The sequence below is a fragment of the Neomoorella sulfitireducens genome, from assembly GCF_024733845.1.
GTDB lineage: Bacteria > Bacillota > DSM-521 > Neomoorellales > Neomoorellaceae > Neomoorella > Neomoorella sulfitireducens.
The window spans coordinates 113151-170821 of the sequence record NZ_JANRHG010000004.1; the positions used below are offsets into that span (position 1 = coordinate 113151).

At 52.8% G+C, this 57671-nt stretch carries 56 protein-coding genes, 5 tRNA genes and 2 riboswitches (1 of these 63 only partly in view); of the genes, 50 read left to right on the forward strand and 11 right to left on the reverse strand.

Going from position 1 to position 57671, the window contains the following annotated elements; genetic code table 11:
* The first annotated feature begins 72 nt into the window (after positions 1-72).
* The 17 genes from NWF31_RS05940 to NWF31_RS06020 all read left to right on the forward strand — a co-directional run bounded on the left by NWF31_RS05940 (position 73) and on the right by NWF31_RS06020 (position 17371).
* On the forward strand, positions 73-699 hold the full coding sequence (locus NWF31_RS05940; RefSeq protein ID WP_258359592.1) for an FmdE family protein: 627 nt from the start codon (positions 73-75) through the stop codon (positions 697-699).
* A gap of 15 nt (positions 700-714) precedes the next feature.
* Positions 715-1824: an iron ABC transporter substrate-binding protein gene (locus tag NWF31_RS05945; RefSeq protein WP_258359593.1), complete on the forward strand. Its 1110-nt coding sequence runs from the start codon at positions 715-717 to the stop codon at positions 1822-1824.
* Positions 1825-1859: 35 nt separating this feature from the next.
* A complete protein-coding gene (locus NWF31_RS05950) occupies positions 1860-2933 on the forward strand; it encodes a FecCD family ABC transporter permease (protein WP_258359594.1) in 1074 nt (357 codons plus the stop codon).
* A complete protein-coding gene (locus NWF31_RS05955) occupies positions 2930-3685 on the forward strand; it encodes an ABC transporter ATP-binding protein (protein WP_258359595.1) in 756 nt (251 codons plus the stop codon). Before NWF31_RS05950 ends, NWF31_RS05955 begins: the two co-directional genes overlap by 4 nt.
* 127 nt (positions 3686-3812) lie before the next feature.
* On the forward strand, positions 3813-4208 hold the full coding sequence (locus tag NWF31_RS05960) for a DUF5320 domain-containing protein (protein WP_258359596.1): 396 nt from the start codon (positions 3813-3815) through the stop codon (positions 4206-4208).
* Between the two features lie 133 nt (positions 4209-4341).
* On the forward strand, positions 4342-4722 hold the full coding sequence (locus NWF31_RS05965) for a NifB/NifX family molybdenum-iron cluster-binding protein (protein ID WP_258359597.1): 381 nt from the start codon (positions 4342-4344) through the stop codon (positions 4720-4722).
* Positions 4716-5078: a NifB/NifX family molybdenum-iron cluster-binding protein gene (locus NWF31_RS05970; protein ID WP_258359598.1), complete on the forward strand. Its 363-nt coding sequence runs from the start codon at positions 4716-4718 to the stop codon at positions 5076-5078. Before NWF31_RS05965 ends, NWF31_RS05970 begins: the two co-directional genes overlap by 7 nt.
* Positions 5079-5112: 34 nt before the next feature.
* Positions 5113-5283, forward strand: coding sequence for a 4Fe-4S binding protein (locus NWF31_RS05975; protein WP_258359599.1), 171 nt, complete (start codon positions 5113-5115; stop codon positions 5281-5283).
* Positions 5284-5298: 15 nt separating this feature from the next.
* Positions 5299-6171 carry an ATP-binding protein gene (locus NWF31_RS05980; RefSeq protein WP_258359600.1) on the forward strand — a complete coding sequence of 291 codons (873 nt, stop codon included), beginning with the start codon at positions 5299-5301 and terminating at the stop codon, positions 6169-6171.
* Positions 6149-7084, forward strand: coding sequence for an ATP-binding protein (locus tag NWF31_RS05985; protein WP_258359601.1), 936 nt, complete (start codon positions 6149-6151; stop codon positions 7082-7084). The genes NWF31_RS05980 and NWF31_RS05985 overlap by 23 nt, the downstream gene beginning before the upstream one ends.
* A gap of 22 nt (positions 7085-7106) precedes the next feature.
* A riboswitch (cobalamin riboswitch) is annotated at positions 7107-7342 on the forward strand.
* 257 nt (positions 7343-7599) lie between these two features.
* Positions 7600-11298 (forward strand): S-layer homology domain-containing protein, encoded by a 3699-nt coding sequence (locus tag NWF31_RS05990; RefSeq protein ID WP_258359602.1) that lies wholly within the window; start codon positions 7600-7602, stop codon positions 11296-11298.
* A 97-nt stretch (positions 11299-11395) separates the two neighbouring features.
* Positions 11396-12100, forward strand: a complete 705-nt coding sequence (locus NWF31_RS14770; protein ID WP_258359603.1) for a DUF4430 domain-containing protein — start codon at positions 11396-11398, stop codon at positions 12098-12100.
* 20 nt (positions 12101-12120) lie between these two features.
* On the forward strand, positions 12121-13488 hold the full coding sequence (locus NWF31_RS06000; RefSeq protein ID WP_258359604.1) for a stalk domain-containing protein: 1368 nt from the start codon (positions 12121-12123) through the stop codon (positions 13486-13488).
* Positions 13489-13511: 23 nt separating this feature from the next.
* A complete protein-coding gene (locus NWF31_RS06005) occupies positions 13512-14441 on the forward strand; it encodes an energy-coupling factor transporter transmembrane component T (protein ID WP_258359605.1) in 930 nt (309 codons plus the stop codon).
* Positions 14414-16093, forward strand: coding sequence for an ABC transporter ATP-binding protein (locus tag NWF31_RS06010; RefSeq protein ID WP_258359606.1), 1680 nt, complete (start codon positions 14414-14416; stop codon positions 16091-16093). Before NWF31_RS06005 ends, NWF31_RS06010 begins: the two co-directional genes overlap by 28 nt.
* Before the next feature lie 46 nt (positions 16094-16139).
* Positions 16140-16874, forward strand: a complete 735-nt coding sequence (locus NWF31_RS06015) for an ECF transporter S component (protein ID WP_258359607.1) — start codon at positions 16140-16142, stop codon at positions 16872-16874.
* Between the two features lie 59 nt (positions 16875-16933).
* The gene (locus NWF31_RS06020) at positions 16934-17371 is read left to right on the forward strand and encodes a DUF134 domain-containing protein (RefSeq protein ID WP_258359608.1); all 438 of its coding nucleotides are present in this window, start codon (positions 16934-16936) and stop codon (positions 17369-17371) included.
* Between the two features lie 12 nt (positions 17372-17383).
* On the opposite strand, the gene NWF31_RS06025 is transcribed toward NWF31_RS06020, so the two are convergent.
* Entirely contained in the window at positions 17384-17692 is a 309-nt protein-coding gene (locus NWF31_RS06025; protein WP_340674358.1) for an EamA family transporter, read from the reverse strand.
* Positions 17693-17983: 291 nt separating this feature from the next.
* Here NWF31_RS06025 and NWF31_RS06030 point away from each other — a divergent pair, with 291 nt between their 5' ends.
* Together NWF31_RS06030 and NWF31_RS06035 are read left to right on the forward strand one after the other, a co-directional pair.
* Positions 17984-18667, forward strand: coding sequence for a response regulator transcription factor (locus tag NWF31_RS06030; protein ID WP_258359609.1), 684 nt, complete (start codon positions 17984-17986; stop codon positions 18665-18667).
* Positions 18664-20442 carry a cell wall metabolism sensor histidine kinase WalK gene (locus NWF31_RS06035; protein WP_258359610.1) on the forward strand — a complete coding sequence of 593 codons (1779 nt, stop codon included), beginning with the start codon at positions 18664-18666 and terminating at the stop codon, positions 20440-20442. The genes NWF31_RS06030 and NWF31_RS06035 overlap by 4 nt, the downstream gene beginning before the upstream one ends.
* Before the next feature lie 250 nt (positions 20443-20692).
* On the opposite strand, the gene NWF31_RS06040 is transcribed toward NWF31_RS06035, so the two are convergent.
* Complete coding sequence (locus NWF31_RS06040; RefSeq protein ID WP_258359611.1) at positions 20693-21028, reverse strand: hypothetical protein; 336 nt, start codon at positions 21026-21028, stop codon at positions 20693-20695.
* Between the two features lie 283 nt (positions 21029-21311).
* Positions 21312-21398: transfer RNA gene (locus NWF31_RS06045), tRNA-Leu, on the reverse strand.
* 106 nt (positions 21399-21504) lie between these two features.
* Between NWF31_RS06045 and NWF31_RS06050 the strand changes: the two genes are divergently transcribed.
* The 9 genes from NWF31_RS06050 to NWF31_RS14775 all read left to right on the forward strand — a co-directional run bounded on the left by NWF31_RS06050 (position 21505) and on the right by NWF31_RS14775 (position 30652).
* Positions 21505-22122, forward strand: a complete 618-nt coding sequence (locus NWF31_RS06050; protein ID WP_258359612.1) for an RNA polymerase sigma factor — start codon at positions 21505-21507, stop codon at positions 22120-22122.
* On the forward strand, positions 22119-23063 hold the full coding sequence (locus NWF31_RS06055; RefSeq protein ID WP_258359613.1) for an anti-sigma factor family protein: 945 nt from the start codon (positions 22119-22121) through the stop codon (positions 23061-23063). Before NWF31_RS06050 ends, NWF31_RS06055 begins: the two co-directional genes overlap by 4 nt.
* Positions 23064-23153: 90 nt before the next feature.
* Positions 23154-25820: a DNA polymerase I gene (gene polA / locus NWF31_RS06060; protein ID WP_258359614.1), complete on the forward strand. Its 2667-nt coding sequence runs from the start codon at positions 23154-23156 to the stop codon at positions 25818-25820.
* Entirely contained in the window at positions 25813-26637 is an 825-nt protein-coding gene (gene mutM, locus NWF31_RS06065; RefSeq protein ID WP_258359615.1) for a bifunctional DNA-formamidopyrimidine glycosylase/DNA-(apurinic or apyrimidinic site) lyase, read from the forward strand. Before polA ends, mutM begins: the two co-directional genes overlap by 8 nt.
* A 236-nt stretch (positions 26638-26873) precedes the next feature.
* Positions 26874-27494: a dephospho-CoA kinase gene (coaE, locus tag NWF31_RS06070; protein WP_258359616.1), complete on the forward strand. Its 621-nt coding sequence runs from the start codon at positions 26874-26876 to the stop codon at positions 27492-27494.
* 9 nt (positions 27495-27503) lie between these two features.
* Positions 27504-28055 (forward strand): lytic transglycosylase domain-containing protein, encoded by a 552-nt coding sequence (locus NWF31_RS06075; RefSeq protein ID WP_258359617.1) that lies wholly within the window; start codon positions 27504-27506, stop codon positions 28053-28055.
* Positions 28056-28138: 83 nt separating this feature from the next.
* Positions 28139-29173: a nicotinate phosphoribosyltransferase gene (locus NWF31_RS06080; protein ID WP_258359677.1), complete on the forward strand. Its 1035-nt coding sequence runs from the start codon at positions 28139-28141 to the stop codon at positions 29171-29173.
* Positions 29174-29282: 109 nt separating this feature from the next.
* Positions 29283-29367, forward strand: a tRNA-Leu gene (locus NWF31_RS06085).
* A 133-nt stretch (positions 29368-29500) separates the two neighbouring features.
* Complete coding sequence (locus NWF31_RS14775; RefSeq protein WP_258359618.1) at positions 29501-30652, forward strand: amidase domain-containing protein; 1152 nt, start codon at positions 29501-29503, stop codon at positions 30650-30652.
* Between the two features lie 12 nt (positions 30653-30664).
* Here the strand turns inward: NWF31_RS14775 and NWF31_RS06095 are convergent, their stop codons facing one another.
* The gene (locus NWF31_RS06095; RefSeq protein ID WP_258359619.1) at positions 30665-31243 is read right to left on the reverse strand and encodes a nitroreductase family protein; all 579 of its coding nucleotides are present in this window, start codon (positions 31241-31243) and stop codon (positions 30665-30667) included.
* 160 nt (positions 31244-31403) lie between these two features.
* On the opposite strand from NWF31_RS06095, the gene NWF31_RS06100 reads away from it, so the two are divergent.
* Positions 31404-31679 carry a DUF3243 domain-containing protein gene (locus NWF31_RS06100; RefSeq protein ID WP_258359620.1) on the forward strand — a complete coding sequence of 92 codons (276 nt, stop codon included), beginning with the start codon at positions 31404-31406 and terminating at the stop codon, positions 31677-31679.
* Between the two features lie 45 nt (positions 31680-31724).
* Here the strand turns inward: NWF31_RS06100 and NWF31_RS06105 are convergent, their stop codons facing one another.
* Complete coding sequence (locus NWF31_RS06105) at positions 31725-31913, reverse strand: ferredoxin (RefSeq protein ID WP_258359621.1); 189 nt, start codon at positions 31911-31913, stop codon at positions 31725-31727.
* Positions 31914-31973: 60 nt separating this feature from the next.
* Complete coding sequence (locus NWF31_RS06110) at positions 31974-33395, reverse strand: glycosyltransferase family 2 protein (protein ID WP_258359622.1); 1422 nt, start codon at positions 33393-33395, stop codon at positions 31974-31976.
* A 258-nt stretch (positions 33396-33653) separates the two neighbouring features.
* On the opposite strand from NWF31_RS06110, the gene NWF31_RS06115 reads away from it, so the two are divergent.
* Entirely contained in the window at positions 33654-34316 is a 663-nt protein-coding gene (locus tag NWF31_RS06115; protein ID WP_258359623.1) for a cytochrome c biogenesis CcdA family protein, read from the forward strand.
* A gap of 10 nt (positions 34317-34326) precedes the next feature.
* On the forward strand, positions 34327-34833 hold the full coding sequence (locus tag NWF31_RS06120; protein ID WP_258359624.1) for a redoxin family protein: 507 nt from the start codon (positions 34327-34329) through the stop codon (positions 34831-34833).
* A gap of 91 nt (positions 34834-34924) precedes the next feature.
* Here the strand turns inward: NWF31_RS06120 and NWF31_RS06125 are convergent, their stop codons facing one another.
* The gene (locus NWF31_RS06125) at positions 34925-35323 is read right to left on the reverse strand and encodes a YckD family protein (RefSeq protein ID WP_258359625.1); all 399 of its coding nucleotides are present in this window, start codon (positions 35321-35323) and stop codon (positions 34925-34927) included.
* A gap of 165 nt (positions 35324-35488) precedes the next feature.
* Between NWF31_RS06125 and NWF31_RS06130 the strand changes: the two genes are divergently transcribed.
* Positions 35489-36247 carry a helix-turn-helix domain-containing protein gene (locus NWF31_RS06130; protein WP_258359626.1) on the forward strand — a complete coding sequence of 253 codons (759 nt, stop codon included), beginning with the start codon at positions 35489-35491 and terminating at the stop codon, positions 36245-36247.
* A 1-nt stretch (position 36248) separates the two neighbouring features.
* Here NWF31_RS06130 and NWF31_RS06135 read toward each other — a convergent pair whose 3' ends face one another.
* The gene (locus NWF31_RS06135) at positions 36249-37202 is read right to left on the reverse strand and encodes an L-lactate dehydrogenase (RefSeq protein ID WP_258359627.1); all 954 of its coding nucleotides are present in this window, start codon (positions 37200-37202) and stop codon (positions 36249-36251) included.
* A gap of 66 nt (positions 37203-37268) precedes the next feature.
* On the opposite strand from NWF31_RS06135, the gene NWF31_RS06140 reads away from it, so the two are divergent.
* From NWF31_RS06140 to NWF31_RS06195, 12 genes are all read left to right on the forward strand, one after another.
* A complete protein-coding gene (locus tag NWF31_RS06140; protein WP_258359628.1) occupies positions 37269-38192 on the forward strand; it encodes a selenium metabolism-associated LysR family transcriptional regulator in 924 nt (307 codons plus the stop codon).
* 34 nt (positions 38193-38226) lie between these two features.
* A riboswitch (molybdenum cofactor riboswitch) is annotated at positions 38227-38365 on the forward strand.
* 86 nt (positions 38366-38451) lie between these two features.
* Positions 38452-39321, forward strand: coding sequence for a molybdate ABC transporter substrate-binding protein (modA, locus tag NWF31_RS06145; protein ID WP_258359629.1), 870 nt, complete (start codon positions 38452-38454; stop codon positions 39319-39321).
* Between the two features lie 44 nt (positions 39322-39365).
* A complete protein-coding gene (locus NWF31_RS06150; protein ID WP_258359630.1) occupies positions 39366-40169 on the forward strand; it encodes an ABC transporter permease in 804 nt (267 codons plus the stop codon).
* The gene (locus NWF31_RS06155) at positions 40157-41266 is read left to right on the forward strand and encodes an ABC transporter ATP-binding protein (RefSeq protein WP_258359631.1); all 1110 of its coding nucleotides are present in this window, start codon (positions 40157-40159) and stop codon (positions 41264-41266) included. Before NWF31_RS06150 ends, NWF31_RS06155 begins: the two co-directional genes overlap by 13 nt.
* 108 nt (positions 41267-41374) lie before the next feature.
* Positions 41375-41992, forward strand: a complete 618-nt coding sequence (gene mobA, locus NWF31_RS06160) for a molybdenum cofactor guanylyltransferase (protein WP_258359632.1) — start codon at positions 41375-41377, stop codon at positions 41990-41992.
* Between the two features lie 49 nt (positions 41993-42041).
* A complete protein-coding gene (locus tag NWF31_RS06165; RefSeq protein ID WP_258359633.1) occupies positions 42042-43313 on the forward strand; it encodes a molybdopterin molybdotransferase MoeA in 1272 nt (423 codons plus the stop codon).
* A 31-nt stretch (positions 43314-43344) separates the two neighbouring features.
* Complete coding sequence (gene mobB / locus NWF31_RS06170) at positions 43345-43854, forward strand: molybdopterin-guanine dinucleotide biosynthesis protein B (RefSeq protein ID WP_258359634.1); 510 nt, start codon at positions 43345-43347, stop codon at positions 43852-43854.
* A 99-nt stretch (positions 43855-43953) separates the two neighbouring features.
* Positions 43954-44694 carry a phosphate signaling complex protein PhoU gene (gene phoU / locus NWF31_RS06175; RefSeq protein WP_258359635.1) on the forward strand — a complete coding sequence of 247 codons (741 nt, stop codon included), beginning with the start codon at positions 43954-43956 and terminating at the stop codon, positions 44692-44694.
* Between the two features lies 1 nt (position 44695).
* Positions 44696-46312, forward strand: coding sequence for a Na/Pi cotransporter family protein (locus NWF31_RS06180; protein WP_258359636.1), 1617 nt, complete (start codon positions 44696-44698; stop codon positions 46310-46312).
* A gap of 71 nt (positions 46313-46383) precedes the next feature.
* Positions 46384-47235, forward strand: a complete 852-nt coding sequence (gene speE / locus NWF31_RS06185) for a polyamine aminopropyltransferase (RefSeq protein ID WP_258359637.1) — start codon at positions 46384-46386, stop codon at positions 47233-47235.
* Positions 47236-47279: 44 nt separating this feature from the next.
* Entirely contained in the window at positions 47280-48140 is an 861-nt protein-coding gene (gene speB / locus NWF31_RS06190; protein ID WP_258359638.1) for an agmatinase, read from the forward strand.
* A 32-nt stretch (positions 48141-48172) separates the two neighbouring features.
* Positions 48173-48958, forward strand: coding sequence for an SPL family radical SAM protein (locus NWF31_RS06195; RefSeq protein WP_258359639.1), 786 nt, complete (start codon positions 48173-48175; stop codon positions 48956-48958).
* A gap of 63 nt (positions 48959-49021) precedes the next feature.
* Here NWF31_RS06195 and NWF31_RS06200 read toward each other — a convergent pair whose 3' ends face one another.
* Genes NWF31_RS06200 through NWF31_RS06210 form a run of 3 tightly spaced genes read right to left on the reverse strand, consistent with a single transcriptional unit; the run spans position 49022 to position 53372 of the window.
* Entirely contained in the window at positions 49022-50287 is a 1266-nt protein-coding gene (locus NWF31_RS06200) for an efflux RND transporter periplasmic adaptor subunit (protein ID WP_258359640.1), read from the reverse strand.
* 20 nt (positions 50288-50307) lie between these two features.
* Positions 50308-52668, reverse strand: a complete 2361-nt coding sequence (locus NWF31_RS06205; RefSeq protein WP_258359641.1) for an ABC transporter permease — start codon at positions 52666-52668, stop codon at positions 50308-50310.
* Complete coding sequence (locus tag NWF31_RS06210; protein ID WP_258359642.1) at positions 52668-53372, reverse strand: ABC transporter ATP-binding protein; 705 nt, start codon at positions 53370-53372, stop codon at positions 52668-52670. The genes NWF31_RS06205 and NWF31_RS06210 overlap by 1 nt, the downstream gene beginning before the upstream one ends.
* Before the next feature lie 94 nt (positions 53373-53466).
* On the opposite strand from NWF31_RS06210, the gene NWF31_RS06215 reads away from it, so the two are divergent.
* From NWF31_RS06215 to NWF31_RS06240, 6 genes are all read left to right on the forward strand, one after another.
* Positions 53467-55488 (forward strand): beta-propeller domain-containing protein, encoded by a 2022-nt coding sequence (locus NWF31_RS06215; RefSeq protein ID WP_258359643.1) that lies wholly within the window; start codon positions 53467-53469, stop codon positions 55486-55488.
* A 129-nt stretch (positions 55489-55617) separates the two neighbouring features.
* Positions 55618-55692, forward strand: a tRNA-Val gene (locus NWF31_RS06220).
* A 6-nt stretch (positions 55693-55698) separates the two neighbouring features.
* A tRNA-Asp gene (locus tag NWF31_RS06225) sits at positions 55699-55775 on the forward strand.
* Positions 55776-55780: 5 nt separating this feature from the next.
* Positions 55781-55856 (forward strand) — tRNA-Phe (locus NWF31_RS06230).
* Positions 55857-55919: 63 nt separating this feature from the next.
* Positions 55920-57071 carry a M24 family metallopeptidase gene (locus NWF31_RS06235; RefSeq protein ID WP_258359644.1) on the forward strand — a complete coding sequence of 384 codons (1152 nt, stop codon included), beginning with the start codon at positions 55920-55922 and terminating at the stop codon, positions 57069-57071.
* A gap of 139 nt (positions 57072-57210) precedes the next feature.
* Positions 57211-57671 carry the 5' portion of a helix-turn-helix domain-containing protein gene (locus tag NWF31_RS06240; protein WP_258359645.1) on the forward strand. The gene runs 364 nt beyond the window's last position, so the window shows 461 of its 825 coding nt (coding positions 1-461); it begins with the start codon at positions 57211-57213; its stop codon lies off the right edge, out of view.

Genomic DNA, 57671 nt, shown 5'->3' on the forward strand with positions numbered 1-57671 from the left:
GAGGGTATTCGCACCCCAGAAGGGGTACCTGAAGTGGTTATTTTTTATTTTGAAAAGGAGGCACGGTGACATATGGACGTTTTTATTGATGATTGGGACAGGGCTGTGGCTTTTCACGGGCATAAGTGCCCGGGTCTCGCCATCGGCTACCGGGCGGCCAAAATCGTCCTGAGGGAGCTGGCCGCCGGCCGGGCCGGGGATGAAGAACTGGTGGCCATCGTCGAAACAGATGCCTGCGGCGTGGACGCCATCCAGGTCCTTACCGGCTGCACTTTGGGAAAAGGCAATCTCCTTTACCGGGATTACGGCAAGCACGTATTTACCGTCGGGGACAGGCAAAGCGGGGCTGCCGTACGGGTGGCCATGAAAAGCGGGGCATGGCCGGAAGACGAGAATTACCGCAACCTGCGGGTAAGGGTCTTTAGCGGCCGGGCCACGCCGGAGGAAAAGGAGCTGTTCGGGCGTTACCAGGAGCGACGGTTACAGCATATCCTGGAGGCGCCGGAAGAGGAAATTTTTAAAATAGAACATGTCCCGCTAAAAATGCCGGAAAAAGCCCGCCTTTTTAACTCCGTGACCTGTGCTTATTGCGGGGAACCGGTGGCCGAGGTGCGGGCCAGGTTAAAGGAAGGGCGGTATGCCTGTATACCCTGCGCGGAAAATTACAGCCGCGGTTGGGAGTCAATCCGTAAATATTGACCGGGGGGCTGAAAGATGTTTAAGAACTTAACTAAATTGGTGATAGCTTTAACACTGGTATTATTTGCCCTGGCCGGGTGCGGCCCGCAGGCCGCCGAGACGGGCCAGAATTTGCCGAAAACCAAAATAACCGACATGCTGGGGCGGGAAGTGGAAATAGCTGTCCCGGCAAATAAAATCGTGGCCATTGGCCCCGGCGCTTTAAGGCTGGTTTGTTATGTTAACGTTGCCGACAAGGTAGTGGGCATAGAAAATGTAGAAAAACAACAGCCCACAGGCAAACCCTACCTGCTGGCCCATCCTGAGTTAACGGAAAAACCGGTGATCGGCCCGGGAGGCCCGGATTCAACTCCGGATGCCGAGAAGCTGGCCAGTGTTAAGCCTGACGTGATTTTTGTGGCCTCCCTGGTGGACAGGGTGCAGGCAGACGAGCTCCAGGCCAAGACCAATATTCCCATAGTAGTATTGAGCTACGGTTCGCTGGCCGTTTTTGATGAAGACGTTTATCGATCCCTGCAGTTAATCGGCAAGATTACCGGCAATGAACAAAGGGCCGGGGAAGTGGTCGCTTACCTGAAAAAATGCCAGGAAGATTTAAATACGCGGACAAAGGATATACCGGAAGACGAGAAGCCCGAGGTTTATGTAGGCGCCCTGGGTATGAAGGGTGTCCACGGCATTGAAAGCACCAGGGGCCGGTACGCACCCTTTGTTGCCATTAACGCCCGGAATGTGGTCGATGAAACCGGCAAAACGGGGAGCGTCATGATCGACCGGGAAAAACTCTTAATCTGGGACCCGGATATTATTTTTATCGACGAAGCCGGTTTAAACCTGGTACAGGAAGACTACAAGAAAAACCCGCAGTTTTACCAGTCCCTTAAGGCGGTGCGGGACGGCCGGGTTTACGGCCAGATTCCTTTTAACTACTACTCCACCAACATTGATACCGCGATCGCCGACGCCTATTATGCCGGCAAGGTGATTTATCCCGAGAAGTTTAAGGACGTCGACCCGGCGGGGAAGGCCGACGAGATTTACCGGTTTCTTTTGGGAAAGCCGGTTTACGAGCAGATGGCCGGGGATTTCGGTGGGTTTAAAAAGCTTAACCTGACAACGCCGTAAAATGGAGACGATCTTAGTGAGCGGGGAGTAAAAACGTGCGCCAGGTGGCAACAGCGGAAAATTCGCTGGCTTACTTAAAATATACCCGGAGAAAGGTCCTGGTCATCGCCTTCCTGGTCTTTTTAAGCTTTTTGCTGGGGCTTTATGCCATAAACGCCGGGTCGGCGGAACTCACGTCGCACCAGGTGTTGCGGACGTTACTGGGCAAAGGGGAAGGCCGGGCCCTGATTATCATCTGGAATATCCGCCTGCCGCGGGTGCTGGCCGCTTTTATTGCCGGGGTGGGTCTGGCCGTGTCGGGTTGTGTAATGCAAAACATCTTGCGCAATCCCCTGGCTTCACCATTCACCCTGGGTGTTTCCCAGGGTGCGGCCTTCGGTGCCGCCCTGGCCATCGTCGCCCTGGGGGCGGGAAGTATCCAGCTTACTGTGGCTGATGCGGTGCTCATTAACAATCCTTACCTGGTGACTTTTTTCGCCTTTTCAGGGGCCATGGCCGCGACCCTGGTGATCATTATCCTGGCAGGGCAAAAAGGCTTTTCCCCCGAGGCCATGGTCCTGGCCGGGGTGGCCTTAGGGTCCCTTTTTTCCGCGGGGACCATTATCCTCCAGTATTTTGCCAGCGACGTGCAGGTGGCGGCCATTGTTTTCTGGACCTTCGGTGACATCGGCAGGGCTTCCTGGCGGGATCTGGAAATCATGGCTTTGGTAATTGGAACCGCCTTTCTCTACTTCATGGCCAACAGGTGGAACTACAACGCCCTGGACAGCGGCGAGGAAACGGCCAAAGGGCTGGGAGTGAATGTAGAAAAGGTCAGGCTGGCGGGGATGTTTATAGCATCTTTGATTACGGCCACGATAGTCTCTTTCCTGGGTATCATCGGCTTCATCGGCCTGGTAGGACCGCATTTGATGCGGCGGTTGATCGGCGGCGACCACCGCTTTTTAATCCCGGCGGCCGGGGTGATGGGGGGCTTTCTGCTCCTGGCCGCCGATACCGTGGGCAGGACTATTATTGCCCCGGTCGTCCTGCCGGTAGGGGCCATAACCTCTTTTATGGGGGCGCCGATGTTTCTATATCTCCTTGCCAGGGGGAGCAGTAAACGATGATTATGCAGGTAGACGGCGTGGAATTCAGCTACAACGGCCGCCATGTTTTAAGAAACATCAAATTTTCCATCGCCGCGGGGGAGTTTCTGGCCATCCTGGGCAATAACGGCGCCGGGAAGTCTACTCTAATCAAATGCCTGAATAAAATACTTAAGCCCAAACGCGGGACGGTTTTAATCGATAAAGAAAACGTCTTTCACCTCAGCCGGCTGGATGTGGCGCGCAAAATCGGTTATGTGGCCCAGAGGAGCGAAGGCGGCCGGGTTACCGTTTTTGACGCCGTGCTGCTGGGCCGGAAACCTCACATTAAGTGGGACGTTTCCGCCAATGACCTGGAGATCGTGCAGAGGGTTTTAGCGCTCCTGGACCTGGAAGTGCTTTCTTTGCGCTATCTTGATGAACTCAGCGGCGGCGAACTGCAAAAGGTGGTCATCGCCCGCGCCCTGGCCCAGGAACCGCGGGTCTTGCTCCTGGATGAGCCTACCAGCAATCTGGATTTAAGGAACCAGCTCGAGGTCCTGCAGACAGTAAAAACAGCCGCCAGGGAACACAACCTGGCGGCGGTGGTGGTCATGCACGACCTTAACATGGCTTTGCGCTTTGCCGACAAGTTCCTGTTTTTAAAAAATCATACCATTTTCGCCTGCGGTGGCCTGGAGATAATGACACCGGAAAATATCGCTGGTGTTTACGGCGTACCGGTGACAATGGCAACCGTGCAAAGCATCCCCGTAATTGTTCCCCTGGCATAAGGATCTTATCATGTAAACCCCGGAGATTGCCTCCGGGTTTTTTATTTATGGGGCATATTTATTATTGACAAATGGCCATAATAGTTTTATACTAATAATGAACATAAGACCAAAAGGAGGTGTTTATATGCCACGTGGTGACAGGACCGGTCCGTGGGGCCTCGGGCCGCGTACCGGCCGCGCTGCCGGGTACTGCAGCGGTTTTCCCGTACCCGGCTTTATGAACCCGGCTTTTGGCTTTGGCCGGGGTTTGGGTCGGGGCCGGGGATTAGGCCTTGGTCTGGGCCGCAGGTGGGCCTGGGGTTTTTTCCCGCCTTCTTTTGGCTGGTTTCCCGGGGGCTTTTGGGGCGCACCCTTTCCCGGCGCCGTACCGCCCCAGGGCGCAGCGCCTGATGTGGAAATTCTAAAGCAGCAGGCGGCCATGCTAGAAAGCCAGCTCAAGGCGGTCAAAGAGCAGCTGAAGGCCTTGCAGCAGGAAGAGCGTCAGGATAAGCCCCGCGATCCGGAAAATGAAGACCTGTAGGTGAAATCCATATGCGGGCCGGGTTATAAATTTTGTCTCCCGGCTCTTTTTGTTTAATATTTTATTGACATAAGCCCAAAATAACTATATAATGCAAGTGGACGATTGACCGAAATAGAAAGGGGCGAAGTTAATGAAAGTGGCTGTTACGGCCCAGGGTAAAGATGCTACAGCAGCAGTAGATCCCCGTTTCGGGCGCTGCCAGTATTTTGTTATTGCCGATACAGCAAAAAATACCTTTGAGGCCGTAGCCAACGATAACGGGGTCGCCGGCGGGGCGGGGGTGGCCACAGCCCAGGCGCTGCTAAACCGGGGTGTGGAGATTGTCCTGACCGGCAACATCGGGCCCAATGCCCTCCGGGTTTTGCAGGGTGCCGGGGTTAAGGTGTACACCACCACGGCGCCGACGGTCCAGGCGGCACTGCAGCAATGGCAGGCCGGAGAGGCCATGCTATTATCCCAGGCTAACGTAGGCTCTCATTTTGGTATGGGTCAGGGAGGTAACAGATGGTGAAGATCGCCGTAGCAACTGAGGGAATAATGGTAGCCGAGCATTTTGGCCACTGTTCCCAGTACAGCCTGTTTACCGTAGCAGACGGGAAAGTGATAAGCAGAGAAGTTATCGCCAATCCCGGGCATCAACCGGGGTTTTTGCCGAATTACCTGGCCAATTTAGGCGTTAACTGCGTGATTGTCGGCGGCATAGGTGCCCGCGCCGTGGAATTGTTTGGTGAGCGGGGCATTGAGGTAATAAGCGGTGTTGCTGGTCCGGTAGAGGCGGCAGTGAATGCTTACCTGCGCGGTAATCTCAAGAGTAGCGGCAGTACCTGCAGCCATGACCATGGCGGCCATGAAGGCTGTGATCATTAAACATTAAAATTTCAAATGAACGGGGGAAGGTAACATGGCAGCCAGGGTTGATGAGGAAAAGTGCACCGGTTGTGGCAGTTGCGTCGATGTTTGCCCGGTAGAAGCCATCACTGTGGAAGAAGTAGCTGTCATTAATGCTGACGAGTGCCTGGAGTGCGGCACCTGCGTTGAGGAATGCCCGAACGGAGCCATCAGCCTTGATTAAAGCGTGGTGAAGGAAATGATTGTCACGGTGGCCAGCGGCAAGGGAGGTACAGGTAAAACCACCATTGTCACCAACCTTGCCCGGGCCCTGGCCCTGGCCGGGAAAATACCGGTACAGGTTCTGGACTGCGATGTCGAAGAACCCAATGCCCATCTTTTCCTGAAACCGGTGTTCCACGAAGAAGAGGAAGTAACCCTGCCCGTACCGGAAGTAGATAATAACCGATGTACCGGCTGCGGCAGGTGCAGCGAGGTTTGCGCCTTTCACGCCCTGGCCGTAGCCGGCGGTAAGGTTATCACTTTTCCCGAAATGTGTCACGGCTGCGGCGGCTGCACTATAGCCTGCCCGGCGGGAGCAATTAGCGAAAAGCCACATCGCATCGGGGTAGTAGCCCGGGGCCAGGCCGGCAGGATTGATTTTGCCCATGGCAAGATCGATGTCGGCGTGCCCCTGGCACCGCCGGTGATCAGGGTGGTCAAAAAACTTGCTTTTAAGGAAAGGCTTACCCTTATTGACGCCCCGCCGGGCACTTCCTGCCCGGTTGTTGCCGCTGTAAAGGACAGCGATTTCTGCCTGCTGGTCACCGAACCCACCCCCTTCGGCCTCAACGATCTTCGCCTCGCCGTTGGGATGGTGCGGGAACTGGGTGTTCCCTTTGCCGTAGTCATCAACCGTTCTACCCTGGGGGACCTGCGGGTGGAACGATATTGCCAACGGGAGGGTATCCCCATCCTGTTGAAAATTCCCTTTGACAAGGGATATGCCGCCACTTATGCCAGGGGCGATTGCCTGGTAGAAGAGTATCCCGAGTGGGTAACGCCTTTTATCGGCCTCTGGCAGGAGATAGAGAGGCTGGTGTCACAGCGTGCAAGAGCTGCTGGTAATTAGCGGTAAGGGCGGGACGGGTAAAACTTCTATCGTCGCTGCCCTGGCCGCCCTGGCGGAGGATAAAGTCCTGGCCGATTGTGACGTCGACGCCGCCGATTTGCACCTGCTCCTGCGGCCGGAGGTGGAAAGCGTCAATGAGTTTTATGGTTCCGACAAGGCGGTTATCGACCCGGGCCTTTGTACCGGGTGCGGCCGCTGCCGGGAAGTTTGCCGGTTCGGCGCCGTCATGGAGGCCAAGCCGGAGAAAGAAAATAGTGAAGACGATTCCGGGAAACTTGTCTTCCAGGTTGATTCTCTAGAGTGCGAAGGCTGCGGGGTCTGTACCCTGGTATGCCCGGCAGGAGCCATTGCCATGCAGCCCAACCTGGCCGGCTACTGGTATATTTCCGCAACACCCTACGGTCCTCTGGTCCATGCCCAGCTGGGCCTGGCCGAGGAGAATTCCGGCAAGCTGGTGACAAAGGTGCGCCAGGAAGCGCGGCGGCTGGCGGAGGAAAATAACGCCCGGCTGATTATTACTGACGGGCCGCCGGGCATCGGCTGCCCGGTCATTTCCTCCCTGACGGGCGTTACCCTGGCCCTGGCGGTAACGGAACCAACGGTGGCCGGCCGGCATGACCTGGAGCGGGTGGTGAAGCTGGCCGGGCATTTCCGGGTGCCGGTAGCCGTTTGCATTAACAAGTATGATCTGGCCCCGGAGAAAAGCCGGGAGATTGAAGCTTATTGTTACGATGCAGGGCTTACTATAGCCGGGAAGATACCCTTTGATGCCGACGTAGCCAGGGCCCTGGTAAACGGTGTACCCCTTATGGCCTGTTCCCGCGGGGTGGCGGCCAGTGCGGTGCAGGCTATGTGGGACAGCCTGATGGTACGGTTGGAAAGAATGGCGAAGGAGCAGAACGGGCATAGTTAAAATACTAGCCGGGAGGATTCCGGCTCTTTTTGTAGAATACTCTTTTACTGAGTAAATTAAATAAATAACAGGCATCAAGGGAAGCCGGTGCAAAGCCGGCGCGGTCGCGCCACTGTAAGGGGGAGCAAACCCGCAATCAGGCCACTGGTCCGGTCCTTAGCAAGTTTAAGCTGCATTAACGAGGCTGAGGGCAGGCTGGGAAGGCGTGGGGGAGCGGTGAACCCGAGCCAGGAGACCTGGTGCCTGTGGCAGTAGCTGGTGCTCCCTACGCGGGATGGGGAAACGGCACGACCCCTGTACGTTCTGGAGCGGGGGTTTTATTTTTTCAGAGTAGGCGCCTGGAATAAAACTATTTATATAAATAAGCCGGTCCAGGAGTAAAAAGATAGAACGGCCTATTCTAACTCATCCCGGGGATATCAAAAGGAGGTGTTAGAACTGGCCGTTTTTAAATTTGATGGCGTTTAAAAGGTTTTAGGACTACAGCTATCTTTTAGAGAAAGGTAGGTATCGGTATGTTTTTCAGATTTAACAGGCGCCTTATATCCCTGATGCTGGCGGTCTGTTTTCTTTTCAGTGTTTTTATGCCCTCTGTTATCCCGGAAAAAGCTATAGCGGCAGATCAATCCACTACCTATACAGTTCAGGAACTTAAAGATAAGGCCGTGGAGTTTATTTATCAAAGCTACAAGGATGGGGAAGACATCGATGGTTACACGGCCTACCTCCTTACCCTGGCCGGTGAAGATTTAGGTGGGGTTAAATGGTCCACGGAAAACGGCACATTAAAAAAGAACATCGAAGAACTGGCCGATTTGCTCGGGGATGAAAACAGTCTTGTTTCTTACATAGTGGCGAACCAGAATGACGACGGTACTTTTGGCCCTATGGCCAATGAATATGGAACCAAGGCACCTCTGCAGGCCCTGGCTCTGGTAAAGGATGACTATAGTGGAGATGAACTCTACGAACAAATCGAGGATAGCATTGCAAAAGCCGTCAACTATTTCAAAGAAAGATACTGTGAAGGCGAACTTACCTATGAAGTTAACGGCTGGTACTTTGATTATCGCTGCGTCGAAGCCCTGGTAGATGCCGGTGAAGATCTATCCGCAGGAGACTGGTCTTATAACGGTACAACTTTAAAAGATGTCGTGCTTGCTTCGGCGGAGGCCGCGGCCGCCGATCCTTCGGTGCTGGACGCCGTTTACCTGGCGAAAGAACTAACCGCCCTTCGGGCTGTGGATGCGAGTTCAGCATACATCGATACTCTTGCACAAGCTATTATTAGCAAGCAAAACAAGGACGGCAGCTTTGGCGGCAGCATCTATGACGCTGTCATGGTTCTGACCGCCCTGGGCAAAGCGGGGCGGCTCGACGGCATTGATCAGGAGTCCGCTTTAAACTACCTTAATAGTTTTAAACATAAGCATAATGACGCCTGGGGGCAACCTGCCGGAGCGGCCTGGGGCGGCTACTTTGAAGAGGAGCCGGATTTGACGGCCCAGGTGCTTACAGCTTTAAGCTACTTTGACAGCGCAGAAGACCAGGGTAGCGACGTTTATAATGCCATCCAGGAAGGCCTTACCTACCTGCAGGACATCCAGGACGTAGATACCGGGGCCATCCCGGCCCAGTGGGACAGCACCTTTGCTACAGCCGAGACGTTAATTGCCTTAAAATCTTTAGGGAAAACGCATGCCGATTATGCCGGCGACAGCTCTCCCTGGGTAAAAAGGTCCCGGACGAAAACGATAGCCCAGTGCCTGCTGGCTTTAAGCAGCTGGGGTGACGCAACACGGGTTGAAAAACTCGCAGAAATTTTAATAGGAAGGCATTCGGACAGCGGGTTTGACGACAGCGTGTACAGCGACATGTGGGCTTATATCGCCTTGGGAGAATCCGGCCGGATAAGCGCGATCGAAGAAGAGGCCCGCGACTACATCCTGAGCAAACAGTGCGCCGGTGGAGACGACTGCGGCGCCTGGGGAGAAACGTATGGCGAAAATTTCAATCCCGATTTTATGTCTACCGCCCAGGCCATCCGGGCCCTGACATACCTGACCGGCTATGAGAAAGATGCAGAAATACAGGCTGCCATTGACAGCGGTTTACAGTACCTGCAAAAGTGGCTGCACGCCGACGGCAGTGTTTATTATTTTGATGATTACTGGTCCGAAGACCCGGTAGTGGACACTGCGGAAGTAATTATAACCCTTAAAAGACTAGGGCAGGATCCTTTAAACTGGCAGAGCGAAGAAGGATTAACACCGGTATCCTACATGATGCTCAATGCCCTGAACGAGGACGGCAGCTTTGGCGCCTATGGAAATATTTTAGACGCCGGCGAGGCCCTTTATACTTATCTGATCTTGATAGGGACGATTGACCCTGGAGATCTCCTCGGCCTTGTGGTGCAGCCTGCAGCTGCCACCCTTAAAGTTGGCGAACAGCAGCAGTTTAAAGCCTTGATGACCTATTTTGGCGGCACGAGGATTGACGTAACCGGTGAGGCTGATTGGTCGGTCGAAAATGGTAATGTTGCTTCAGTCAGCTCCGGTCTGGTAACTGCTTTAAATAAAGGCCAGACGGTGGTAAAAGCCGTCTATAACGGGCTTGCGGCTACGGCTACTTTAAATATAACCGAATCCGCTACATCATCTTCTCAGGAAACAAATTACCTTGAAGTCTATATCGCTATAGTAGGTAGCAATGGGGAACTCCTTTACGGACCGAGCGTTGTTACGGTTAGTAAAGACAACCCCTGGGGCCTGACGGTCATGGGGGCCCTGGATGCCACCGGTATTGATTATACTTTTGCAGGATATGTCACGAGCATCGCCGGTCTGGCCAACAGCGGCATGAACGGTTGGATGTACAAGGTCAACGGGAGCGTCCCCAGCGTGGGCGCCGATCAAAAAACCATTAAGAGCGGTGATGAAATAATCTGGTGGTATAGCACGGACTGGACTTCCAGCGGGCCGACATGGGATAGCCTAACTGAAGCCAGCACTGTTTCCGGGCAGCAAGAAGCCACCCCGGCTACCCTGACGGAGCAAAACGAAAAACTGCCCGGTACCCTGCAGGCGTCCAGTAGTGCCCTGGAAGCCCTGCAAACGATTGACCAGCTGCTGGGACTTGAAGAAGGTACGGCTGAAGTAGGGGCCTTGAGTAATGCGGGGCGGGCAGTCGTGGTAGTCGGCGGCGACAGCGCCCTGAGCCGGGCAGAAATGGCCGGGCTTAAAAAGGCGCTGGCCCAGAACACGGTTGACCTGGCCGTTGAGGTTACGGCTGAAAGCGGCGCCGTTATAGCAGATGAACAAGAAGAAATAGCCCTGGCCGTACCGGCCGGAGCCCTGGCGAAAGATACAAAGATAACCATCAAAGAGTCTGCCTTTAACGACAGCGGTTTAACCCTGCCGTCCGGTTACAGGCCGGTAACGGGAGTATTCGATTTCGGCCCCGACGGTACGACTTTTAAGGTTCCGGTTACCATTATTTTAAAATTTGCCCTGCCGCCGCTGGTCCAGGCGGAAAACTTGGCCCTGGCGTGGTACGATAAGGAAAAAGGCGAGTGGGTGGCTGTCCCCGCTGTAGCAGATCTCTCCCGGGGCTTGATCGTGGCTCAGGTAAACCATTTTACCAATTTTGCCGTCTTTGCCAGGGAAGCAAGGCTATCCTTCGTTGATGTTACCTCCGACAGCTATGGCTGGGCAAAGAATACCATCGAGGAACTGGCCGGTGCCGGCATCGTAGCCGGGATTGACGGCAGGCACTTTGAGCCGGGAAGGGCGGTGACCAGGGCAGAATTTGCCAGCCTCCTGACAAAGGCCCTGGACCTGGAAAATAGTGAGGCAACGCAGGTTCCTTTTACAGACGTAAAAAGCGGTGACCGGTATGCCGGGGCGGTTGCTGCCGCCTACGCCGGCGGTTTAATAAGAGGTTATGAAGACGGCACCTTCCGGCCGCAAAAGTCTATTACCCGCGAAGAAATGGCGGCCATGCTGGCGCGGGCTTTGGATTTGTTAGATTACGAAGGGGATGTTTCCTTTAAAGATAGCGACAAAATCTCTGCGTGGGCCATGAATAGCGTGGCCGCAGCTGCCGCCAGAGGGCTTGTTAAAGGCTATGAAGACGGTACCTTCCGGCCGGCGGCGACTGCCAGCAGGGCTGAATGCGCGGTTATGATCTACAGGATGTTGACGGCCGAATAGAGACAGGATTGAAACGGACAAAGCGAGGAGGGCCGTAAAGCCAGCGGTGCTCCTCGCTGGAACCGTGGCTGAATACAGTTGGGGCGAGGTATTGAAAGTGCAAAAGAAAGTTATTTACCTGATAACAGCCTTGATAGCCATACTTGCCCTGGCAGGACCGGCGATATATAAAGCAAAGATATCTTTAAACGAGCCGCCTGTGGGCAACACTACCACAGCTACCACCGAAAGCGTTTTATCCGGGGTAGAAGAACCCGTTGATGACGGAGTTAAAGAAGACGTCAAAAAGGTACCTGAAATTACCTCCAAGGAAAAGACGGAAGGCAATGCTCCAGGCATTACCCCTGTGGCCGGGAAAGAGAAATCTTCTGCAGCATCTAATACCAGCAATCAAGTTGATAAGACACATAGCGGCACTCCTGCTGACGCGCAATCTTCTCAAAAGCGGGAGTTACGGGTGGGAGTTGCGGTTGTGGGTTTGAAGGGGCAGGTGCTTTTTGGCCCATCCTTTGTAGAGGTTGATGAAAATAACAAGTGGGGGCTTACGGTCCTTGGGGCTCTGGACGCCACAGGCTTAAAATACAGCATTAGCCCTGTATACGGCAAGCTGGTCACCAGCATAGCCGGACAGGAAAATAAAGGCATGAGCGGGTGGATGTACAAGGTTAATGAAGAGGTAGTAATGATGGCGGCCAGCGACAAAGAGATAGTTGCGGGCGACAGGATCATCTGGTGGTACAGCGAGAGTTTGGGGAGTAAAGCTCCATCCTGGGGGGATCTGGAACAAAACCCCAATCAATAGTTTCATAAGGGGGCATGTGGATGTTGAAGCGTAAGTATTCAAGTTTGGCATGGGTTTTAGCCGTGGCCTTGCTTCTGGCAGGCACGTCTGCGCCGGCCTGGGCTCTTTACGAAAAGGGCAGTGTCGAAGGAGCTATGAATTCTGCGGCTGCCTACCTGCTGAAATTGGAGAAGAACGGGGGTATTTTATCGTACTGGAGCTATATAGCGCTGGCGGCATCAGGAAAAGACCTGAATACCACCCAGGCAGGCCGGGCATGTGAAAACCTGCTGGCCGCCGCCAAACAGTCCGGCGACATGAATTATTATACCGTCCTGGTCCTGGCCGTCCTGGCCAATGGAGGCGATCCATATAATTATCTGGGTGAGAACATTATTAAACAGATCCAGGACGCCCAGCTTCCCAGCGGCAAGTTTGCCGACAACGTAAAAAGCGGCGGCGAACAGCTGTTGAATGCGCACATCTGGGCCATACTGGCCCTGCAGGCTGCCGGGGCAGAGATTAAGGATAAAGAAAAAGCCCTGGGCTGGCTGGCTGCCAGGCAGCATGCCGATGGGTCTTTTTACTGGTACGCAGAAGATCAAAAGACGTCAGATGTCGATTCTACAGGGATGGCATTGATGGCCCTGGGGGCTTTGGGTGAAGATATGACCAGCCCCGTAGTCCAGAAGGCAGTTGCTTACCTGGAAAAAGCCCAGAAGGAAAACGGCTGTTTCGAGTCCTGGGGAGCAGAAAATGCGGAAAGCTGCTCCACTGTTATTGAAGGGCTGGTCGCAGTGGGCCTTGACCCCCTGACCGGCAGTTTTAACAAGACAAAAGGGGACGTATTGGCCGCCCTGCTGGGCTTCCAGCTTGCTGACGGTTCTTTTGAACACATTGCGGGGACGGGCGGCAACGAGATAGCCACCACCCAGGCCTTGATGGCCCTGGGCGCTATATCTTCCGGCAGGCCGTTCTATGAACGCCTAAAACTCCAGCCTGCCGCTACTTCATATAAAGCGCGTTTTGTTGTAGGGAAAAAGACGTATGCAATTTTTTCGGACCAGGGCAAGAGAAATGAAACTATGGATGCAGCTCCTTTTATTGAAAACGGGCGAACTTACGTGCCCTTGCGTTATCTGGCTTATGCCCTGGACGTGCCTGCTGAAAGTATCTTCTGGGATCAGAAGAACAGTATAGCAAAATTAGTAAAGAACGGCCGTACAATAACCTTAACAGTCGGCCAGAAGACCGGCTACATCGACGGTAACCCGAGAGATACAGGCGTTGCTCCAATTCTAAAAGAAGGCCGTGTTTATCTCCCGGCGCGGTTTGTGGCAGAAGCTTTCGGTTATAAGGTGAATTGGGATGCCGTGTCGCAAACGGTGAGCATTATAACAGGAAGCTAAAAATACAAAAGGAATCCGGATAAATGTACGAGAATTTTTTTTACCAGGATAAGGGACTTTTTCTCCAGAGCCTTCACCCGGCGGCTATTCTGGCTTACCTCTGCATATTGCTGGTACTGGCCCTTTTATTTAGCAATCCCGTTTACCTGGTGGGCCTACTGCTGGTTTTAGTCCTGAACATTAGCGCCGCGCAGGGGGGAGAAGTTTGGGGAATTTACCTGAAAATAGGCCTTGGTTTCGCTTTGCCCATAATAATAATCAACGCCCTCCTGGCGCGCGGCGGGGAGACTATAATCTGGGCTGGGCCGAATATTCCAGTTCTGGGCCGCTTAACCATATCTTTAGAAGCCATCTGCTACAGCGCAGCCATGAGCGTGAGGCTTTTCATTGTCATCAGCATCTTCTGCCTTTATAACCTCGTGGTTCACCCGGACAGAGTTCTGGCCCTGCTTTCCCGTTTTGCTTCCAAAACGGCCCTGATTTTGTCCCTGGCTACCAGGTTATTTCCCAGTATGGTAAGACAGATGGCAAACATCCAGGAGGCAATGATGATTAGGGGCGTTGATTTTCAAACAGGAAATTTAAAACAAAAGTTAAAAAGCCATGCCGTGTTAATAAATATCCTGCTTTTATCTTCCCTGGAAGATTCTTTGGAAATAGCCGAGGCCATGCATGCGCGGGCCTTTGGCAGCGGTCCGAGGTCTTCTTACCAGCGGCATGTTTGGCGCCCGCGGGACAGTTTCTGCCTTGGAGGAGCTATACTCGCCTTTGGACTGGCGGTCTGCGCCCAGATAACAGGTTACAGTACTTTTGAATTTTACCCGCGGCTGGGCTGTTTGCTTAAAAATACTATGGCTGTGTTCAATTTAGTTTTTATTGTCGTTTTTTTATCCGTTCCGGCGGTATTGAGCTGGGGGTGGCGGCGATGCCCGTATTTCAATGCGAAGATCTAACTTATTTCTACTCTGAGAGGGAAAAACCCGCTTTAAAAAGTATAAATTTGCATGTCGAAGAAGGAGATTTTTTGCTAATAACCGGCGGTTCGGGCTCGGGAAAATCTTCGCTTGCCCGGGCCCTGGCCGGGCTGATTCCCTACTTTTATGGCGGCCGTTTGCGCGGCAGGGTATATTTTGATGGGCGGGATGTAAGCCAGATAGACCGGAGGCTGATGGCGAGAGAGGTGGGGATGGTATTCCAGGATCCAGAAAAACAACTGGTTATGACCAGCGTTGAAGCCGAGGTCGCTTTTGGACTGGAAAACCTTGGACTTCCCCGGGAAGAGATGGTGCGGCGCGTGGCCGAAGCCCTGAGCTTTCTAGACCTGGCAGGGTTAAGGGAAGAATTCACCGCGCACCTGTCGGGCGGTCAAAAGCAGAAACTGGCCCTGGCCGCGGTGCTCGCCATGCAACCGCGGGTGTTGATTTTAGACGAGCCTACTTCTCAACTGGACCCGGTGGCTTCCGAAGAATTTTTAAATCTCGTTAAGAGACTAAATGAAGAAATGGGACTTACCATAATTTTAATCGAGCAGCGGCTGGAAAGGTGTTTTCACCTGGCTGACCGGGTCGTTTTTATGGAAGACGGGCAGATCAGGTATGACGGTACGCCGGGACAACTGGCCAGCTGGGCGGCAGCAAGGGATATTCCTTTCATCCCGCCTGTAGCCAGCTTTTTTGCCAGGAATAATTTTGCCACCATCCCAGTTACCGTAAAGGAAGGGCGCCGGCTGCTGCGGCAAAATTTTAGATACTGCAAGACTCCTCCTGTAAGACCTGTAGAAAAAAAAGATACGGGAAAGCCTGTCCTGGTAATGGATAATGTGTGGTTTGCTTATCCGGGCGGCAGGGAGGCGCTTCAAGATATCAATTTGCGGATTTTTCCTGGGGAACTTGCAGCTGTCCTGGGCAACAACGGTGCCGGTAAATCTACCCTCTTAAAAACAATGGCAGGCCTATTGAAACCCACGCGGGGTAGGCTAATGCTTGATGGCCGGGACTTGAACAGCGAAAAACGTTTTGTTCCCGGCAGGGTTGCTTACCTTTCCCAGAACCCCAACGACTATCTTTTTCAGGAAACCGTGGAAGAAGAACTGCACTTTACCCTAAAAAATTTTGGCTTAACAGATGACGGTGTAGTAAATGAATACCTGGAAAAATTAGAGCTCATAGCGTGCCGCAAGGCAAACCCGCGCGACCTGAGCAGCGGCGAGCGCCAGCGTGCGGCATTGGCTTCAATACTGGTTACCCGCCCAAGGGTTTTAGTGCTTGATGAACCTACGCGGGGTATGGACGGCCGGTTAAAAGACGAGCTAGGGAAAATCCTGTCGGGTTTATGCAGGGAAGGGGCAAGCGTGGTGCTGGTTACGCATGACGTCGAGTTTGCCGCCGTCCATGCGACACGGGTGCTGATGATGTTTGCCGGACGCCTCGTGGCCGACGGTCCTAAAAAGGAAGTTCTGGGCAGTTCTTATTTTTATACCACCCAGATTGGCAAAATGTGCAGGGGTTTTGCCGACGGCGTCCTTACGCTGGCCGACGCCCTGGCCAGTTTAGAACTGCTCTGGCCCAACAGGAAGCAAAAAGGAGAAGCACGGTTCATCACTTGAAAGTGCGGGAGATAGCCGGGCGCGTTACCCGCGCGGAGGTAATAACATGTGTTTCTGGAAAAAGGCCGTATTTCCCTTTTTAGTTGTATGCATTGTGGCGCTTTTGCTGGTCATTAGCAGAATTAATCCCCAGCTTTTCGGACAGGGGTGGGGGCTGATAGCCCTGGTAATTATTGTTGCCGCCATTATTTTATTTTACTGGAGATTTGAACAGAGAAAGGCTTCATCCAGGGAAGTAGCGGTGGTGGCCGTACTCGGGACTATTGCAGCAGCAGGCAGGATCCCTTTTGCCGTTTTTCCCAGTATCCAGCCGGTCACCTTTATAGTGATAGTATCAGGTTATATCTTTGGCCCACAGGCCGGGTTTATGGCCGGTTCTACCGCGGCGCTGGTATCAAATTTCTTTCTGGGACAGGGGCCATGGACGCCCTGGCAGATGCTTGCCTGGGGTTTAGCGGGCGCCTCGGCGGGATTGATGGGGAAATATTTTCCCACGGCAGGCAAAACATGCATGACCCTTTTTTGCGTGGTGTGGGGCTACCTTTTTGGCTGGATATTAAATCTCTGGACCTGGGCGGGATTTATCAACCCGCTTAACTGGCAGTCTTTTGTAGCCACATGCGCGGCCAGCTTCTGGTTTGACACCTTTCATGCCGCAGGCAACGCGGTCTTTTACCTGTTTTTTGGCCCCAGCTTTATAAAAATACTGCGGCGCTATCACCGCAAGCTGAAGGTTGTTTTTTTACCGGATGCAAATTGCGCTCATTTTCCTCATGGTTGACATAAGTCCACATTGGGGTTATGATAAGATAAAGTAAGGGTTGAAAGTGAGGGAACATCATGCCGAGGCCGCCCAAGTGCCGGCGGGTAGAATTTATACCTGGGATCACTTATTTCAAACCGGCAGCCGTACCTTTACGCCAGCTGGAAGAAGTTGTCCTGGCAGTGGAAGAATTGGAAGCCATTCGCCTGAAAGATATAGAAGGTCTTGAGCAGGAAGACTGCGCCGCCAGGATGGGGGTTTCACGGCCTACCTTTTTCCGTATCCTCGGCGCTGCCCGGAGCAAGGTGGCCGATGCCTTGATTAACGGCAAGGCTATCCGCATCGAAGGAGGGATTTACTGCCTGGCCGGGGCCAGGGCCCGCTGTGAAGAATGCGGCCATGAATGGGAACCGGAAAAAGGAAATAATGAAACCTGCCCCCGCTGCGGTAGCGTAGAAATTTTCACTTCGCCCGCCCCGGGACGGGGTCGCTGCCGGCGGCACGGCTGGCAGTAAAGCAATATGCTGCTAACGTATTCCCGGTATATGACAGGTTTTCTTTTTTTGGGGATGTTCCCGGATGGAGACGAGAACCCCGCCCAGGGTTAAAATGATGCCGATGGTATGGTACCAGACCAGTTTCTCCTTAAGGAGTAATGCTGCAAGGGCAATGGTAAAAATAGGTGATAAGTTATTGAACATGGCCACCGGTTCACAACCGAGATGGTTGATGGCCTCGAAGCTAAGCATTAGGGCCAGACCGGCAATGATGCAGCCCATATAAAAAAGTAATAACCATCCCCTCCAGGGCAGGTACCAGCCATAGTGAACTATGATGTTGCTCCGGTGAAACCGGGGCTTTTATCTTCCCGCCGTGCTTTACCTGCCTTCATAATTTCTCCATACTTTGTTCGCAGGAACTTAACATTAATTTGACATATTTAGAAAGAGGTCTCACCACAGCTTTAGAGTGGACGGGTTTCTTGTTTTATCTTGACCTCCTGATCGGTTGTGCTATAATCAATGTAAACCGATAAATTTAGTGTATTTTAGCTCCGGTCTTATCAATCAAGAAGTTGGAAACATGACGCTTGCTTAATATTATCTATAATCAGGGAGGGAAAGAGATTGACCAGGCCCCGCATTCTGGTAGTCGATGATGAAGCCGGGCTGCGCCAGCTGGTGCGCCTGTACCTGGAAAAGGACGGTATGGAAGTGGCCGAGGCGGCTAGTGGCTATGAGGCCCTGGAAAAGATTAAGCAAAATAACTTTGATCTCTTGATACTGGATCTGATGATGCCCGATGGCGACGGCTGGAGTGTGGCCCGGGTTGTGCGTTCCAAAATGGATTTACCCATCATAATGCTGACCGCCCGGGGAGACGAAATGGATCGTTTGACAGGTTTTGAACTGGGTGCGGACGATTACGTAGTCAAGCCCTTCAGCCCCCGGGAGTTGGTGGCGCGGGTTAAAGCCCTGTTGCGCCGTACCGGTGGTGATGGTAAGCGGGGCGAGCAACTGCATTATCCCGGATTATCCATTGATATCACCGGCAGGGTAGTAAAAGTAAGGGAGCGAACAATAGAAAACTTGACCCCCAAGGAGTTTGACCTGCTTCTTTTCCTGGCGCGGCACCCGGGGCAGGTAATGAGCCGGGAAAAGATACTGGAAAAGGTATGGGGCTATGATTTTTACGGCGACCTGCGCACAGTGGATACCCATATTAAGAACCTGCGGGAAAAGCTGGGGCGTGGGCATGATTTTATAACTACCGTCTGGGGTGTGGGGTATAAGTTTGAGGTGAAGGAATGATGCGGCAAAGCATAACGGTCAAATTATGGCTGCTCCTGGTATCCCTGGTAGTAATCAGTCTTTTGACGGTGGGTTTTTCCCTGCACCATTTGTTAGAAAGTTATTACTACAACCAACAGGTAGAAACCATGCTGGCCAGGGGCGATATGCTGGCCCGGAGCCTGGCGAATAATGACAACCTGGCTGCGCAAGCTGAAATACTGGGCAAATTGGCTGGTACCGGGGTTATGTTTATTGATCGCCAGGGACAGGTTATCTCCTGCAGTAGTAATGGTACCACCGGTATGAGTATGGACCATATGATGGGCCACAGCAGTATGCATATACCTACAGCTGGTATGCATTTAAATGATACCGACATCGAGCAGGTCCTCCAGGGCACCAGTGTGGTAAAGCACGGTTACCAGGAAACATTCCAGGCTGATATGCTGACGGTGGCTGTACCGGTCAGAGTCAACGGGGATGTTACCGGGGCCGTGATTCTTTTTGCTCCCCAAGCTTCCCTCAGTGCCGCCATGGCTGCCGTTGACCGCCTTATCCTGTATGCCGGTCTAGGAGCTGTACTACTGGCCACTATCCTGGCCATCTTTGCCGCCCGACGGGTGACGCGGCCCTTGAAGCAGATGAACCGGATCGCCCTGAATATGGCCCAGGGAGACTTCAGTGGCCGTGTCCCCGTAACGTCAGGAGATGAGATCGGCCGGCTGGCCAGGAGTTTTAATAATTTATCTGCCGAACTAGCGCAAAGTATAACCGCCCTATCCCGGGAGAAAGAGAAACTTAACCGGGTAGTCAGGGGTATAACTGATGGCGTACTGGCCTTTGAACTTAACGGGCGGGTCCTTTTTTCCAACCCGCAGGCGGAAAAGCTCCTCAACCTGCAACTGGTACCGGGAATGTCACTGCCGGCGGCCTTAGTGGCGCCCCTGCAAGCTGCCGTAGGGGGTGAAGGGACAACGGGGGAAATCAAGTGGGGGCAACAGGTTATTGCTGTCAGGGCTGCTCCTTTACCGGATGAAGAAACTAGGGCCCAGGCGGCCGTAGCTATCCTCCAGGATGTAACCAAGCAGAAACAACTGGATCAGTTGCGGCGGGAATTTTTGGCCAGCGTTTCCCATGAATTACGGACCCCCTTAAGCTTTATCCAGGGGTATGCGGAAGCCCTGGCCGATGGGATGGCAAGTAGCGAAAAAGAACGCCAGGAGTATAGCGGTATTATCCTGGCCGAGGCCAGACGTTTGCGGCGGCTGATCGAGGATCTCTTTGACCTGAATAAAATGGCTGCCGGTCACCTGGCCCTGGATCTGGCACCTATTGCCATGGGCGAACTCCTGACCAGAGTGGCCCGGAAATACCAACCCTTACTGGCCGATCAAAATTTAAGTTTAACAATGGAAATAGCTCCTTCTTTACCGTTAATCAAAGGAGATGCCGTCCGCCTGGAACAGGTAGTGATTAATCTTCTGGACAACGCCCGCCACCATACACCGGCGGGGGGTAAAATCACCATTGCCGCCACCCAGGTTGGGACGGAGTTAAAGGTAAGTATTGCCGATACCGGCCATGGGATTCCTCCGGAAGATCTGCCTTATATATGGGAACGCTTTTATAAAGTGGATAAGTCCCGCTCGCGGCGTGACGGCGGCAGCGGCCTGGGACTGGCAATTGTAAAAAGCCTGGTAGAGGCCCATGGTGGGCGGGTGGAAGTAGAAAGCACACCTGGCAAGGGAAGCATTTTTAGTTTCTTTTTACCAGTATTACAACAGTTGGATTAATCGGTTCGTATACCGGGTAAATTCGCCTGGGGTTGCAGATTTGAAAGGCCTGCAGCCCATAAAAACAGGAAAAGCCACGATGGACCCGGGCTAAAACAGGCCTGCCGCCGGAAAACAAAAAAGGGCAGTTTAAGGTCCTGCCCGGGACCGGGAGCTAATGCCCGCCGCTGCAGTGGGCTACCGGCCGTAGTATATACCTTTTCCGCATCACATTTCACTTCCTTTAATGGGTCCGGTTCACCTCTTTTGATTAGGTGCTGCTATCCGGACCCGTATTTTCGTCATGGCAGAAGCCGGAAAAATTTCCACCCATCATGCCCATGCCGTATTTGGTATGAAAGTCCCGCATACTATCCAGGTGCTGCCGCCAGGATTGGGCCTGTTCCGGAGTGAGCTGGCCGCTCTTTTCGGCGCTGTCGACCCAGCTCAGGTGCTGGTCGAACATTTGTTGAACAAAGTTTTCGTCCGCGGGAGTCGGTGTACCAGCCGGAGCTTGATTCTGCTGGTATACGGCGAAGGCTCTGGGAACGACGATAGTTCCCGCCAGCAGGACTACCGCGGCCAGTATTGCTAAGCGGCTTTTCATACCTAATCCCTCCTTCCTCTGTCTTTATTATGGAGGGTTGTTGTGATAAAATTAAGCATAATGTGAAGATAATGTGAAAGATGTGTTGGTACAATAGCAGCTCATCTAAGGAGCGTGGGGATAAGCTTTCGGCCTGCTTGGTAAGAAGAAATTCCTCCAGGGTCTGGATAAGAACTACACTTTCGGGGAAAATTTGGTGATTCTGCCCATAAAAATAACCTCCTCAGTAGCACTGGATTTTTATGAGGAGGTTAATCTGTTGGAATCCTTGATTTTACTTTTCTGGTGCCGAAGGCGGGGGTCGAACCCGCACGGCCTCGCGGCCACCGGATTTTGAGTCCGGCGCGTCTGCCAGTTCCACCACTTCGGCGTGTGCGATTTTTATTTTAACATAGACTGTATATTCCTGCAAGGCCTAAAAGGATAAATGAAACTCGATGGCGAATAGGAAAACGGCTGGAAGGTGGTGGGCAGCCGTGATCCCGGACGATGAATTAGTGGCCAGGAGTCAAAAGGGCGATATGGAGGCTTTTACCCTCCTGGTAGAGCGTTACCAGAAGATGCTCTACACCGTTGCGTACCGCTTCCTGGGGAACCCCGAAGATGCCGGTGATGCCGCCCAGGAGGCCCTGGTACGCGCCTATAAAAACCTGCCGGGCTTCCGGGGCCAGTGTTCCTTTAAAACCTGGCTGCAGCATATCATTGCCAATGTCTGCCGTGATGCCCTGCGCCGCATTAGCAGGCGGCCAACTGTTTCTCTGGATGGGATGCAGGAGAAGGAGGGTGAGCTCCGGAAAACGGGTATCCGGGGAGATGCACCTTCACCGGAAGAAATTTTCCTGGCCAGGGAAGGGGAGGAATATATACATAACTTAATCCAGGCTCTAACACCGGAATACCGGATGGTAGTTATTATGCGGGATATTCAGGGCCTGAGCTATGACGAGATAGCGGCTGTCCTCGGTTGTTCTTTAGGTACGGTGAAATCTCGCCTGAGCCGGGCGCGGCAGTTTTTAAGAAAGCACTTGATCACGGGAAGGGAACATTATGCCACGCAAAGCGTCTATATAAGCAAAGGGGGTGAGGGGCTGTGAACTGTAACAACTGCCGCGAAATGCTATCGTCATACATTGACGGGGTCCTGACAACAACCGAGCGGCTGGCCGTGGAGAAACACCTGCGGTGGTGTGATTCCTGCCGCCAAGAGCTGGATGCCCTGCGCCGGACGGTAGATCTTCTTAAGAACTGGTCGGAAGAAGAAATGGAACTGCCGGCCGGGTTTAGTGAGGGTTTACGTTCAAAGCTTGAAGCGGCCCGCCGGCCCTGGTACCGGCGCCTGCCGCAATGGCTTTCCCTGGCGGCGGCCCTTATGATTGTGGTGGCCGTTACTGCCTCTGCCGGTTATCTTCCCTCGCCCTTCCAATTGCGTAGCAGGCAAGATGCGTCGATGCTGTTCCAGGAAAAAACCGAACAGGTAAGAATTATGGAGGCCCCGGCGCCCATGGTAATGGAGGGGGAGCCCCCTGCAATATATAATGACCTGGAAAATAAAGGCCCGGTAACGGAAAAGACTTTTTCAGAAGAGAGAAGACAACCGGTCCAGCCCCTTAAAGAGCAAGGGGTTAAAACTACCGGGCAGGCGGTTTTAAATAGCGATGCGAGGGAAACGATTTACCAGGCTGGCTCCGGTGCTAATTCCCGGGGACAAGGGGCCAATCCGGCTAACGGCCAGGACCAGCAGGCAGGTGAGGGAGAACAATTACCCGGCCAAAAGCCCCCGGAGGAGGCCCCCGGGGATAATGGGCACAATGTTGAAGGGGAATTTTTTATTACAGGCGAACAGGCAGAGGAAGAAACAACAGTTTCGCCGTCTATCACCCCCGACAACGAAACAGATAAAAAGGATCAGGATACCCCGGATGCCGGTACGCTCCCGGCGGTTAATATAAATTCAACAGAATTGCAACAGTCTTTAACAGTACCTGAAAAGGTATACGAAGAGCCTGAAACGACATCACTGCCACCCTTACCTTAAGGGTGGCTTTTAATATTGAGGGAAAAGAATTGCCACCGGGAAGAGAAAAAGATAAAATAAAAGCAGCGTTTCATCAAAGAAGGATGACAGATGCCCGGGAAAAACGGTAAATTGCTCCTGGTGGACGGCAACAGCATTATTCATCGCGCCTTTCATGCCCTGCCGCCGCTCCAGACAAGTGAAGGACAGCAGACCAACGCCGTTTACGGTTTTGCCACCATGCTGCAAAAGGCCCTCGACCTGGTGGCGCCGGACTATGTAATCGTAGCCTTTGACCACAGCAAGGTTACCTTCCGCCACGGCCTGTATGGGGAATATAAAGGGACGCGTCCTGAAACCGCCCCGGAACTCAGGCCCCAGTTTGCCCTGGTTAAACGCCTGCTGGCAGCCTGGAGACTGGCGAGCTGCGAACTGGAGGGCTATGAGGCTGATGATCTCATCGGGACTTTAAGCCACAAAGGGAAAGGGGCGGGTCTGGAGGTCTTGATCCTGACCGGTGACCGCGATGCCCTGCAGCTGGTTGATGACAGGGTGAAGGTCCTCCTTATGCGGCGCGGCCTCTCCCAGGTGGAATTACTTGACCGGGAAGCCATTAAAAAAGCCTACGGCCTGGAGGCCGGCCAGCTCATTGACGTCAAAGCCCTCATGGGGGATGCCTCCGACAATATTCCAGGTGTTCCCGGAATAGGGGAAAAGACGGCCGTGCAGCTGGTCCGCCAGTATGGCGATCTTGAGGGAGTCCTGGCCCATGTCCATGAGATGAAGGGACGGAAAGTAGCGGCCAACCTGGCGGCTTACGCCGACCAGGCCCGTCTCTCCAGGGAACTGGCTACCATTCACTGCAACCTGCCGGTGGAACTAGAACTTGAAGCCTGCCGCCGTGGGAAGCCCGACTATCAGGCCGTCCTGGATCTTTACAAGGAACTGGAGTTTAACAGCCTGGTCAAGGATGTCTTAAAAGCAATGCAGGGAGAAGACCATGGTGATGCGAATATTACTGTTAAAACCCTGTCGCTTCCGCAGCCTCGCATATTGGCCGGCCTGGAGGAACTGGCCGGGCTTGCCGGGCGCCTGGCCGGGGAACAAGAGGTCGCGGTCGCCCTTGCCTTGAATAACGCCAATTATATGGAGGCCCGGGTTTTAGCCGTTGGGCTGGCCTGGGAAGAAGGTATGGCTGCCCTGGATACAGGGGGAATACCTGCAACTGGCCTGGCCATGGCCCTGGAACCCCTGCTGCAGGCAGGCCCCATCTTTCATAATGCCAAGGAAGCTCTAGTGGGGATGAAGGAGGCTGGAGCCAGGGTTGCCGACCCGGGCGGCGATACCATGATCGCCGGTTACCTCCTCAATCCTACGGCCTCCCGCCACGATTTGCCGGAACTTTGCCTGGAACACCTCGACCTGGCCCTGGTTGAAGATGCGTCTTTGCCTCTGAACACTGCCCGGCGGGCAGCGGCCGCCAGGCTCCTGCACCGGGAGCTGGTGGCCAAATTGCAGGCGGCGGGTATGGCCGAGTTATACCGGCGGGTTGAACTCCCCCTGACCCGGGTTTTGGGCGAAATGGAAAGTGATGGGGTTGCCGTTGATCTGGAAACCCTTGACCTGATGGGTGCGGAATTAGAAGGCAATATTGTAGCCCTTACGGAAGAAATCTATCGCCTGGCCGGGGAAAAGTTCAATATCAACTCATCACGGCAGCTGGGGAATATCCTCTTTGAAAAACTGGGCTTACCGCCGGTGAAGCGGACCAAGACCGGCTTTTCTACCGATGCCGCCGTCCTGGAAGAACTGGCGGCAAAACATCCCATTGCCGCCAAACTGGTGGAATACCGCCAGCTTACCAAGTTAAAATCGACCTACGTTGACGGGCTGAAGCCCCTGGTCAACCCCAGGACGAAGAGCCTGCATACCACCTTTAATCAAACGGTAACGGCTACCGGCCGCCTGTCCAGCAGCGAACCCAATTTGCAGAATATCCCGGTGCGCCTGGAAGTTGGCCGGCGCCTGCGCCGGGCCTTCGTACCCCACGGTCCCGGCCGCTTCCTCCTGGCTGCCGATTATTCGCAAATCGAACTCCGGGTCCTGGCCCATATTTCCGGGGACGCAGGCATGATTGCCGCCTTCCGCCGGGGGGAAGACATTCATACCCGGACGGCGGCGGAAGTCTTTGGCGTTCCTTTAAGGGAAGTGACGCCCCTCATGCGGCGCAGCGCCAAGGCCGTGAACTTCGGTATTGTTTACGGCATCAGCGATTTCGGCCTCAGCCGCGACCTGGGTATCAGCCGTAGTGAAGCCCATGAGTATATTGAACGTTATTTCCAGCGTTACCCGGGTGTAAGGGCTTACATGGAAGAGGTCGTTGCCAGGGCAAGGCAGGATGGCTATGTAACCACCCTCCTGGGGCGGCGGCGCTACCTGCCGGAACTCTTCAGTCCCAACCATACTACCCGGAGCTTCGGCGAGCGGGCGGCCATGAATACCCCCATCCAGGGCAGCGCGGCCGATATTATAAAAATAGCCATGGTTAAGATTTTTCCCCTGCTGGAAGAACAATACCCGGCCGCCCGGATGGTCCTCCAGGTTCATGATGAACTGATCTTTGACGTCCCTGAGGAAGACCTGCCGGCGGTAGCCGCCCTGGTTAAAGAGAATATGGAAAACACCCTGGAACTCCTGGTCCCTCTCAGGGTAGATTTAAAATACGGCCCGAGCTGGTACGATATGGAACCCTATCATGGAGCGATAAAAGATGCCTGAACTGCCTGAAGTAGAAACTATTAAGCGTACCCTGGGTCCCCATGTCCAGGGAAAAACAATAGCCGGGGTAGAGGTATATCACCCCGGCGTTATTGCTGTTCCCGACGCCGGCACTTTCATTCATTTGTTGGCAGGAAAAACAATAACCGGCCTTGACCGCCGGGGAAAATATCTCCTTTTTTACCTTACAGGCGACTGCTGCCTGGTGGCCCATCTTAGGATGACCGGGCGCCTGATTTTAACGACGGCCAATGAACCCGTATTACGCCATACCCATGTTATCTTCCGCCTGGCTGACAGCAGTACTTTGCGGTGGGTGGACAGCCGCCGGTTTGGGCGCCTTTACCTGGGAGAGAAGGACGAGGTAGCGGTAGCAGCCGGGTTGAAGAAACTGGGTCCGGAACCCCTGGACCCGTCCTTCGACGCCGCAGCCCTGGCCGCTGCCTGTGCGGGCAGGCGCCGGCCGGTAAAACAGGTCCTCCTGGACCAGCACCTTTTGGCCGGTATCGGTAACATCTATGCCGACGAGATGCTTTTCCTGGCGGGGATTAATCCAGCAAGGGCGGCCTCCTCCTTAACGGCCGTGGAAGTGACCGGGCTGTACCAGGCCATGCAGGCGGCCCTGGCACAGGGTATAGCCAATTACGGCACCTCATTCCGGGATTACGTCGATAGCTACGGCCGGCAGGGAAAAAACCAGGATTACCTCCAGGTTTACGGCCGCGCCGGCAGGCCCTGTTCTCGTTGCGGTCACACCCTTGAGCGGATAAAAATCGGCGGCCGCACTACCGTATTTTGTCCCGCCTGCCAGGTTTAGATGGCAGGAAAGTATTACCCCTGCAGAAACAATTCCTCCATAGCCGCCAGCTTGCTTTCCGTGGCCGGCGGTTATATTATAATCAGGGTATGCAATCAGACCCTTGCGGCTTCCCGGGAGCTGTTATATTATTAACCCTGGGCTTACTTTTTATAAGATGGGTAACGCGGGAGAAGGCCCTGCCGTGGTTAATTTTTTATCGTTATAGGATTGTACGATGGTAGGAGCAATGGGTCATGTTTATAATCGGCCTTACAGGTGGTATTGCCAGCGGTAAAAGTACTGTTGCCGGGATTTTAAAAGAGCTGGGGGCAAAAGTAATCGACACCGATCAGATAGCCAGGGAAGTAGTGCTTCCCGGCCAGCCTGCCTACCGGGACATAGTTGCGGCCTTCGGCGGGGAGATTTTGTATCCGGACGGCAATTTAAACAGGCGGGCCCTGGGCCGGATTGTTTTTAGTGACGCCAATGCCAGGGAATTGTTAAACGCCATAACCCACCCCCGTATACGGGAGAGAGTCCAGGCGCGAATAGCAACTTTGCGCCAAACTGATCCGGGGGCAGTGGTAGTCGTTGAGGCTCCTCTCTTGATCGAGGCAGGTATGAATAATATGGTAGATGCCATCTGGGTGGTAACCGCGCCGGCAAAGGTGCGGCTGAAAAGGTTGATGGAAAGGGACAACCTGTCATTACAGGAAGCAGAAAGCCGTCTCCGGGCCCAGATAGGAGAAGAGGAAAGGCTGCGCTGTGCCACCCGGGTTATTCCTACCGGTGGCGATCTTGAAGCCACCCGTGCCGCAGTCCTGGCAGCCTGGCGGGAAATCCCGCGGGAAGGAAAATCGTCATGGAAAAGGTGAGGTTATTTTATGATAAAAAACTGGCGCCTTTACCTGTGGCTGCTGGTAGTCGTGGCGATACTTTTTGGCCTCCTGCCACGGGCTGGGCGCCTCTTTTATCCCCTTCCTTATTTAGAGTTCATCGTCGAATATGCCCACCAAGAAGGTCTTGATCCCCTCTTGGTAGCAGCCGTAACCCGGGTGGAGAGTAAATTTTATCCCCGGGCCCAATCCGCCGAAGGGGCCAGAGGTTTGATGCAGCTAATGCCGGAAACAGCCAGGCTGGCGGCCGGGCAACTGGGACTTGCTTACGATCCTGAACGGCTCTTTTCCCCGGAATATAACCTGCGCCTGGGTAGCTGGTACCTGGCCGAACTCCTGCGGGAATTTGGCGATCTCAACCCGGCCCTGGCAGCATATAACGGCGGGCGAGGAAATGTTCATAACTGGCTGGAGAAAGGGGTCTGGGATGGAAGCACCAGAAATTTAGACCAAATTCCCTTCCCCGAAACCAGGGAATTTGTCCGCCGGGTCCTTTATGACTACCGGGTATACCGTACCTTATATCCCGGGGTGCGCTAGCAGGTATTTACTTATTAAAGCCGAATATATAAGAAAACCTTTAATAATAACGACTACAGGTCGAGGAGTGGATTCTGATGGCGATGGAGGTCATGGATTCCCTTACCAAGGTCAAACAGCTCCAGGTGGCGCCAGGCCGGCAGTTTTATTCGGCCACACATGAAGAGATAGCCAGCGGGGCAACTACCGACATATATTTTGTCCGTACTTATGAGATTCTCAAAGCCCTTGGCAAGGCGGATATTGTCGTTACGGCTGAAATTTTTCCCCGTCGTGCCGGTATCCTCTGCGGCGTCAATGAGGTCCTGGAACTACTGCGAGGGAAAAATGTTACCATCTGGGGATTACCGGAAGGGAGCTCCTTTTCCCCAAAGGAAGTAGTCATGCGCATCCAGGGGCCCTACAGTGAATTTGGGCTTTTTGAAACTACCCTCCTGGGGATGCTGGCCAGTTCCAGCGGCTGGGCTACTGCCGCCCGGGAAATTAAGGAAGCGGCCGGGGATCATCCCTTTTTCTGTTTTGGCGCCCGGCATGTGCATCCGGCTGTGGCCCCGGTCATGGAGCGGGCGGCCATAATAGGCGGGGCCAGTGGTGCCAGCTGTATACTGGCAGCCAAGCTGGCCGGCCAGGAGCCCCAGGGGACGGTACCCCATGCCATTTTCCTCATTATCGGCGATACCGTTGAGGGAGCCATAGCCTACCATCGCTTTATGCCCCCCGATGCCAGGCGTACCATTCTTGTGGATACCTTTAAAGACGAGGCGGAAGAAGCCCTTCGTGTAGCAGAAGCCCTGGGTCCGGCCCTGGCCGGGGTACGCCTTGATACCCCCAGCGAACGGGGCGGCGTTACCCCCGAGCTGGTACGGGAAGTGCGCTACCGCCTGGATATCGCCGGCTTTAACCATGTGCGAATCTTTGTCTCCGGAGGCCTGACGCCGGAGCGCATCAGCACCCTCATTGATTCTGGAGCCGATGCCTTTGGTGTGGGTAGCTATATTTCAGGGGCGGCCCCCATTGATATGACCATGGATTTAAAAGAGGTTAACGGCCGGCCGGTGGCCAAGCGCGGCCGTCTCCCCGGTATTATCCCCAATTCCAGGCTGGAAAGATTGAAGTAAAATCAACCGCCTGGTGACAGGAGGCCTGCCGGCAAGGGGCTCTCTTCTAAGCCCGTCTTATCCTTGACAGGAATGCCTCCCAGGGTTTATAATTAACCTTGCCGGGTATGCGGCGATGGCGGAACCGGCAGACGCGTACGTTTGAGGGGCGTATGGGTACACCCGTGCGGGTTCAAGTCCCGCTCGCCGCACCAGTAAATAACGTGGGATATTCCCACGTTTATTTTTTATCCGGGTAATGTTACTCCTAAAGGCCCTGGTCAAGTTTTTTTTATCCCCTTCCCAGAATATACATTTATATTGATTTGGGCTTTAGGGGGATTAACCGTGAGCAGGGTACCGGTAGTAATCGTAGTTTTACGATCCTGGATTTTTAGATTAGCGTTATTGGGTTTCTTTGGTATTGTACTTGCAGCCGTGCCCATGTATAACAACCATATCCTACCGGCCTTTGCCGTCCACAATGAACAGAAGGAACTGAGAGAACGTCTCCAGGAAATATTTACTGCCAGGGCCCGGAGCCTCGCCAGCGGCAGTTATGAAGGCCTGGAGAGTTATTACGATACAACGGTTACCTCAGGCCTTTTTGCCTTAAACCATGAAATCGGCCGCGTTAAATATGTACGTGAATGGCTGAAGGAGCGCCAGATAATTTTAACAGGGAGCAAGATGGACCTGGCCATAATCGATACCGGGAATGAAAATGGCAGGAGATGGGCTTCTGTATCCCAGCATCTTATCCTTAATTATCGCCATCAGGGTGAACCAGAAAAAACGGTTAACCAGATGGGCGTCCGGACCATTCACTGGTTGGAACTGGTTAAGGACAACGGCCAGTGGTTAATTACCCGGGACTGGTACTGGGACCCCTTTGAGGCCGATGACCTGGACCCGGATGTCGCTCCTGGTACTGCCAGGTGTAAAGCTGCGGTTTCCAGCCCGCCTCCAGGTAAATACAATCGCCAGGCAGCCGTTAAATATGCCGAACGTTACAGTGGTGTAAGGCTTGGTACGGGTGACGGGCGTTATAACCAGGCTTACCGGGATTTTACCGGTCTGGGCGGTGACTGTGCCAATTTTGCCTCACAGGTGCTGAGCGATAAAAATGCTGGGGCCATACCCCGGGACTGGGCCTGGAATTACCATAACGGGGAGGGCAGCCAGGCCTGGGCCCAGGCCTGGGCCCTTGTTCGATATCTCCTGGACAGCGGCCTGGCCGTAAGAATCATGCGAGGAAATTTTGAGGAAGTTACCAGGGCCACGCCCACATATCCCCAGGGAGCCATCAGTGTCCTCCATCCAGGTGATATCATTGCCTATGAAGAAAAGGACGAGATCGGCCATGTAGCGGTGGTTGTTGGCCGGGATTCCGCCGGGTACATATTGGTCAACAGCCACACGGCCGATCGCGCCCGCGTGCCGTGGGATATGGGGTGGGATAGGCAGACCATCTACTGGCTATTGCAGATAGTATATTGAGTTTAATAAGGATTACTCTTCAAAGCCAATCCAGGTAACAATTTCGTCCAGGCTTTTACGTGGCGCTGCTTCTGGGCTTTCGTCCGGGTAACCTAAAGGAGTAATGGCTACGATTTCTTTATCGGTAGATATATCCAGTATTTTCCTGAGTTCCATTTCGTTATTTAATGGCCCTGTCATCCAGCAAGTACCCAGGCCTTCGTTGGCGGCGGCCAGGAGCAAATAGGAAAAGGCTGCAGCAACACTTTCCAGGTTCATTTTGCGTGTCCCCGGCTGGCCATGGACCCGGGTCAGGGCGACGATGGCTACCGGAGCGCCTCCCAGGGTTCTGGCCCACTGTAAAAAAGACTCCTGTTCTGGACTACGCTTGCCCTCCGGCGGCATACCAAATTCCACCACGCGACCGTAACTCCGGGCGAGCTCGCCCTTTTTAGAGCCGCTTATAACCATAAACTCCCATTGCTGCCAGTTGCGACCTGAGGGAGCCCAGGTGGCAATTTCCAGGATGCGATTGATTACCTCCCTCGGGACCATATCGGGTTTGTACCGGCGGATGCTCCGCCGGGTTTTAATGACTTCATAAAGTTCCACCTGCAAGTCAGCTCCTCTGAATGCAATTATTTTGGATAATATTTTATCCTAATACCAGTAGTTGTCAATGAATAGGTATAGGAGCATTGGGTGGCTTGCATAAACCTGTATTAAGGGGATAAACTAGCTGAAAAGCATTTATTTTCCCGGAGGTGATGTCATGCAGGATAGAGAAAAGGAATGGGAAAAATGGAAGGATTCCCTCGCGATGATGGTAAATATGGGGAAAAGAGTAGGTTTTGAGGAAAAGACCATTAGCAATATGGCCTTTCGCCTGGGAAGCTGGCTGGCAGAGCACGTTGACCCCATGAACAGGGAGCAACGAGTGATTAAAGAACTGTGGGACGTAGCGAGCGAAGAAGAAAGGCAGGTCCTGGCGGCCCTGATTACCAGGATGGTGAGCGACGGTCGCCGCCAGGAGGGGGCGATCCATTAAAAAGGGGAGCTCAAGATAGCTCCCCTTTAGTAATAAGCAATAAAGTTAAATCTCTTTGATGGCATCGGTCGGGCAGGATTCAATGGATTCCCTGGCGCATTCCTCGGCGTCTTCCGGCACTTCCTCTACGATAACGTGTGAGAGCCCTTCATCGTCCCAGTCAAAAACGCTGGGACAAAGATCGATACAGGTACCGCAGGCTATACATAGATCCTGATCAACGCTGACCTTCAAAGTTATCCCCCCAATGTTCCCAAGTATTAGCTATTTTGCACCGCCACCAGCCATTTCATACTAGCGAGTTGCCTCTTTAGTACGTGGTGTTTTAACCCAGGTCTGGGGCTGGCGGTTTAATGCCTTCATGATTGATGCCGAGGTGTAGGGCAATGGCAGGAAGAAACTAGCAAAAGGTAAAGCCAGTAACTGGAGGGCACCGCCCAATTGTTGCCACCAGCTGACTGGAGTCATATGGCGGCTGAAGTGGCCATAGGCCGAAAAGGTAAAGACAAAGTAGATAAATACCAGATAATGCAGTACCATCCGGAAACCCAGCGGTAAGATAGAAGGGTCCAGTCCGCCGTTCAGCCCTAGGAACAGGATAGATAGGGGTATAAGCACGGCACCCTGGTATAAGAGCCATTCCCCTTGCCCTTTCCAGAAAAGATTGTGCAGCAGGGGGCCACGTTTATCCCAGGAATACTGGTAGGCATACCGGAATTTATCGCATACCTGAAGGTGACCGCTACCCCAGCGTAGCCTCTGCCGGAAAAAGGCATAAAAAGTGGCCGGGGTTTGCTCGGTGCTGTAATAAGGGAAGTATTCGGCCCATACGCCTGTTTCCAGGTAAGCCCTCACCCCTAGTTCCAGGTCTTCCGTCAGGGCCCGGTGGTCATAGCCACCAATGCGTTCCAGCAGGCGCCGTCCTACGAAAAGGTTGGTCCCTCCTACGAAGGGCAATCTTTTCATTAATACCGGCAGGTAAATTTTATGGGAAACGGCCTGGTAAAGGGCGGCTATTTTTGTTATAAGGCCCAGCTGGTAGAAATTGCGGACCTGGAAAACCGGCCCCTGCCAGATGCGTTCCCGCGGGTCATTTAGCCAGGACCAGGCTATGTAAAGGAGGACATCGGGTTCAGGATGGCTCTCTGCATCGTAAAAACCACAGATAGTGGTCCTGGGATCGGCGAACTCCAGTCCGTAGTTTAAAGCCCGGCCTTTAGTGGAAGGAATACTGTGGCCACGGCGTGAACCCCGGAAGCGGCCGTCAAAATCATAGGGCACGGTACAGTGTTTCAGCTGCGGCGCGTCCGGCCGCGCGGCAAATTCCCGGATTTTAGCCTCCACTACTTCCATGGTGGTAGGACCGGTGTGCTCACCTGAAGCTTTAGCTAGGGCTTCTTTTTCATCGGTAATTACCAAAATCTCATAACGATCATTAGGATAATTCAAGGAAGCCATGTGTTCAATGGTATTGGCAATGACATCGGCTTCATTGCGGGCCGGGACCAAAATAGTAAAAAAAGGCAACTCCATATCCTTTTTGGCAGCAAGGGCCATCAACTTTTCTTTGTTGAGGGCAACTCGCTTGCTCCAGTAATTACGGTATGAATACCACATCCAGTAGAAATACCTGAGAAAAAGGGCGAAAAAAAACAGGTAAAAGCCAACAGCAATAAGGTATAAAACCTGAGCAGGGCTTATTATTTCCCAGTCCATTTAAATCTCCCCCAATCAGGGTATTTACGCCGCCCCTAATTATAGCATTAGAAACTGGTGCCACCAATAAGATTTAATGACGGTACAAAGGCAAAAGACATCCTCCAGGAGGTAAAAAAAACGTTTAGCCACCTTTTTGTTTCTTTTGCTTTACCTCGGGCCATTTTCCTTTTCCTGGCAAAATTATATTGACAGCGTAAATCAAACAATAATATAATCAAACAGAGGTGAACCATCCTGGAAAACTGGTCGACAATTATGGCCTTCACTGCTGGCATATTATCTTTTTTTTCTCCATGTATTATACCTTTATTGCCGGCTTATTTTACTTACCTGGGCAGTACGGCCGCAGCTAACGCCGGTGCAGGGGGGCTGAACCGCTCTTTCTTAATCGGCCGGGCGGCGCTCTTCACCGGCGGGTTTACCCTGGTTTTTATGCTCATGGGTGCGTCAGCCGGAGGCCTTGGTTCCTTGCTCCAGGTATACCGTACTTTTCTAAACCGTGCCGGCGGTATCCTGATCATATTTTTCGGTTTACAGGTGACTGGAATTGTACGCCTACCCTTTTTAAATCAAGAAAAAAAGTGGCATCTGCAGCCCCGGGATCCCGGTGCCGCCACTTCTTTTTTGCTGGGAATGGCCTTTGCCGCTGGCTGGACTCCCTGTATCGGCCCGGTCCTGGCTTCTATTTTAATTTATGCCGGTAGCCAGGCTACCCTTTTAAAGGGGACCCTGCTCTTAATGTTTTATTCCCTTGGGCTGGCAGTCCCCTTTATTGCCAGCGCAATGGCCATAGAAGCGGTTTTACGCCTTTTAAGCCGTGTTTACCGTTATTTACCCATTATATCCCTGTTAAGCGGGATTATACTTATTATTATGGGCTTCCTAGTATTTTTTGGTAAACTTAATACTTTTTTTTAGGAGGAGACCTATGGCAAAAAGCTGGAAAACGCCTCTTGCAATCATAGTTATAATGCTTGCCGTGCTTGTAGCTTCCTTTATCCTACCGGGACGCCAGGGCAGCAGGGTCCTTGCCCCTGAATTTACGCTAACAGACCTGGATGGTAATGAGGTTGGCCTGGCGAACTTTAAAGGCCAGGTGGTTGTTTTAAATTTCTGGGCTACATGGTGTCCCTACTGCGTGGCCGAAATGGAGGAATTGGATGCGGCGGCGGGGAGACTGGCGGCACGGGGAGTAAAGGTCCTGGCTATTAATATTATGCAGCGGGAAACCATTGCCGGCATTCAGGAATTCCTGGGAAAAAAAGAACATAATTACCTTGTACTCCTGGACCACGACAGCCGGGTAGCGAGGAGCTACGGAGTCGGCGGCATCCCCACTACCTTTATCATCGACCGCCAGGGCCAGATCCGCCGGGTCAAACAGGGTCCGGTGGAGCCGGGAGAGCTTGATAGGCTTGTAAAAGATCTTCTTTAATTAAAATGAGCGAAGAAATTAAGAAAGACAGCCCCATCTTTATAATGGGGCTGTTTCCCTTTAAAGTTCAATTAAGACTAAAACGCTAGCTTTATAGACCCATGTAACCGCGCATCATGGATGGGCCGTAGAAAGCTGAATTCTGGTTACCCTGGTTGGGGTTATTCCCGAAACTTCCCAGGAAGCCGCGGCCCCAGCCGCCCATCATGCCGTAGCCCGCCCCGCCATGGCAGGCACCGGGAACTATACCATATTTGCTATGGTATTCTTCCATGTTCCGGATTCCTTCCTTAATCGCCTCACCTTGTTCATTAGTTAGTTCGCCTGCTTCAACATACTTGTCGACAATTTTCTGGCGCAGCTCGATGATCTGTTGGTACAGGGCATCAATCTCTGCTTTTTGCTGGTCGGTAACTGCCGCATAGGCTACTGGCGCCAGCACCCCCAGCATTAAAGCTATGGCGAGGACGAAGGCAATTTTTCTCGTCACCTGCGCCACCTCCTTTCAAAGTATATTCTATCCCGCAGGTATTATAAAAATATGGGCAAAGTATGAAGAAAATTTGAAACTTGACAGGGTGGGAGCTTTTAATTTATACTTTATTCGATAATACTATAAATTAATTTAAGTTAAACCCCAGGAGAGCGAAAGAGAATGCGCGTCTGTGGTAAACGCATCCGGGAACTGAGGGAAGAACGGGGTTATTCACTTCAGGACCTGGCCAGAAAAGCTGAAGTTTCAGTTTCGTATTTAAGCGAGATCGAACGGGGGGCCAAAAAACCTTCCCTGAAAACCCTGGAGAAAATTGCCGGGGCTTTAAATTTCCCACGGGAGCAACTCGTGGAGGTCGGTAATGAGCGTGGCATCGCCCTGGGAGAGAGGATCCGGCTCTTGCGGGAAAAGAAAGGTAAAAGTTTGAGCACCCTGGCCGAGGAAGCCGGCATCTCCATTTCCTACTTGAGTGAAATAGAGAGGAGTAATGTTTACCCGGCCATCGATACCCTGAAAAAAATTACTGCCGCTCTGGATGTCCCCTTAAGTGCAATTATCGGTACGGGCGGTTCCCTGGGACATAAATTGCGCCAGGCCCGGGAAGAGCAGGGCCTTACCCAGGCTGACCTTGCTCGTGCTGCCGGGGTTTCGGCCGGCCTCATTGGCCAGATTGAGCAGGGCAAAGTGCAACCATCGTTGAAGACCCTGGAAAAAATCGGGGGAATATTAAATATCTCACCCTGCTATTTTATCGCCGACGATACCGGTTTGGATGAAATACTGAACCAGATGAGCCCCTCGGTACGCCGGTTGTTAATGGATCCCCAGGTTCAGTCTGTATTGCGGCTGGTATGTAATTGTACGGAAGATGAACTGCGTTTTATCCTCAATTTTATCCAGCTGTATAAACGCTGCCATTAACTTAAAGGCGGAGCCCGGCTATAATTTCCTGGAGGGTGGTCGCCGAGTGCCTGAGGGCAGCCAACTCCCCGTTTCCCAGGGGTATGGCGAGGATCTTTTCGCGCCCCTGGCTGCCTACCAGGCAGGGGAGGCTTAAGGCTACCTCACCTTCGAGCCCGTAAAGACCGCGGATCACGCTGGAAATAGTAAGGACGCTTTTCTCATCACGAAGGATGCTTTCGGTAATCCGGCTTAAAGCAAGGGCTACACCGTAAGCGGTAGCCCCTTTGCGTTCGATGATCGCATAGGCTGCCTCCCTGACCTGGCGGCTTATTTCGCTACGGAAGGCTTCTTCTTCGGTGGTACCGTCAAGGAGGTAAAACTCCTCCAGGTCAACCCCGGCCACATTGGCCAGGCTCCAGACGGGCACTTCGGTATCGCCGTGCTCGCCGATGACATAAGCGTGGATATTGCGGGGGTCGACATAGAGGTGGCGGCTCAATAGGTGGCGGAAACGGGCGCTGTCCAGGACGGTCCCCGCGCCCAGGACCTTGTTTTCCGGAAGCCCTGAGATCTTCCAGGCCACATAGGTCAGGATATCCACCGGGTTGGCCACCATGAGGATTAAAGCATCGGGGCAGTGTTGTAAAAAGGGCGGCAGTACCTCGCGGACAATGGCCGTATTGCGGTGCACGAGGTCCAGGCGGGTTTCCCCGGGCTGCTGGTTGGCACCGGCGGCAAAAATGATAATGCGGGCACCGCTACAATCGACAGGTTCCCCGGCGTAAATTCTGACGGGGCGGATTAAAGTAGCCGCATGGGCAAGATCCATAGCTTCGCCTTCAGCCCGGGCACGGTTAATGTCGACAAGGACTATTTCTTTGACGATAGGGCTGAAGAGGAGGGCAAAAGCAGTACTGGCGCCGACATAGCCGGCACCGATGATAGCCACCTTGGTTGGACCCTGGATGGGCATAATATCACCTCTTAGATATATTTTCCTCTTTACAGAAGGGTTATACTGCAACTGGAGCTATGAATTATGAACCTCAATTACTGGTTAACTTTTATTACCACAGTAGAAAAAGGCACCCTTTCCGCTGCCGCTGAGGAGCTGCACCTGACCCAGCCTGCGGTCAGCAAGCAGCTCCAGGCCCTCGAAGATTACTACGGCCAGCGCCTCCTTGAACGCCGGGGCCGGGAAGTGCATTTGACGGCGGCCGGGGAGATTTGCTACCGGCACGCAAAAGCTATTGCCCGCCACCTGGAACAAACGCGGCGGGAAATGGCTGAACTGACCAGCCTGTTGAAAGGACGCCTCCTTCTTGGGGCCAGCACTACGCCGGGCCAGTATATTTTACCCCGCTTGATAGGGGGGTTCCGGCGGGAATACCCCATGGTGGAGGCCGTGGTGGAGATTGCCGACTCCCAGGAGGTACTCCGGCGCCTGCAGGAGGGAGAAATCGACCTGGGAGTTGTCGGTGCATACGGGCGGGGTCGAAGCCTTACCTACAGCCGCCTGGTTGAGGATGAGCTGGTCCTGATTGTTCCCCCGGGGCACCGCCTGGCCGGGGTTAAAGTGGCGACTGTCCGGGATTTGCAGGGGGAGGCCCTTATCTGGCGGGAGGCCGGTTCAGGTACGCGGCGGGTACTGGAAGAACGGCTTGTGAAAGCAGGTTTTTACGTGAGTCCTGCCCAGATAGTCATGGAGCTTGGCAGTACTGAAGCCATTGTCAGTGCTGTCGAGGCCGGCCTTGGAATATCCCTGGTCACCTGCTGGGCCGTGGAAAAAGGTGTTAAATTAAACCGCCTGGCCATCGTTCCCCTCCAGGGAGTAAATTTAAAGCGCGATTTATACCTGGTACGACGTCGCCAGCCGTTAAGCCCGGCAGCCGAAGCTTTTACCTGTTTTTTAGAAAAGCATCCTCTCCACCTGCCGCTGCCAGGGCTCTTTTCTATATCTTGACGGGACAGTGGAGATAAGGTTATAATTATCAAAACTTAATTATCATCTCCGAGCCGGTATCACCTAAAGGCAACAGCCTATGGGATATCGGCCTGGGTCAAAAGTACCCACGGGGTAGGCCGGGAAACGGGCCTGCCTCCCTATGCTCGGAAAGGAGATTGACTGTGGCAGGGTTAGTGTTGCCCCGGTTTCCTTTGCGAGCCGGGGCATTTACTATTTCAAGCCAGCAGGTGCATAAATTGCAGGAGGTTGATTAACATTGGGACGTATTCTAAAGTTAATTGCCGTTATAGTGCTGGCTGTATTTTTATCAACCGGCTGTACTTCTACAAAGGAAAATGGCAAACCGGCCGGAAGGGGTGAAACTGGTGAACTTCATGTCTTTGCCGGTGCCGCCAGCAAACCTCCCCTGGAAGAGATCGCAGCCCTTTTTATGCAAAAGACCGGCGTAAAAGTAAACCTTACCTTCGGCGGTTCCGGCACTGTTTTATCCCAAATGAAGTTGTCCCGCCAGGGTGATATTTACATTCCCGGCTCATCTGATTTTATGGAAATAGCCAAGCGGGAAGGGGTTGTTGATGCGGGGACTGAAGAAATACTTGTTTATTTAATTCCGACAATTAATGTCCCAAAGGGTAACCCGCAAGGTATCCGCTCCTTAAACGATTTAGCCCGCCCGGGGGTACGGGTGGGCATGGCGCGGCCTGATACGGTTTGCGTCGGTCTATACGGGGTAGAAATCCTGGAAAAAGCCGGCCTGGCGGAAAAGGTTAAAAATAATATTGTTACTTACGCGGAAAGCTGTGAGAAAACGGCCAACCTGGTAGCCCTGAAACAAGTTGACGCCGTTATGGGCTGGGATGTATTTGAAAAATGGGAACCGGACAAAATTGAAACTATTTATTTAAAGCCGGAACAGGTAACCCGCATCGGCTACATTCCTGCAGCCATCTCTAATTTCACTGCAAACAGGGAAATAGCCGTCCGGTTTATGGCTTTTCTCGCCTCGGAAGAGGGAAAGAATATTTTCCGGAAATACGGTTACCTGGGAAGTGCAGAAGAGGCGCGTAAATTTGCCCCGGAAGCGCCGGTGGGCGGGGAATACCAGTTGCCGGCAGGCTGGCTCTAAAGCTTTGCCCCGGGTTTAAAGGGAAGAAGGTGAAACACAGGGAAGTGATCCGGAAAAAAACTATCACCAGGGCCTTTACCCTGGCTTTTAGCGGCCTGCTTATCATGGTGTTAATGTATATTTTATTACTTTTATTTTCCCAGGCAGGATACTTGAGCAAAGAGGTGCTTCTAAGCAGCCTTAAGGACAGGGAAGTCCATTTTGCCCTGGTCCTGTCTCTAGAGACATCCCTGTTAGTGGCAGCGGTGGCCCTCTTTATCGGCATTCCTGCCGGTTATGCCCTGTCACGCTTTAACCTGCCGGCCGGAGCGGTTATAGATACTTTAATTGACCTACCGGTTGTGATCTCACCTGTTGCCCTGGGGGCCTTGTTGTTGATCTTTTTTAATACAACCCCGGGATTATTCTTTCAGGAACATTTTTTCCAGGTGGTTTTTCAAGTAACCGGTATTATTGTGGCGCAGGCTACCATCGTCATTTTTTTAGCTATTCGTTTAATGAAATCTATTTTTGACTCCATCGACCCGGCTTATGAAATGGCAGCACGGGTTCTGGGGGAGAGCAGGGCAGGAGCTTTCTGGCGGGTAACTTTGCCCATGGCCAGGCACGGCATTTTGGCCGCCTTTATACTTTCCTGGGCCCGGGCCCTGGGTGAGTTTGGCGCTACGGTTACCCTGGCGGGAGCTACCAAAATGAAAACTGAAACCCTGCCAATTGCCATTTATTTAAATCTTTCTGCCGTCAAGATCGAGAAAGCTGTGGCCCTGATAAGTATTGTAGTTTTATTGGCTTTTTTCATTCTCCTGTCCTTACGATTGCTGACGGATAAAGGAGTATGGTACCGTTGATCCAGGTAGAGAATTTGACGGTGAAAGGTTCCGGTTTTTGCCTCGACGACATTTCCTTTAAGGTAAACAGGGGTGAATGCCTGGTTATCCTGGGGCCGTCCGGCGCCGGGAAAACGGTGCTGCTTGATACCCTGGCAGGCCTTAAAAAGCCCCGGGAAGGCAGGATAGTCTTCGCCGGCCGGGATGTAACCCAGTCTTTACCGGAAGAACGGAAGGTGGGTTATATTCAACAAAACCCGGCGATATTTCCGCACCTTTCTGTTATGGAGAATATAGTTTTTGGCGCCCGTCCCAACCGGATATCGGCGGCCGTGGCCTACAAAAGAGCCGGGGAACTGGCGAGTTTATTGGGTATTGAGCACCTTTTAAGCCGTACTAACCCCCTGACTTTAAGCGGTGGCGAAAAACAGCGGGTGGCCCTCGCCAGGACTTTGCTGGTAGAACCGGGAATTATCCTGATGGATGAGCCCTTTTCAGCCCTGGATAGTTTTACCAGGAGGCAGCTGATATTTTTACTTCCCCAAATTTTTGATCGTTTCCAGGTCACCGTTATTCACGTTACCCATGACCTCCAGGAAGCTTTTCTCCTGGGGGATAAAATTGCCGTATTAATCGAAGGGCGCCTGCACCAGTTAGGCACCCGGGACGAGATTTACCGCCAGCCGGCAACCCTTGCTGTGGCCAGGCTGCTATTAAACCGGAACACATTCAAAGGCAGGGTTGTTATACTTTCAAGTGAAGAAATGGTGGCGGAAAATGACCGGGGACTTGAGTTCAGACTGCCGGTGGCTCCAAAATTACGGCCGGGCGATAAAATTCATTTTGGCATCAACCCGCGGGAAATTGTTATTATCCGTCCCGGCCGCCCTCTAGCCCCCAGGGTGCAGTCCAATATTTTTCCGGCAACTGTCCGACGGATTTTTGACCAGTTTGGCAGTTATTTATTGTTCTTGGATCTTGTCGGTACAGGAATAGAGATAGAATTGGAGCTGCCCAGTTTTATTTACCATGATATGGATATCAATACAGGGGATCAGGTGACTGTATCTTTAAAAAAAGATGCTTTCTGGGTTTTACCGGCAGGTGAAGAAGGATAAACTGGCGTCTTGATTGATGGTGAGATTGCAATAACATAGTGGTTCAAATATAATCTTGCCAAGGATGTATTGTAACCGGGTACTAACCTTTCGGAGGCGCAGCTTGCAGTGTACGAGGCAGCCGGGATTGTCCTGGCAGGGGGTAAAAGCACCCGTATGGGTACCAATAAAGCCCTCCTGCCCCTGGGAAAAGAATCCATGCTGGCTACGGTTGTAGCGACTTTACAGCCGTTATTTTCCGACATTATCGTTGTCACCAACACACCGGATCTTTACCGGGACTTAAAGGCACGCCTGGTTCCAGACGTTATCCCGGGCCGGGGACCTTTAAGCGGTTTTCATGCCGGCCTCCTGGCATCATCTTACCACCACAACTTTATCGTTGCTTGCGACATGCCTTTCCTGGAACCGGACTTTATCAAGTATCTCTTTGAACAGTCCCGGGGTTACGATGTGGTAGTACCGCGGCGGGGTGAATACCTGCAACCCTTGCACGCTGTTTATTCCCGGGACTGTATAAAAGCCATTGAAGATTGCCTGGTAGGGGGGAATTACCAGGCCTTTGCCTTCTATCGCTGGGTGAAGGTACGTTATGTTGACGTTGACCGGCTGGCAGGTTTCAATGTCACGGAGAAGGTATTCTTCAATATAAACACCCCTGCCGACCTGGTGCGGGCGCGGCGCATGATGGGGGAGAGCGTTGCCAACCACGGGGCGCTGTCTTGATAGGACCAGGGGAATCACTTCATTTATCCTGGCGAAAGGATGCGGTGCAATGACACCTTTATCCCTGGAGGCAGCCCGGGAAATGTTACTGGTAGGATTAAAGCCGTCCGGACGGGTTACCGTAAGACTGGAGGACGCTTCCGGGCGGGTCCTTGCGGCTGGGGTCACGGCTCCGGGGCCTTTCCCTCCTTTTCCTCGCTCTCTGGTTGACGGCTATGCCGTGGGGCCGCAGCTTTGCGGGTTTGCAGGCCAGGGGGCAATCTACCGCCTGGTGGGGACGGTTCCGGCCGGCAGCAACCCCGGCATCACCTTAACCCCGGGGACGGCAGCAGCCATTTTTACCGGTGCCTGCCTGCCGGCAGGGACGGTAGCCGTTATTCCCGGGGAGCTGGTAAAACGGCAGGGAGAATTTATCAGCATACCCGGACTGCCTACCGGTCGCTATCTGGAACCCGCCGGGGCCGAAGTCAAAGGAGGGGAGGAGATACTGGCCGCAGGTACCACCCTGGGACCGGCGGAAGTCGGCCTTCTGGCTGCCCTGGGTTTACAGGAAGTGCCTGTTTACCGGCGACCCCGGGTGATCCTGGCAGCTACCGGCAGTGAATTGCTGGACCCTGCAGGTTTAAAGGAAAATCTCCCGCTTGTTAACCAGGCAGGAGGCTTTCCCTACCGTTCGGCAGGTTGTTCTGAGGCAAAAGTTCTTCCCTGTATATATAATAGCAATTTTTACGCCCTGGCAGCAGCCGTAGAAGCCTCCGGCGGGCGGGTAGTACCCCTGGGCGTTCTAAAAGACAGCCTGGAAGAACAGGCAGAGGCCTACCGTTATGGATTGCAGGAAGGGGACTTGCTTTTAACTACCGGCGGCGCCGGCGGTGGCTCCTTTGATTATACAACTGCTGCCTTTAGCCGGGCCGGGGGTGAGGTCCTTTTTACAGAACTGGATATCCGCCCCGGCCGGCGGGTCATAGCGGCGCGTTTGGGGAAAAAATTGATGCTGGGCTTGCCCGGCAACCCGCCGGCTGCCCTGGTGACCTATTACCTGCTGGTGCGGCCGGTTATCGGTGCCCTGAGAGGAGGGGAAGTAACCTTGCCGTCTTTTTCAGCCCGGCTGGCAGCAGTTATCGACCGACCGCGGCCCGGACGGGCCTTCCTCTGGGCCCGGGTCCGGCCCCGGACCGGCGGCAGTGATTGGGAGGTTACACCCCTGCCGCGCCTGCCGGGCGGCATTCGCGCCGCTGTAGGGGCCAACGCCCTGATTGACCTGCCGCCCGGTAAAGCTCCCGGGATAGGGGAGCAAGTAACGGTAATCATGCTTAACTGAAAGTAATGACATAATAGTGAGGAGGTTTTCCATGCCAAACAAGATACCCATTATTTCCGTAGTCGGCAAGTCCGATGTTGGGAAAACAACATTACTCACCAAACTCCTGCCGGAGATAAAGCGGCGGGGTTACCGGGTAGCTACTATTAAGCATGATACCCACGGCTTTGACATTGACCGCCCGGGTAAGGACACCTGGCGCCACGCCGAAGCCGGGGCCGACGTTGTAGTAATTTCTTCGCCCACCAAGATAGCCATCATTGAAAAAGTTGAGGCAGAACTTTCCCTGGATGCCATTGCCGAACGCATTGAGAATGTTGATCTGATTATAACTGAAGGCTACAAGCGTGGGGACAAGCCCAAGATCGAAGTCCACCGGGCAGCCGTGAGCAGCGAACTCCTCTGTACGCCGGAAGAGCTTTTAGCCGTGGCTACCGATGAGCCACTGCCTGTTGACGTGCCCTGTTACGACCTGGATGATGCTGCCGGCCTGGTAGACCTCATTGAAGCCAGGTTCCTGGCACCGGCAGGCCGGAAGTAGAAAGTAAATGGGACAACGACGAAGGGTATCCTTTACCCCTGCCGGCAATATACATTATAATAATAAAAAAGTATAAGAAAAACAGGGGGCAGGGGAAAGATGGGCCGGCCTATAAACGCCTATGACCGGGCACTGGTGCAATTGCAACAAAAAATTTTACAAATGGGTGATTATGTTGCCGGCCAGGTGGATAAAGCCCTGGCTGCCCTGAGGGATCAGGACTGCAATCTTGCCCGGCAGGTAATTGTGGACGACGACGTGGTCGACAACATGGATTACGAGATCGAGATGGCAGCCCTGGACCTGATATCATTGCAGCAGCCGGCCGATGAAGACCTGCGTACCCTGACTACCGTTATGCGGGTAGGTAAGGAACTGGAGCGTGTCGGCGATTATGCCGTCAACATTGCCGAGGTGGCCGAACGCCTCGCCCGCCTCGGCCCGTACTTCAAACCCCTGGTAGATATCCCGCGCATGAGCGACCTGGCCCGGGCCATGTTAAAGGACAGCCTCCAGACCCTGGTAAACCGCGACCTGGAAGCAGCCAGAGAAATAGTCCGGGCTGACGATGCCGTTGATTGCCTGTTTGAAGAGCTATACGAAGAACTTTTAGGTTTTATGAAACAGGGACCTGAATATGTCGACCAGGCCAGTTATCTCGCCCTGGTGGCCCGTTACCTGGAGCGCATTGCCGATCATGCCGTGAATGTCGCCGAAATGGTCGTCTACCGGGAGACCGGGCAACGCCGCGCCTTTAAATACTACCAGGGACCCCAGAAAACCGTTTTACCGGGGTGTTTAAATAAGGGGATTGACCCCGGTAATGGAGAGGGAATATAGCTTGAGTTCATTGTTGTTTACTGTTGCCACCGGGCTGGCAGGAGGGCTGGCCCTTTTCCTTTTTGGCATGCATCTTATCAGTACCGGCCTGCAAAGGGCGGCAGCCCGCCAGGTGCAGCATCTCCTGGGGACGGTGACAAAAAATCGCTTTTTTGGCATGCTGGCCGGGCTGGTAGTGACCATCTTTCTCCAGACCAGCGCCGTTACTACGGCACTGCTGGTAGGCTTCGTCAGCGCCGGGCTAATGAGCCTGGGCCAGGCCCTGGGGGTCATCCTGGGGGCGGCTATAGGTTCTACCCTTACGGCGCAACTTATTGCCCTGCGCCTCGGCGATTATGCCCTGTGGGCAGTTGTCGCGGGCCTCATACCTTACCTTTTTGCCAGGCGCCTGCGCTGGCGTCACCTGGGCCAGGCCATCCTTGGCTTTGGGCTTATTTTTTACGGTGCGGCCCTCATGGGTACGGCCGTAATGCCGTTAAACAATTTGCCCGGTTTTACGGCCGCATTGGCTCCCCTGGCAAATCACCCGTGGCTTATGTTGCTGGCAGCTACCCTTTTTACAGGTATTGTTCAGGGTAGCGCGGCAACGGTAGTCCTGGCAATGACCCTGGCCTCCCAGGGTTCCTTATCCCTGGAAACCGCCCTCGCCATGGTCCTGGGGGCCAATCTCGGGACTACTGCTACAGCCCTCATATCCAGCATAGCCCTTTCCCGGGAAGCTAAAAGGGTAGCCCTGGCCCATTTCTTTTTTAAGCTGGCAGGAGTTCTCCTCTTTTTACCTTTCCTGGGATTGTACAGCCGTTTGTCATTGTTGACCTCTACGGACATTGCCCACCAGGTTGCTAACGGGCACACCCTCTTTAATGTGATTAATATGGTAATCTTTCTCCCCTTTACCCATTACGTAGGCCGCCTTATGCAGAGGCTTTTACCCGACGTTACTGGTGAAGAAAAAGTGGCCAAGTACCTGGATCCAGAAGTCCTGGAGATACCGGAACTGGCCCTCGACGGCGCAACCAGGGAGCTTTTACGCATGGCCGCCATTATCAGGGAAGAAATGTTTCCCAGGGTGATGCAGCCCCTGGCCGAGCGGGAAGTAGAATTAATGGAAAAACTGCGCAGCCTGGATAATATCCTTGACTATCTTTACCGGGCGGTGGCCATTTATCTCGCCCAGCTAAACCATGGCAATCTTACCGAAGACCAGTTAATGGCCCAGACCAGGCTATTGTATATCGCCAACGACCTGGAGCATATAGGTGATGTGGTTGTAGAGATGGCCCACCAGTGGCGGAAAATTGAAGCCAGCGGGATGGAATTTTCCCCGGCGGGACAGGCCGAACTGCAGGAAATGTTTAACAAAGTCAAGGATAATTTTGCCATGGCCATCCAGGCCTTTGCCGCCGGTGACGAAGCCCTGGCTGCCCGGGTTATAAGGGGGCATCCGGAAATCTTGCGCCTGGAGAAGAACCTGCGCTACTCCCATTTCCAACGCTTACAGGAGGAGAACCGCCTCAGCCTGGAAACCACGTCCATCCACATGGACATTATCAACCAGTTCCTGCGCCTCAACATGCACAGTGTCAGTATAGCCCAGGCGGTTATGGGGATTATTTAACTGGCAGGCCTTGAGGTAAAGTTGTTTTTTTGTTAAGATAGCTATCTGGAAAAGGGAAGGAGTTGTTGATATTGCAAGGTATATGGTTTTCCGAACTGCAAACCCCCGGGCTGGGTCTATCCATTAAGCTGAAAAAAACCCTGCACCACGAAAAAACGCCTTATCAAGACCTTGCGGTGGTGGATACAGAGGCTTACGGGCGCATGCTGCTCCTGGATAACATAATCCAGACCACGGTGGGGGATGAATTTTTTTACCATGAAATGATTGCCCATGTACCTTTAAATACCCACCCCAATCCCCGCACGGCCCTGGTTATCGGTGGCGGTGACGGCGGTGTAATCCGGGAAATTATCAAACACCCCAGTATTGAGAAAGCCACCCTGGTGGAAATTGACGCCCGCGTAGTGGCCAACGCCAGGGAATACCTGCCGGAGATCGCCTGCGGCCTGGACGATGCCCGGGTAGAAATCCGCTTTGAGGACGGCATCGAGCACGTCCGCCAGATGGAAAATACCTATGACGTGATTATTGTTGATTCTACCGACCCTATAGGACCGGCGGTAGGGCTCTTCAGCAGCGAATTTTACCGTAACGTTTACCGGGCTTTAAAGCCGGACGGGCTCTTTGTAGCCCAGACGGAATCCCCTTTATTTAATGCCAGGCTTATCCGGCGTATCCAGCGGGACCTGGCAGAGATTTTCCCCATCGCCCGCCTGTACCTGACAACGGTACCCACTTATCCCGGGGGCATCTGGAGCTTTAGCCTAGGAAGCAAGGAATATGACCCCCTGGAGGTTGACTGGAAAAAAACGCCTCAGCTGGCAACCCGTTTCTACACCCCGGCCATTCACCAGGGTGCCTTTGCCCTGCCGCCCTTTGTCCAGGAGATCCTGGAAAAACGGGAAGAAGAGGAATTCTAGGAAAACAAAGGGGTATAAAGGGTCGAACGGGGGGAGTGAGGCAAGTGGTACATGGATTTAGAAAAAATCAAGGATTTTTAGCCAGCGGCGATGATTATGAAGCCGCCAAAATTGTCCTGGCGGGAATTCCCTTTGACACCACCGCGAGTTTCCGCCCCGGTGCCCGCTGGGGCCCCGGGGCCATTCGCGCCGTATCTGAAGTCCTGGAAGAATACAGCCCGTACCTTAAGCGCCAGTTAGGTGAGGTCCCTTTTTATGATACCGGCGACCTCGACCTGCCGCCGGGCCGGGTAGAAGCCAACCTGGAGCATATAGAGGCTGCCGCTGCGGCCCTTTTCCAGGACGGGAAGCTTCCTATTTTCATGGGGGGGGAGCACCTGGTGAGCTATCCCCTTATCCGGGCAGCCCACCGCAGCTACCCGGGGCTTGCCGTCCTTCACTTTGACGCCCATGCCGATTTAAGAGAGGAATACCTGGGGGAAAGGTTTTCCCACGCCACCGTCATGCGCCTGGTAGCAGAGGAAATAGGTCCCGGCAATATATACCAGTTTGGCATCCGATCCGGTACCTGGGGCGAATTTGCCTACGGCCAGGAAGAGACCAACTTTTTTATGGACGCAATCACTGTACCCCTGGAGAAGCTGGTACCCGAACTGGTATCACGCCCCCTTTATATTAGCATAGATATTGATGTCGTAGATCCTGCCTTCGCTCCCGGCACCGGGACCCCCGAACCGGGAGGCTGCACGCCCCGGGAGATCCTGCAGGCTATCTACCTGCTGCGCCGGGCCAGGGTAGTGGCCTTTGACCTGGTGGAAGTCTGCCCGGCCTACGATCAGGCTGATATTACCGCCATCCTGGCAGCTAAAATAATTCGCGAGGCCATCCTTGCCTGGAACAGGTGAAAGAGTAAGTATGGTTGAAACAGGTTGATTGTATGTTTAAATTATATGAGAGCACCTGCCGCAGCGCCCTGAATCCTTCCCGTATTCCCGGCATCAGCTATTGTTTGAACCCTTACACCGGCTGCAGTCACGGCTGTATCTATTGTTATGCCGGCTGCATGGCGCGTTTCAGGGGTCGCCAGGAAAAGTGGGGAACCTTTGTCCAGGTTAAGACCAATTTTGTTGAAGTGCTGGCCGGCCAGTTGCGGCGGCCCAAAAAGGGGAAGGTAATGCTGGCCAGCGTTACTGACGCTTACCAGGTTATTGAAAGCAAATACGGCTTGACCCGCGGGTGTTTGGAGTTATTAAGCCGGAGCGGTTTGGAAGTATCTATCCTGACCAAGTCCGACCTGGTCCTCAGAGATGCAGGGTTTTTGAAAGCAATGCCCGCCGCCGAGGTCGGCTTTACCATTACTACCCTGGATGACAGGCTGGCCCGGCTGTTGGAGCCGGGCGCGCCGCCTCCCTCGCGGCGCCTGGCGGCCCTGGAAAAGCTGTCTGCGGCCGGCATCAAGACGTGGGTCTTTGTCGCCCCGGTGATACCCGGCCTGACGGATGCTCCTGAAGACCTTGCCGCCATAACAAAAGCGGCCGCCGGGGCCGGCGCGCAGGAAGTAGACTTTGACCCGTTAAATTTCTACCCGGCGGCGGTTTCTAGTATTAGAGAACTTATATCCAGGTACTGGCCCGAGGCTAAGGGTGCTTTTGAACATGCGTGTCGCGACCCGCGCGCCTACCGGCAATGGTTGCGACGTTTTATTCCCCAGATTTCGCAGTAATAGCGGTAGCCGCCCGGGTAATTCCCGAACGGCTACCGTTAATCAGGTTTCACCGCAGCAGGGTTATGCCGCCTGGTTAACTCGCTTGCCCGGTTTCAGGCCCTCAAGCTGGGGATTTTTAATTACTTTATCCCCCGGTTGGAGACCCTGTTCTATAACGACCAGCACATCAGTTTCCATTCCCTTTTCTATTTTCTGGATTTGAGCCCTGCCATCGCGCACGACCCACACGGCCTCTCCATCTTCATAGGGGAAGAGACAGGTTTTGGGTACTGCCAGTTTGTCGTGCTGTTCCAGCACCGAAAATTCAACATCCAGGGCATATCCAGGCCGGAGCTCGGGCAGGTTGCCATCGGGCTGGATGGTGACTTTTACCCTTCGCTCCACAAGCCCCAGGGCCGATATTTTCTCGACTGCGGCAGGAGCAATGGATTTCACCGTACCCTGGAACCTGTAATCCCCGTCCTTTCTTTTCTGGATGAGTGTAACCTTTGTTCCCTCTTTAACGGCCAGGACATCTTCAACTCGCAGATAGGAGTTTATCTCATAACCATTGGTTGCCGTAAGCTTCATCAGCTGTACCTGCGGTGAAACCACCATTCCCTGCCTGGCATTGATCTCCTGCACCACACCGTCGATAGGAGAGGTTATACGGCTGTTTTCAATCTGGTATTCCAGCTGTTTTATCTGGGCGTCCACCGCTTCAATTAAACCCTGGAAATACTGTCCTGTGGCTGTGTTCCCGGAAAAAGCATTTTCTCCGGTTCCGGTTTGTTCCATTAAAAATTCAAGCTGCGCCTCCTGACTGGCAAGCTCGTCTTGCAATTGTTTCACCGCGTTTTCGGCGGCCTCGAGTTCAGTTTTGGCCACTGCATTGGCCTCGTATAAGAGCTGAACCCTTTTATAGTTTTCTTCGCTTTTTAGCAGCTCCCGCTTTGTTGCTTCGATAGCAAACTGCTGTTGCTTTATTTGGAGCCCAATTTCCTGGAAGGATTTCTGCTCCTGTCCGGCAAGGCTTTTACGCTGGGCTCTCAACTGCGCCAGTTGATATTCCATATCCTGGGTGTTTATTTGTGCCAGCAGTTCACCTGCGGCTACATGCTGGCCTTCTTTAACGGCAAGATTTATAATTTCCCCGGTAACCAGGCTGTATACAGGGCGTTCGAGTACTCCTTCGACGATGCCTTCTTCTTTAAAATTCTGGGCAACCGTTTGTGGCTTTACTTCTATAAGCTCTGCCTGGAGGGGCCTGGTGGCATAGAATACGCCATAGGCAACAACAATTGCTATAACGATAATTAACGACACAAGTTTAACGGATTTCTTCATAAACTTTCACTCCTTCAATGTTACTCCCTTTCCTTCAATACATCTACGAGGTCAAGGCTCGCCACCTTGCGGGCTACCCACCGCTGGGCCAGCCAGATGGCCAGCATTGTCCCCAGCAAGGCCAGGAGCAGGGCTGGCGGAGTGGTGATCGCAGGAAGGGAATAAAGGTCGCTGCTCATGCTGCTGGCAATCCCCTTATTTATAGCGTAAGCCAGGGGTATGCCTGCAAGGATGCCCAGCATGCCGATAAACCATTGCTCGACCGCGATCACCTCCAGCACTTCCCCCGGGCGCATCCCCAGGACGCGCAGGGAAGCCAGCTCTCTTTTACGTTCTGAAAGAGTTATGATGCTGGAGTTATAAACGATAGCAAAACCGGCGAATGCTGCTAGTAATACCATTATCCACAGCATTTGCTTGGATGAACCCATGAGATTATTGTATAAATCGATGATCTGCTGCCTTTCTTCCAGGGTGCTAATATATTTTGAAGTGCTATATTTAACTTTTAGCGCCGGGATCTTTTCTTTATCCATGGCGATAAGCGCTGCAGTGGCTACCTGGCCCTGCTGCAGTAACTTTAGCAGCGCTTCCTGGTTCATGTAGACATTGGTGCCCAGATACTGGGGGATAATTGCTACGACATGCACATAGACCGGGGATTCCTTTGCCCAGATGCTTTCTAATCGCAACTCATCGCCTGCTTTAGCATTTAATTTGCGGGCTACCTGTTCCGACAACAGCATTCCTTCACCGGGTATTTGTATCTGCTTTCCATGTGTATCAACCGGGGTATAAAGCTCGGCATCCGGCATCAAGCCTAGAGCCATTACTTCTACGCTTAGATGCCGGTTCTTTAACGTCACCGGCGCTTCTAATAAAGGTTCAACGCGCTTAATGCCCCCGTTATTTTGCAGTTCTCTTACCACTTCGTTTAAAGGCAGGGGCCGGTTAAAAGCGATTTTAAGATCGTATTTTTGCACTTTGGTAAACTGATCCAGCACCATAATATCCATCATGCTGTACATGGACCAAATTGAAGCCATCGTACTGAAAGTAAAGATAATCCCAATAAAGGTAAAAAAACTCCGCCCTTTGTTTCTTACCATGTTTCTGATGGCCATCCGCCCCGGGACCGTAAAAATCGCCCTGAACCCCGGTATTATTTCCAGCCAGGATTTCTTGCTAAATACAGGTACCGGGGGACGCAGAGCCTCCACCGGCCTTAACGTGAGAATAGACTTGGCCCCTTGAAAAGCCGCTGCCAGGCTGAAACCAACCGCTAAAAAAATTCCGGCTAAAAAATACTTAAGGGAAAACCTGCCGGCAAGATCTGGCAGGCTGAAAAAATCCTGATACATTCTGGTCATATATATAGAAAGGGCTGTACCGAGAAGCCCGCCCAGGATGCCCCCTGCCAGGCCTACCAGCAACCCGTAAGCAAGATAATGCCTGAGAATTTCCACAGGCCGGTAACCGAAGGCCATCAGGGTCCCTATCTGACCGCGCTGGGATTCTACCAATCTCTTGAGCATGATATATAAGATTATGGCGGCAATACTTAAGAACAATATTGGCACACTGGTGGAGGTTTTTGCCAGCCCTTTTAATTCTTCTGCCAGCATGGCATTGCTGGCCTGGTCTTTCCTGGCGACAAGACTTTCCAGGCCGTACTTTTCCAGTTCCGTTTTCAATTCCTGCTCGACGTCCTCAAATTTATACCCTGGCTTTAATGTGAAAGTTATATCATTAACCATACCTTTATAATTAAAGAGGCTCTCCATTACCCCGTAGGGTATATAGGCCACTTCAAAGGTTTGCGGGTCGGGGAAGATATTACCCATATCCCTGATGGCATAAACATATTCAGGGCTTTGACCGGTACCGGTGATTTTTAAATCGATCTTTTTCCCCTCAATAATTACTGAGATGGTACTACCCAGGGATAACCTGTGCGCCGTGAAAAACTTGTCGGCCGGCAGTATTCCGCGCTCATAATCTCCCGGAAAAGAACCCTGCAGCAGTTTCACCCCGTTTAGCTGGTATGGCCGGTGATCTGCCAAAGATATCAGCCTTAAATAAATATTCTTGTCTTGATCCAGGTTAATCACCCGGACATCTTGTACCAGCCGTCCCTGGACCAGATCAATGCCCGGGATTTCCTGCAATTTTTCCACCTGGGTAAAGGGTATGGCCTTTACCCTGGCAAAACCGTCGGCCAGGTGGAATTCCTCATAAAACTGATCCCGGGCTATAAATAGGTTATCCCTGGCCATCTGCATAGCAGTATAGGTCATCAACCCTATTATTATCACTATGACGCAGGCCAGATAAGCCATCTTATTTTCGGCGATGTCCCGTAGTAATTTTCGTATTAACATCACCACGACACCTCTTCCGGCGATACGGGGTTGGTCACATTGACAATGCGATCCAACCTGCCGTCCTTGAGGTAAAAAATCCGGTCGGCTATTTGGGCGATGGCTGCATTATGGGTGATGATTATTACAGTTTTTTTATAATGCCGGTTAAAATCTTTTAGAACCTTCAGCACCTGTATCCCGGTAGAAGAATCTAGGGCTCCCGTAGGCTCGTCGCAAAGCAATATTTCCGGGTTTTTGGCGACGGCCCTGGCGATGGCCACCCGCTGCTGTTCGCCGCCAGACAATTGCGCCGGAAAGTGATCGGCACGGTCGGCCAGCCCCACCTGCTCCAGCATTTCCACTGCCGGTAGGGGTTTTTTAGCTATCTCTACTGCAAGCATGACATTTTCATAAGCGGTCAGGTTGGGCATCAGGTTGTAAAATTGAAAAACGAACCCCACGGCATCGCGACGGTATCCTGTAAGGACTTTTTCCGGGGCATTGTGGAGAGGCTTATCCCGGTAATATATCTCACCGGAACTGGCTACATCCATGCCACCGATGAGGTTTAACAGGGTACTTTTCCCGGAACCGCTGGGCCCCAGCACGACAATAAATTCTCCCGGAAATATGTCAAAACTTACATCTTTTAAAGCTTCTACCCTTACCTCTCCCATTTGATAGTATTTGGTGAGGTTGCGGGCCTTTAGAATTAAATCCATGGCTTTCCTCCGGGCCATAAATTTTCTATAAAATATGGGAACAAAATTTTTTGCTACAACGTCAATATTATTGCAAAAAGAGGGGGGAAGCAAGATGAAAAAATATCTTATTATCTTCTTGCCGCTGATGATGTTGTTTTTAATTTTAATTTTAATTTTAATTTCACCCGTGACCTTAAAAAAATCAGTCGCTGCCAATAAAGATAAAACTGAAGACCTGCCAGTTGTCGGTACCTATGAAAACTTAAAGGCGCTTCTGGAAAAAGCCGGACAATACGGCATGTTAAGGTACGGCAAGGTTATGGTAATGGAAGACGCCGTTCAGGCCACGGCTGCTGCCGGTGGCCCGTTGCGCGTGCCGGCAGCAGTTAAAGGGGCAGAAGCGACTACGCCCGGCGATTATGCCACCACCAATGTCCAGGTCCAGGGCGTGGATGAGGCCGATATTGTTAAAACCGACGGCAGTTATATTTACCAGGTCAATAACCAGCAGGTAGTGGTAGCCCGGGTTTACCCGCCGGAAGGGATGCAGGTTACCAGCATATTACATTTTGATGCCGGGTTTACACCCCGGGAGCTGTACGTCGATGACAGGTATTTGGTTGTTATCGGTAATTCCTACAATTACAACCTTTACCCTGCTCCCGGCCGGCCGGTGCCGGAAATTTACCCGCCACCCCGTTATGGAAAAAGTACTGTTAAGGCTATTGTCTATGACCTCGCCGATAAAAGCAACCTGAAGCTATTGCGGGAAATAGAGCTGGAAGGTTATTATGTTTCTTCCCGTAAAATTGGACCGGCTTTATACCTGGTAGCTAATAAAAATATTGATTATTACATCTTGAAGGAAGGGGAGGCAAATCCCTTACCAACATACCGGGACAGCGCCAGCGGTGGTGGATTTACCAGTATCAGTTATGAAGACATCCGTTATTTCCCGGGCTTTGTGGAACCGAATTACATGTTGATTGCCGGAATTAACCTGGACCGCCTCGACCAGGAAGCCTCAATTAACGCTTATCTTGGCGCCGGGGAAAACATTTATGCTTCTTTAGAGAATCTCTACGTAGCGGTAAGCCGTTATGAGTCAAGGGATTCGGTGGGTCCAGCAGCTCATCTCAGTATTGCCGTACCGGGGGTAGTACCGGAAGGGGAATGGAGCACGGTTGTTTACCGTTTTGCCCTGGACCAGGGACGGGCTGAATATACAGGCCGGGGTGAAGTGGCGGGAAATATCCTGAACCAATTTTCCATGGATGAGTACAAGGGTTACTTCCGTATTGCCACCACCCGGGGTGACATCTGGCGCAACGATGAAAATACCGCTAAAAATAACATCTACATTCTTGATCAATCTCTTACGGTAGTTGGCCGGCTGGAAGGTATTGCTCCTGGCGAGCGTATCTATGCGGCACGATTTATGGGCGAGCGCTGCTATCTGGTAACTTTTAAAAACGTAGATCCCTTCTTTGTCGTCGATTTACAGGATCCAAAGGAGCCTAAAATCCTGGGAGCCTTAAAAATACCGGGTTACAGCGATTACCTTCATCCTTATGACGAAAACCATATTATCGGTTTTGGCAAAGATACGGTGGAGATCAGCCAGTTAGACCGGCAGGGTAAAAGCATGGGCAGTATGGCTTTCTACCAGGGCATGAAGATGGCGCTTTTTGATGTGATGGATGTGCAAAACCCCGTCGAGAAATTCAAGGTCACAATCGGTGATCGTGGTACAGATTCGGAATTGCTGCACAACCATAAGGCCCTGCTGTTTGCCAGGGATAAGAACCTGCTGGCATTCCCCGTAACTGTTATGGAGTTAAAGGAGCCTCAAGCTAATAACTATAATACCTTCCCTGCTTACGGCGAGTTTACTTTCCAGGGTGCTTATGTTTATAATATCGATTTGGTTGACGGTTTTACTTTGAAGGGCAGGATCAGCCACTTGAACGCACAGGACTACCAGCAGGCGGGACAATATTTTTATAACAGCGATAAAAACATCGAAAGGATTCTTTACATCGGCGATACCCTTTATACCGTATCTAAAAGCATGATTAAAGCCAGCAACCTGGGGGACTTAACCACCATAAACAACCTGGTCTTAACCCGGTAGCCTATTCTGTCGGGTGGCTTTTTTAAAGTAATAAAACAAAGCCTTCACCTAACGATGAGAAAAACGAGGAGAAAATATTTGACTTACCGGTGGTACCGTGCTATAATATCTTACGCGGTATGCACCTGGGGGCGGTTAGCTCAGCGGGAGAGCACCTGCCTTACAAGCAGGGGGTCGGCAGTTCAATCCTGCCACTGCCCACCAGTAAGTGGAGCCGTAGTGTAGCGGTTTAACATGTCGGCCTGTCACGCCGAAGATCGCGGGTTCAAATCCCGTCGGCTCCGCCAAACTTGCCTCGGTAGCTCAGTTGGTAGAGCAGAGGACTGAAAATCCTCGTGTCGGCGGTTCGATTCCGCCCTGAGGCACCAGTATTATAGGCCTGGATATACCAGGCCTTTTCTGTTATTACTTTTAGCTTATGGGGGATAGACATGAACGGGACGGAATGCAGGCAACGGATCAGGCGTTTCCAGGAGGTTATCCATACCCTGGGGTTAGACGGCGCCTTCATTTTCCAGGCCGCCGACCTGTATTACCTTAGCGGCACCGCCCAGAGCTGCCATCTTTTTATTCCCGCATCGGGAGAGCCTTTACTCATGGTCTACAGGGATGTCTCCAGGGCGCAGGCCGAGACGGCGTTAAGCCAGGTGATAGCCCTGAAAAACTTCAGGGAAATCCCCTTGCTACTTGCCGAAGCTGGCCGGCATGGGTTAAAGTGCCTGGGTTTAGAAATGGATGTCATATCTTTAAACCTATTCCGCCGTTACCAGGAGCTTTTTCCCGATTGCCAGTGGAAAGACGTAAGTCGTATTTTACGAACCCAGCGTATGGTCAAATCTGACCTCGAACTCGACGCCCTGCGTTATGCGGCTGGCAGGCACGCCGAAGTTTTCAAATACATAAGCAACGTGATAAGACCGGGAATGACGGAGCTGGAAATAGCTGCTGAATTTGAAGCCCGTGCGCGCCGCCTTGGCCACCAGGGCACGAAACGTTTCCGAGGCCAGGAACAGGGATTGATACCGGGCATTGTAGCGGCCGGGGCGAACTCGGCCATGGTTTCCTGTTACGACTTGCCCTTAGCCGGGAGCGGCCTTACGCCCTTGTATCCCATGGGTCCCGGCTGGCACCGGTGGGAAAAGGAGGAACCCCTGTTAATTGATTATGCGGGCGTATACGGTGACTATACCGTCGACCAGACGCGCATTTACCTGGATAAAGGCGCACCTGCCGTCCTGCAGAAGGCCCAGGAAGTGGCCGTGGAGATAGCGGCCAGGGTGGCGGAGGAGGCCAGGCCCGGGGTAACGGCAGGAGAGCTTTATGACCTTGCCGTGAAGATGGCCGGTATTGCAGGATTAAGCGAACATTTTATGGGGCACGGCCGGCAAATGAGATATATCGGGCACGGCGTCGGGCTGGAATTGAATGAATGGCCGGTTATTGCCATGGGAGATAAGACTATCCTGGAAGAGGGGATGGTCTTTGCCCTGGAGCCCAAATTTGTCTTTCCGGGGCAGGGTAGCGCCGGGGTGGAGGATACGTATGTAGTTACGGAAAAAGGAGCAGTAAGCCTGACTTATTAAGTAAAAGTGTAGGAATTAATTTCCAAAGTTGCGAACAAGGGATGAAGGCGTAAAGGAGAAGGATTATCTTCATAACTGCCGAATATGTATAAAGAGTTGAGTAACAGATATCCTTTTTATACCAGGGGAAAATAAGAAAATGGCCTCAGAACGCCAGAAACCTATTGATGCCCGTCTTAAACTGGCCAATCTCGAACTTCAAGTAGCCTTGCTGGCAAGGGCGGGTTTAAAGCGCTGGGAGATAGCTACAGCCCTGGGTTTACAACAGGGTACCGTAAAATCCCAGCTCGAAAGAGTGGCCAACAAGCTTGGGCCTAATTGGAAAGGCAGGCCTGACATTATCTGGCCGGAGTTGGAAGAAGAAGTCTTACATGCCATAAAGTCTTTACAGGAGCAGAATAAACAGGAAATAAATTTTAACTACGCCCGCATGGCGATGGAAGGGAGTATATCCCCTGATGAAGCTGCCATCCTCCAGTTGCAGGGCGTGCCATCCCCGGCAGGAACTGCCTACCTGCGCCGGGCCCGGGCCGTCCAGTGGCACCTGCTCCTCCTGGGAGATGGCCGTGTTTTACACGTTGGTGCTGCTCCCCGTTTTTG

Coding starts and splice junctions, on each gene's coding strand:
- NWF31_RS05940 (WP_258359592.1), top strand. CDS start 73: ATGGACGTTTTTATTGATGATTGGGACAGGGCTGTGGCTTTTCACGGG.
- NWF31_RS05945 (WP_258359593.1), top strand. CDS start 715: ATGTTTAAGAACTTAACTAAATTGGTGATAGCTTTAACACTGGTATTA.
- NWF31_RS05955 (WP_258359595.1), top strand. CDS start 2,930: ATGATTATGCAGGTAGACGGCGTGGAATTCAGCTACAACGGCCGCCAT.
- NWF31_RS05960 (WP_258359596.1), top strand. CDS start 3,813: ATGCCACGTGGTGACAGGACCGGTCCGTGGGGCCTCGGGCCGCGTACC.
- NWF31_RS05965 (WP_258359597.1), top strand. CDS start 4,342: ATGAAAGTGGCTGTTACGGCCCAGGGTAAAGATGCTACAGCAGCAGTA.
- NWF31_RS05970 (WP_258359598.1), top strand. CDS start 4,716: ATGGTGAAGATCGCCGTAGCAACTGAGGGAATAATGGTAGCCGAGCAT.
- NWF31_RS05975 (WP_258359599.1), top strand. CDS start 5,113: ATGGCAGCCAGGGTTGATGAGGAAAAGTGCACCGGTTGTGGCAGTTGC.
- NWF31_RS05980 (WP_258359600.1), top strand. CDS start 5,299: ATGATTGTCACGGTGGCCAGCGGCAAGGGAGGTACAGGTAAAACCACC.
- NWF31_RS05990 (WP_258359602.1), top strand. CDS start 7,600: ATGTTTTTCAGATTTAACAGGCGCCTTATATCCCTGATGCTGGCGGTC.
- NWF31_RS06000 (WP_258359604.1), top strand. CDS start 12,121: ATGTTGAAGCGTAAGTATTCAAGTTTGGCATGGGTTTTAGCCGTGGCC.
- NWF31_RS06005 (WP_258359605.1), top strand. CDS start 13,512: ATGTACGAGAATTTTTTTTACCAGGATAAGGGACTTTTTCTCCAGAGC.
- NWF31_RS06010 (WP_258359606.1), top strand. CDS start 14,414: ATGCCCGTATTTCAATGCGAAGATCTAACTTATTTCTACTCTGAGAGG.
- NWF31_RS06015 (WP_258359607.1), top strand. CDS start 16,140: ATGTGTTTCTGGAAAAAGGCCGTATTTCCCTTTTTAGTTGTATGCATT.
- NWF31_RS06020 (WP_258359608.1), top strand. CDS start 16,934: ATGCCGAGGCCGCCCAAGTGCCGGCGGGTAGAATTTATACCTGGGATC.
- NWF31_RS06035 (WP_258359610.1), top strand. CDS start 18,664: ATGATGCGGCAAAGCATAACGGTCAAATTATGGCTGCTCCTGGTATCC.
- NWF31_RS06040 (WP_258359611.1), bottom strand. CDS start 21,028: ATGAAAAGCCGCTTAGCAATACTGGCCGCGGTAGTCCTGCTGGCGGGA.
- polA (WP_258359614.1), top strand. CDS start 23,154: ATGCCCGGGAAAAACGGTAAATTGCTCCTGGTGGACGGCAACAGCATT.
- mutM (WP_258359615.1), top strand. CDS start 25,813: ATGCCTGAACTGCCTGAAGTAGAAACTATTAAGCGTACCCTGGGTCCC.
- coaE (WP_258359616.1), top strand. CDS start 26,874: ATGTTTATAATCGGCCTTACAGGTGGTATTGCCAGCGGTAAAAGTACT.
- NWF31_RS06075 (WP_258359617.1), top strand. CDS start 27,504: ATGATAAAAAACTGGCGCCTTTACCTGTGGCTGCTGGTAGTCGTGGCG.
- NWF31_RS06080 (WP_258359677.1), top strand. CDS start 28,139: ATGGAGGTCATGGATTCCCTTACCAAGGTCAAACAGCTCCAGGTGGCG.
- NWF31_RS06100 (WP_258359620.1), top strand. CDS start 31,404: ATGCAGGATAGAGAAAAGGAATGGGAAAAATGGAAGGATTCCCTCGCG.
- NWF31_RS06110 (WP_258359622.1), bottom strand. CDS start 33,395: ATGGACTGGGAAATAATAAGCCCTGCTCAGGTTTTATACCTTATTGCT.
- NWF31_RS06115 (WP_258359623.1), top strand. CDS start 33,654: ATGGCCTTCACTGCTGGCATATTATCTTTTTTTTCTCCATGTATTATA.
- NWF31_RS06120 (WP_258359624.1), top strand. CDS start 34,327: ATGGCAAAAAGCTGGAAAACGCCTCTTGCAATCATAGTTATAATGCTT.
- NWF31_RS06130 (WP_258359626.1), top strand. CDS start 35,489: ATGCGCGTCTGTGGTAAACGCATCCGGGAACTGAGGGAAGAACGGGGT.
- NWF31_RS06135 (WP_258359627.1), bottom strand. CDS start 37,202: ATGCCCATCCAGGGTCCAACCAAGGTGGCTATCATCGGTGCCGGCTAT.
- NWF31_RS06140 (WP_258359628.1), top strand. CDS start 37,269: ATGAACCTCAATTACTGGTTAACTTTTATTACCACAGTAGAAAAAGGC.
- NWF31_RS06155 (WP_258359631.1), top strand. CDS start 40,157: ATGGTACCGTTGATCCAGGTAGAGAATTTGACGGTGAAAGGTTCCGGT.
- NWF31_RS06165 (WP_258359633.1), top strand. CDS start 42,042: ATGACACCTTTATCCCTGGAGGCAGCCCGGGAAATGTTACTGGTAGGA.
- mobB (WP_258359634.1), top strand. CDS start 43,345: ATGCCAAACAAGATACCCATTATTTCCGTAGTCGGCAAGTCCGATGTT.
- phoU (WP_258359635.1), top strand. CDS start 43,954: ATGGGCCGGCCTATAAACGCCTATGACCGGGCACTGGTGCAATTGCAA.
- NWF31_RS06195 (WP_258359639.1), top strand. CDS start 48,173: ATGTTTAAATTATATGAGAGCACCTGCCGCAGCGCCCTGAATCCTTCC.
- NWF31_RS06200 (WP_258359640.1), bottom strand. CDS start 50,287: ATGAAGAAATCCGTTAAACTTGTGTCGTTAATTATCGTTATAGCAATT.
- NWF31_RS06205 (WP_258359641.1), bottom strand. CDS start 52,668: ATGTTAATACGAAAATTACTACGGGACATCGCCGAAAATAAGATGGCT.
- NWF31_RS06210 (WP_258359642.1), bottom strand. CDS start 53,372: ATGGATTTAATTCTAAAGGCCCGCAACCTCACCAAATACTATCAAATG.
- NWF31_RS06215 (WP_258359643.1), top strand. CDS start 53,467: ATGAAAAAATATCTTATTATCTTCTTGCCGCTGATGATGTTGTTTTTA.
- NWF31_RS06235 (WP_258359644.1), top strand. CDS start 55,920: ATGAACGGGACGGAATGCAGGCAACGGATCAGGCGTTTCCAGGAGGTT.